Genomic DNA, 56,966 nt, shown 5'->3' on the forward strand with positions numbered 1-56,966 from the left:
GGGCGAGCGCTGCTACAACGGCACCATCTTCAAGGGGCGCGAACACAGCGAACGCCTGATCCGCTCGGGCGCGCTTCTCGACATGCCGCTGCCCTATACGGCGGACGAGATCGACGCGGCCAAGGCGCTTGTGCTCGAGGCGAACGGCATGCGCGACGCCTATGTGCGCGTCGTCGCCTGGCGCGGTGCCGGCGAGGACATGGGGGTCGCGAGCGCACGCAACCCGCTGCGCATGGCGGTCGCGGCCTGGGAATGGGGCGCCTATTACGGCGATGCCAAGACCAGCGGCGCGAAACTCGACATCGCGAAATGGCGCCGCCCGAGTCCCGACACCATCCCCTGCAAGGCCAAGGCCGCCGGGCTTTACATGATCTGCACCATGTCCAAGCACGCGGCCGCGGCCAAGGGCTGTTCGGATGCGATGATGCTCGACTACCGCGGCTATGTGGCCGAGGCGACGGGCGCCAACATCTTCTTCGTCAAGGATGGCGAGGTCCACACCCCCCTGCCCGACTGTTTCCTTGACGGCATCACCCGCCAGACCGTGATCGGGCTGCTGCATGAAAAGGGCATCAGGGTGCACGAGCGCCACATCAAGCCCGAGGAGCTCGAGGGGTTCGAACAGTGCTGGCTCACCGGCACCGCCGCCGAGGTCACGCCGGTGGGGCAGATCGGCGAGGATTTCCGCTTCGAGGTCGGCGCCCTGACCCGCGACATCGCCGAAACCTACGAAAAGCTGGTTCGCAGCTGACCGCCGGCCCCGCCGGCCGGTCATTGCCGCGAGGTCAGGCAGATCAGACCGGGCCGGTCAGACAACGGCCCGGCGCGACGATATCTGCCGCACCATCAACCCGGACAGTTCCCGGACAGCCCCGGAGCGCGGCAGGCGGTCGGATATGCCGCGCCAGCAACGGGGGGGCGATGATCGCGGCCGCCACGCCGCTGCGGGTTGTGGTGGCCGTATTCATGGATCACTGAATGGGAAAGCCCGGCTGGCCACATGTCCGGGTTGCCTGAGATGCCCTGCCTGGACGCCGGAAACGGAACTCCCGGCCGCTTTCCGCGTTCCCTGCGCCGGGCCTCAGCCGAGCGGCACCGGGCCGGCACCGATCTGGCCGCGGTGCAGCAGGTAATGGTCGAGCAGGACGCAGGCCATCATCGCCTCCGCCACCGGCACCGCGCGGATGCCGACGCAGGGGTCGTGCCGCCCCCGGGTGACGATCTCGGCCGGCTCGCCTGCCTTCGTCACGGTGCTGCGCGGGCGCATGATGGACGAGGTCGGCTTGACCGCGAAACGCAGCACCACGTCCTGCCCGGTGCTGATTCCGCCGAGGATCCCGCCCGCGTGATTGCTGGAATAGACGGGCTGTCCGTTCTCGCCGGGAAAAATCTCGTCGGCATTGGCCTCGCCGGTGAGTTCGGCCGCGGCCATGCCCTCGCCGATCTCCACCCCCTTGACCGCGTTGATGCTCATCATCGCCGCCGCCAGATCGGTATCGAGTTTTCCGTAGACCGGCGCGCCGAGCCCGGCGGGCAGGCCCGAGGCCCGGACCTCGACCACCGCGCCGACCGAGTTGCGGTCCTTGCGCACCTCGTCCAGATAGCCGGCCCAGAGTTCCGCAGCCCCGGCATCCGGGCACCAGAAGGGGTTGCGCTCGATCTCGGCCGCATCGAACCGCGCGCGGTCGATCCGGTGCCTGCCGATCTGCACCATGTAACCGGTGATCCGCAGGTCGGGCAGCAGACCGGCAAGCGCCGCCCGGGCCAGCCCGCCGGCCGCGACCCGCGCCGCCGTTTCCCGCGCCGAAGAGCGCCCGCCGCCGCGATAGTCGCGGATCCCGTATTTCTGCCAATAGGTCATGTCCGCATGGCCGGGGCGGAACTTTTCGGCGATGTCGCCGTAATCCTTCGAGCGCTGGTCCATGTTCTCGATCATCAACTGCACCGGCGTGCCGGTGGTCTGCCCCTCGAACACGCCCGAAAGGATGCGCACCCGGTCGGGTTCGCGCCGCTGGGTGGTGTGGCGGCTCTGCCCCGGCTTGCGGCGGTCCAGCCAGTGCTGGATCATGGACTCGTCAATGCCGACGCGCGGCGGGCAGCCGTCGACCGTCGCCCCGAGCGCGGGCCCGTGGCTTTCGCCCCAGGTGGTGACGCGGAACAGGCGGCCGAAGCTGTTGAACGACATGGGGCTTTCCTTGCGGGTGCGGATCCTGCCCCGTCCTTAGCGGCGCCCCCCCGCCGTCTCAAGCGCTTTCATCTTGCCGCCGCGCTGGCGGCACCCTAGACTGGTCCCGCCTCGGGGAGCCCGTCACGGGCTGAGACGCGCACCCTGCGCGGACCCGTTGAACCTGAACCAGGTCGTGCTGGCGGAGGGAAGGTCCGGGTTCATCCACCGCTTTGCCTTCTGCCGCGACGGAGGATGACGATGAAACGCCTTGCGATCGCTGCGGGTATCTTCTGGGCCGGTGCGCTGTCCGCGCAGCCGGAACTCACCGTCTATACCTACGAAAGCTTCTTCACCGAATGGGGACCGGGGCCGAGGATCAAGGCCGCTTTCGAGGACCAGTGCGACTGCCGGCTCAATCTGCTGGGCATCGGCGACGGGGCGACGTTTCTTGCGCGGCTCAGGCTCGAGGGGACGCGCAACCGCGCCGATGTCGTGCTCGGGCTCGACACCAACCAGATCGCCGCGGCGCGCGAGACCGGACTTTTCGCGCCGAGCGGGGTCGAGGCCGATTACGACCTGCCGGTGACATGGGATGATCCGGTATTCGTGCCCTATGACTGGTCGCTTTTCGCCTTCGTGCACCGCAAGGAGACGCCCGCACCCGGCAGCTTTCGGGAACTTGCGGACAGCGACCTCAAGATCATCATCCAGGATCCGCGCTCCTCGACGCCGGGGCTCGGGCTTCTGCTCTGGGTGCGCGACGCCTATGGCGACGAGGCACCCGGGATCTGGAAGGGGCTTGCCGACAATATCGTGACGGTCACTCCGGGCTGGAGCGAATCCTACGGGCTGTTTCTCGACGGTGAATCCGACATGGTGCTGTCCTGGACCACCTCGCCCGCCTATCACCGCATTGCCGAGGATGACGACAGCATCGAGGCGGCCCTGTTCAGCGAAGGGAACTATGCGCAGATCGAAGTCGCCGCGCGGCTGAAGAACAGCCGCGAGCCGGAGCTTGCGCAGGAATTCCTGCAGTTCCTTCTTTCGGACAAGGCGCAGGCGGCCTTCATGACCGGAAACTGGATGTATCCCGCCGTGCTCCCGCCGGGTGGGCTTGCCGAGGGGTTCGACCCGCCGCCCCCGCCGGAAAAGGTGCTGCTGCTCGACCCCGGGCGGGCGGCGGCGCTGCGTGACGAGGCGCTGGCCGAATGGCTCGACGCGCTGTCCCGCTAGGCGCCGCAGTGCCGGGCAGCGCCCTGCTGGCCCGCGTGCCCGGCTGGATCGCCGGCGGGCTGGTCGCGGCGCTCACGCTCGGCGCGCTGATCGCGGTCATCGGCCAGGCCAGCCCCGGTGCACGGATCGGCAGTGCCGCCGACTGGGCCGCGATCCGCTTCACGCTGGTGCAGGCGCTGCTTTCGGCCGGCTTCAGCACCGCGCTCGCGGTGCCGCTGGCGCGGGCGCTGGCCCGGCGGCGCTTTCGCGGACGCCGGCTGCTGATCGCGCTGTTCGGCGCACCCTTCATCCTGCCTGTGATCGTCGCGGTGCTGGGGCTGATCACCGTGTTCGGGCGCGCCGGCTGGGTCAGCGCGGGGCTTGGCCTCGTCGGGCTGCCGCCGCTTCAGATTTACGGGCTGCACGGGGTGGTGCTTGCGCATGTGTTCTTCAACCTGCCGCTGGCGACCCGGCTGGTGCTGCAGGGCTGGCAGGAGATCCCGGCCGAGCAGTTCCGCCTTGCCGCGCAACTGGACGCTACCCCCCGCGACATCGGCCGCCTGCTCGAACGCCCGATGCTGCGGCGCACCCTGCCCGGGGCGGCGGCGGTGATCTTTGCCATCTGCCTCAGCAGCTTTGCCGTTGCGCTGACGCTGGGCGGCGGGCCGCGTGCCACCACGATCGAACTCGCGATCTATCAGGCTTTCCGCATCGAATTCGACCTTGGCCGCGCGGCCTGGCTTGCCTGCATGCAGATCGCCCTGACCTTCGGCGCCGCGCTGCTGGCGTTACGGCTCGGGCGCGGCGAAAGCCTTGGCACCGGGCTCGGGCGCGTGCTCGATCGCTGGGACGGGGCGACCCTGCGGTATCGGCTGCTCGATGCCCTGCTGATCGCACTGGCGGCGCTGCTTCTGCTGCTGCCGCTTGCGGCGGTGGTCACGGCCGGGGTGCCGGGTCTTTGGGCCCTGCCGCCCGTGGTGCGCGGGGCGGCACTCAATTCGGTGCTGGTCGCGCTCGCCAGCACGCTCGTCATGCTGCTGATCTCCCTGCCCATGAGCGCGGCAGCCGTGGCCGGACGGGGACGCGGGGTGGTCGAACTTGCCGCGCTGCTCGGGCTTGCGGTCTCGCCTTTGGTGATCGGCACCGGGCTGTTCATCATCATCAACCCGCTGGCCGACCCGCTGCTGATGGCGCTGCCGCTTACGGGGGCCGTGAATGCGGTGATGGCGCTGCCCTTCGCCATGCGCATCCTGCTGCCGCGGGCCCGGCAGGTGGCGGCGCAGGACGGGCGGCTTGCGCAGTCGCTCGGCCTTGGCCGCTGGTGGTTCACGCGCCGCATCCTGCTGCCGCGGATGCGGGCCCAGATCGGCTTTGCCGCGGGTCTGTCCGCCGCGCTCTCCATGGGCGACCTCGGGGTGATCGCGCTGTTTGCCTCGCCCGGTCAGAAGACGCTGCCGCTTGTGGTCTATGAACTCATGGGCAGCTATCGCATGGAGGCCTCGGCGGCGGCGGCCCTGCTGCTGCTCGCGCTGTCCATGTCGCTGTTCTGGCTGTTCGACCGCGGGGGAAAGTTCCATGCTGAAGCTTGAACGCGCCGTGATCCTGAGCGGCCCTTTCACCGTCGAGGCCGACTTTTCGGTCGCGGAAGGGGCGCGGGTCGCGGTGATGGGGCCATCGGGGGCGGGCAAGAGCACCCTGCTCGAGGGGATCGCGGGTTTCCGCCCGCTGCGGCAGGGGCGCATCGCCTGGCGCGGCGCCGATATCACCGCGCTGGTGCCCGGCAAGCGCCCGGTCGCGATGCTGTTCCAGGACGGCAACCTGTTTGCGCATCTCACCATCGCCAACAACGTGGGCCTCGGCATCCGCCCCGACCTGCGGCTTGACCGCGCCGCCCGGGCGCGTGTCGATGCGGCGCTCGAACGGGTCGGGCTTGCCGGGCTGGGCGCGCGCCGCCCGGCCGAGCTTTCCGGCGGCCAGCAGAGCCGCGCCGCGCTCGCCCGCGTATTGGTGCAGGACCGCCCCGTCCTGCTGCTCGACGAGCCCTTCGCCGCGCTCGGGCCGGCGCTCAAGCGCGCCATGCTCGACCTCGTGGCCGACCTCTGCGCCGAAAAGGGCACGACTTTGCTCATGGTCAGCCACGACCCGGCCGATGCGCGCCGCCTCACCCCGCAAACCATTGTGGTGGATGCGGGAATCGCCGCGCCGCCGCAGCCGACGGCAGAACTTCTCGCCAATCCGCCGGCCATGCTGCAGGATTATCTCGGCCGCGAAATCTGACCGGATCGAGGATGCGATACTCGCTGCAGATCTGCGACATTGCTCAAGAATGCCTTTGTGCCGCATCTATGAACGCTGGACGAGCGCGTTTTGCGCCGCTAGACACGCGCTCGTGACTGTCGCGCAATGCGGCGCAGACTCATGCCCGGTCCCGGGCTCAGGAATATGGAGCAGAACCTCGTGTCCCACGCAGAACACCACGAAGGCACCCGGAGGGATTTCCTCTATTATGCCACTGCCGGCGCAGGGGCCGTGACCGCAGGTGCCGCGATCTGGCCGTTGGTGAATCAGATGAATCCCTCGGCCGATGTGCAGGCGCTGTCGTCGATCCAGATCGACATCAGCGGCGTCAGCGAAGGCACCCAGCTTACCGTCAATTACCTCGGCAAACCCGTGTTCATCCGCCACCGTACCCAGGCAGAGATCGACGAGGCGCGCGAGGAGGACATCTCGAGACTGCCGGACCAGCTTGCCCGCAACGCGAACCTGCCCGACGATGCGCCCGCAACCGACGAAAACCGCGCCATGCCCGATGCCGAGCAATGGCTCGTGCAATGGGGCGTCTGCACGCATCTCGGCTGCGTCCCGCTTGGCGACGGGGCCGGCGACTTCGACGGCTGGTTCTGCCCCTGCCACGGTTCGCATTACGATTCGGCCGGGCGGATCCGCAAGGGCCCGGCGCCCGAGAACCTGCCGATCCCGGTGGTCCAATTCGTTGACGATACAACGATTCAACTGGGTTGAGGGAGCGCGACATGTCTGGAATTCCGCACGATCGTTACGAAGCCAAATCCCGCGGCGCGAAATGGGTCGAAAGCCGCATCCCCGCCATCACGCTGATCTATGACACGCTGATGATCCCGACCCCCCGCAACCTGAACTGGATGTGGATCTGGGGAATCGTCCTGGCCTTCTGCCTTGCACTGCAGATCGTCACCGGCATCGTGCTGGCCATGCATTACACGCCGCATGTGGACCTGGCCTTTGCCTCGGTCGAACATATCATGCGCGACGTGAACGCAGGCCACATGCTGCGCTACCTGCATGCGAACGGCGCCTCGCTGTTCTTCATCGCCGTCTATGCGCATATCTTCCGCGGCCTCTACTACGGCTCCTACAAGGCCCCGCGCGAGATCACCTGGATCATCGGCATGCTGATCTTCCTGCTGATGATGGCGACCGGTTTCATGGGGTATGTGCTGCCCTGGGGGCAGATGTCCTTCTGGGGCGCAACCGTGATCACCGGCCTGTTCGGCGCGATCCCCTTCATCGGCGATGCGCTGCAGACCTGGCTGCTGGGCGGGCCCTCGGTGGACAATGCGACGCTGAACCGTTTCTTCAGCCTGCATTACCTGCTGCCCTTCGTCATCGCCGGGCTGGTGATCGTCCATATCTGGGCCTTCCACAGCACCGGCAACTCGAACCCCACCGGGGTCGAGGTGCGCCGCGGCTCGCGGGCCGAGGCCGATCGCGACACCCTGCCCTTCTGGCCCTATTTCGTGATCAAGGATTTCTTCGCCCTGGCGCTGATCCTGACCGTGTTCTGGGCCATCGTCGGCTTCATGCCGAATTACCTCGGGCATCCCGACAACTATATCGAGGCCAACCCGCTGGTGACGCCCACGCATATCGTGCCGGAGTGGTATTTCCTGCCCTTCTACGCGATCCTGCGCGCCTTTACCGGCGAGGTCTGGGTGGTGCAGCTTGCATCCTTCCTGACCGGCGGCATCATCGACGCCAAGTTCTTCGGCGTGATCGCCATGTTCGGCGCGATCGTGGCCATCGCGCTGGCGCCCTGGCTCGACACGTCGCGGGTGCGCTCGGGGCGGTTTCGGCCGATGTTCAAGTGGTGGTTCGCGCTGCTCGTGATCGACTTCTTCGTGCTGATGTGGCTTGGCGCCATGCCCGCCGAGGAACCCTATGCCAGCTTTGCGCTGATCGCTTCGGCCTACTGGTTCTTCTACTTCCTGGTGGTCCTGCCGGTCCTCGGCCTGATCGAGACCCCGGCAGCCCCGCCGGCCACGATCGAAGAGGACTTCCGCAGGCACTATCCGGGTGACGAGGCTGGCCGCACCAGCCCCGAATCCACCCCGGCCGAATGAAACAAGGAGCGCACGCAATGTTGAGGAAAACCGCAATCGCTGCCGTTCTGGCCGCTGCGCTCGTCCCGGCCGCGCCGCTGCTGGCGGCGGACGAGAACCACGTCACGGATTTCTCCTTTTCCTTCGAGGGTCCGTTCGGCAAATACGACCAGCACCAGCTGCAGCGCGGCCTGCAGATCTATACCGAGGTCTGCGCGGCCTGCCACGGGCTGCGCTACGTGCCGCTGCGCACGCTCGCCGATCCGGGCGGCCCGGCCATCAGCGAGGACGCGATGCGTGCCTATGCGGCCGAAATCGACGTCTATGATCCCGAGGAAGACGACTACCGTCCCGGCACTCCGCCGGATCACTTCCCCACCAGCAACGACGAGAACGCGCCCGATCTCAGCATGATGGCCAAGGCGCGCGCCGGGTTCAGCGGCCCCTACGGGCTGGGGCTGAACCAGCTGTTCAAGGGGATCGGCGGCGCGGAATACATCGCCTCGATCCTCACCGGCTATACCGGCGAGGACAAGGAAGAGGCCGGCGCCATCCTTTACGAGAACACCGCCTTCCCCGGCGGCTGGATCGGCATGGCACCGCCGCTGTTCGACGAACAGGTGGATTTCGCCGACGAGCATCCCAACGACCTGACCTCCATGGCGCAGGATGTCTCGGCCTTCCTGATGTGGACCGCCGAGCCGAAGATGATGGCGCGCAAGCAGGCCGGATTTACCGGCGTCCTGTTCCTCGCCATCCTGACGGTGTTGCTGTTCCTGACCAACAAGCGCCTCTGGACGCCGGTCAAGCACCGCAAGGACATCTGAGCATCGCTCTTGAAACCCGGCCCCCGCAGCGCAAGACTGCGGGGGCTTTTTCTTTTCTTCCCGCCCGTCAGGAGACACCCGCCATGGCCGCTCCGAACGCTGCGACATTTCCCCGATGACCCCGGCCCGCCCCCCGGGATCCCCCCGGCCGCAGGGCCGGATCCGCACCGGCTGGTCCATCGTGATGCGCGTCCAGCGCAGCTTTGCCGAGGACCAGATCACGCTGATCGCGGCCGGCATCGCCTTTTACGCCCTGCTTGCCCTGTTTCCGGCCATCACCGCGCTGGTGGCGCTGGCGGGGCTGGTGCTCGACCCGGTGGCGGTGGTCGGGCAGATGGAGACGCTGAGCGATTTCCTGCCCGAGGAAGTCACCGAGATCGTGATCGGCCAGGCGACGGATGTGGCGGGGCACCAGGGCAAGGGGCTTGGCATCGCGGCGATCATCGGGCTGGGGATCGCGCTCTATTCGGCCTCGAAAGGGGTCGGCAGCCTGATCCAGGGGCTGAACGTCGCCTATGAGGTCACCGAGACGCGCGGTTTCATCTGGCGCAAGACGCTTTCGATCCTGCTGACGCTGGTGCTGATTCTCGGCTTCATCATCGGCATCGGCATGTCGCTCGCGCTGCCGGCGGCGCTTGCGGTGCTGCCCTTCGACCTGCGCGCGAAATATGTCGCCGCCGGAAGCGGAGCGCTGGTGATGCTGGTCTTTGCCCTGCTGTCGCTGGCGCTGATCTATCGGTTCGGCCCCTCCCGCCGGACCCCGCGCGAAAGCGTGATCTCGGTCGGTGCGCTGATTGCCTGCCTGATCTGGTTCGTCGCCTCCGCGGGCTTTGGAATCTATGTGTCGAATTTCGCATCCTATAACGAAAGCTTCGGCTCGCTCGGCGGGATCGTCATCCTTCTGCTCTGGCTCTGGCTTTCGGCCACGGCGGTGCTTCTGGGGGCCGAGGTGAACGCGGCGCTGGCCGGTCATCGCCGCGAGCGCGACGAGGACACATCGCCCCCGGCAAAGCGGGCGCCCGGAACATGAGCGGCCGCCGCCGGTTCAGTCCGCCCCGCGATGCTCGCGGTAAAAGACGTAGAGTCCCGCGCCAAGGATGATCGCCACCCCGAGCCAGGTCAGCGCATCGGGGAAATCGCCGAACACCACATAGCCGAAGAAGGTCGCGCCGATGATCTCGAGATACTGGAACGGCGCGAGGATGCCGGCCTCGACCCGGCGGAACGCCTCGGCGATCATGACGAAACAGATGGCGGCGGTCGCCCCGGCCCCGGCAATCGCGCCCCATGTCCAGAGCGGAACCGCGGCAGAGACCGCGATGATCGAGGACGGCCCCTGCCAGACCATGAGGCCGATAATGGTGCCGACCGCCGCATAGGCCGTCGCCCCGCACTGGATGGTCAGCCCCGAGCGCCGCTTGCTCGCGTGGCGCAGCACGATCATGTTGAGCGAGAACGTGACCGCCGCCCCCAGCGGAAAGACCGCCGCGATGCCGAAGGTGGCGAGCCCCGGTCGAATCACGATCACCGCCCCGAGCAGCCCCACGGCCACCGCGATCAGGCGCGGCAGCCCGATGCGTTCGCCGAGGAACGGCACCGCGAGCAGCGTCAGCACCAGCGGTTCGACAAAGAAGATCGCGATCGCGGTGGCGATCGGCATGCGCTCGAACGCTCCGAGGAACGCGGCGAGCGTCAGCATGAGCAAGAGCCCCGAAAGCGCCACGATGGGCGAAAACATGGGCCCGTGAAGGCGCCGGCGCAGCAGGAAGGCGAGCGGGACCATCATCACTCCCTGCGCCAGAAGCCGCCACATGGTCGCGTGAACCGGGGACATCACCGTGGTCAGCGCCTTGGCAAAGGTGTCGCCAAGCGGCAGCAACAGGGCGGCGCCCGCCATGATCGCCATGCCGATCACGGTGTCATGCTGCCCCGCCCCACCCGGACCCGCCATCTGCCCCGCCCCCCTTCGCGTTCCCGTCGTCCGAAAGCGCCGGTCGGGCGGGGACGCGTCCCCTCCCGCTCCGGTCGCTTTCGGCAGAAATGGAAGCGGCGCTCCCGCCGCATCGGCCCACACTCAACGCAGAGCGGCCGGCACCTGTCAACCGCGGGCGGGGCGCTACTCCGCGGCGACGCGCGCGGCCTCGAGCATCGGTTTCAGGTAATGCCCGGTGTGGCTGCGGGGTTCGGCGGCGATCCGTTCGGGCGTACCCACGGCGATGATCTCGCCCCCGCCGGCGCCGCCTTCGGGGCCGATGTCGATGATCCAGTCGGCGGTCTTGATCACGTCGAGATTGTGTTCGATCACCACCACGGTGTTGCCCTGTTCGACCAGTTCATGCAGCACCTCGAGCAGCTTCTTCACGTCCTCGAAATGCAGCCCCGTGGTCGGCTCGTCCAGGATATAAAGCGTGCGCCCCGTGGCCCGGCGCGACAGTTCCTTCGCCAACTTGACCCGCTGCGCCTCGCCGCCCGACAATGTGGTCGCCTGCTGCCCGACCTTGATATAGCCAAGCCCGACATGGGCCAGCGCATCCATCCGGTCGCGGATCACCGGCACCGCCTTGAAGAACTCCTGCGCCTCTTCCACCGTCATGTCGAGAACATCGGCGATGTTCTTGCCCTTGAAGCGGATTTCCAGCGTCTCGCGGTTGTAACGCGCGCCCTTGCAGGTCTCGCAGGTGACATAGACATCGGGCAGGAAGTGCATCTCGATCTTGATCACTCCGTCGCCCTGACAGGCCTCGCAGCGCCCGCCCTTGACGTTGAAGCTGAACCGGCCCGGCTTGTAGCCGCGCGCCTGCGCCTCGGGGAGGCCGGCGAACCATTCGCGGATCGGGGTGAAGGCCCCGGTATAGGTCGCGGGGTTCGAACGCGGCGTGCGTCCGATCGGGCGCTGGTCGATGTCGATCACCTTGTCGAGATGTTCGAGCCCCCGGATCGTCTCGCAGGGGGCCGGGGTCTGGCGCGCGTCGTTCAGGCGCTGGCTCGCGGTCTTGAACAGGGTCTCGATCACCAGCGTCGATTTCCCCCCGCCCGAAACGCCGGTCACGCAGATGAACTGCCCGAGCGGAAACTCGGCCGTGACGGTCCTGAGGTTGTTGCCGCTTGCGCCCACCACGGTGACCGCCTTGCCCTTCCCCTTGCCCTTGCGGCGCACCGTGGGCACGGGGATTTCCCGCGTGCCGGCCAGATACTGGCCGGTGATGCTGTCCGGGTTCGCGGCGATCTCCGCCGGGGTGCCGTGGGCCACCACATGGCCGCCATGCACCCCCGCGCCGGGTCCGATGTCAAAGACGTAATCGGCCGAGCGGATCGCTTCTTCGTCATGTTCGACCACGATCACCGTATTGCCCTGGTCGCGCAGGTTCATGAGCGTGGTCAGCAGCCGGTCGTTGTCGCGCTGGTGCAGCCCGATGCTCGGCTCGTCGAGCACGTAAAGCACCCCGGTCAGCCCCGATCCGATCTGGCTGGCCAGGCGGATCCGCTGGCTTTCACCGCCCGAGAGCGTGCCGCTCGACCGCGAGAGGGTCAGATAATCCAGCCCGACATTGTTGAGAAACCCAAGACGCTCGCGGATTTCCTTGAGGATCGGGCGGGCGATCTCGTTCTTCTGGGCGCCGAGCTGTCCGGGCACACCGTCGCACCAGTCGAAGGCGTCCTGGATCGACATCTCGACCACCTGCCCGACATGCAGCCCGCCGATCCTGACCGCGAGCGCCTCGGGGCGCAGGCGGTATCCGTCGCAGGTGCCGCAGGGGCGGCTGTTCTGGAACTGCTCGAACTCCTCGCGCACCCAGGCGCTGTCGGTCTCGCGCCAGCGCCGCTCCATGTTGGGGATCACCCCCTCGAAGCTGCGCGAGATCTGATAGACGCGCCCGCCCTCGTCGAAGCGGAACAGGATTTCCTCGTCGCCCGAACCATGCAGGAACACCTGCTGCACATGGGCGGGAAGATCCTTCCACGGCGTGCGCGGGTCGAATTCGTAATGACGGGCGATGGATTCGATGGTCTGGCGGAAATAGGGCGACTTGCCCTTGCGCCATGGCGCGATGGCCCCGTCCAGCAGGCGCAGGGCGCTGTCGGGCACGATCAGGCGTTCGTCGAAGAACCGCTCGACCCCGAGCCCGTCGCAATCAGGGCAGGCCCCGAGCGGCGCGTTGAAGGAAAACAGCCGCGGCTCGATCTCGGGGATGGTGAACCCGCTCACGGGGCAGGCGAAGTTTTCCGAGAACGTGATGCGCTCGGCTTCGCCCTCGTCCTCGTCCTCGCGCGGGGCGGTCTCCAGCACCGCGATCCCGCCCGCAAGGTCGAGCGCGGTGCGGAAACTGTCGGCAAGGCGTGTCTCCATCCCCTCGCGCACGACGATGCGGTCCACCACCACGTCGATGTCATGGCGGTATTTCTTGTCGAGCGCGGGCGGCTCGTCCAGTTCGTGGAACTCTCCGTCCACCTTGACGCGCTGGAACCCCTGCTTGCGCAGTTCCAGCATCTCCTTGCGGTATTCGCCCTTGCGGTCGCGCACGATCGGCGCGAGCAGATAGGCGCGGGTGCCCTCGGGCAGCGCGACCACCCGGTCCACCATGTCCTGCACCTGCTGCGCCTCGATCGGCAGCCCGGTCGCCGGCGAATAGGGCGTGCCGGCGCGGGCGAACAGCAGCCGCAGATAATCGTAGATCTCGGTCACCGTGCCGACGGTCGAGCGCGGGTTCTTGCTGGTCGTCTTCTGCTCGATCGAAATCGCCGGTGACAGCCCGCTGATGTGATCCACATCCGGCTTTTCCATCATGTCGAGGAATTGCCGCGCATAGGCCGAAAGGCTTTCGACATAGCGCCGCTGCCCTTCGGCATAGATGGTGTCGAAGGCAAGGCTCGACTTCCCCGATCCCGACAGGCCGGTGATCACCACCAGCCGGTTGCGCGGAATATCGACGTCGATGTCCTTGAGGTTGTGTTCGCGCGCGCCGCGCACCTCGATGTTCTTCAACTCGGACATGACACCCCCAAGGATACAGGGTTGAGGAATATCCCCTGTCTGGTGAGTCGCCAAGCCGCAGCGAACGCAACCGGAACATCGGCTTTGCCGGGGCGCGCGGACGGACTAGATTTCATCCAGAACAGGAGGACGTGGAGATGGATATAAGAACAAGGCGCGCCTATGACGACCCCGGACGCGACGATGGCTATCGTATTCTGATCGACCGGCTCTGGCCGCGGGGCGTGGCCAAGGCGGATCTGGCGCTGGACGAATGGGACAAGGAACTGGCCCCGAGCGATGATTTGCGCAAGTGGTTCGGCCACGACCCCGAGAAATGGGACGAATTCCGCAAACGCTATCGCAAGGAACTGGACGACCGGCAGGAGGCGGTCGCTGCGCTGGTCAAGCGCGCCGCAAAGGGGCGCGTCACGCTGGTGTTCGGCGCAAGGGACGAAAAGCACAGCAATGCCGAAGTCCTGCGCGACTACCTGACGGAAAAGGCCGGCTGAACCCGCGCAGGCCGCCCGCGCACCGGGGTTCCTTCGGTGCGGTCACATGTGGATCACGCGCCCATAGGCATCGAGCACCGCTTCGTGCATCATTTCAGACAGGGTGGGATGCGGGAACACGGTCTGGATCAGTTCCGCCTCGGTGGTTTCGAGCGTGCGGCCGATGACATAGCCCTGAATGAGTTCGGTCACCTCGGCGCCGACCATATGCGCGCCAAGCAGTTCGCCCGTCCCGGCATCGAACACGGTCTTTATCAGCCCCTCGGCCTCGCCGAGCGCAATCGCCTTGCCGTTGCCGATGAAGGGAAAGCGCCCGACCTTGATATCATGGCCGGCATCCTTCGCCTCGGCCTCGGTCATGCCGACCGATGCCACCTGCGGCTGGCAATAGGTGCAGCCGGCAATGCTTTCGGGGCGCACCGGATGGGGGTCGCCGCCGGCGATCAGTTCCGCCACCATGACGCCCTCGTGGCTGGCCTTGTGCGCCAGCCAGGGCGCGCCCGCGACATCACCGATGGCATAAAGCCCCTCGACCCCGGTGCGGCAGTATTCGTCCACCACCACATGGCTGCGGTCGACCGTCACGCCCAGCGCCTCGAGCCCCAGGTTCTCGACATTGCCGGTGATGCCGACCGCCGAAATCACCGTGTCGAATTCATGCGCCTCGGTCTTGCCGCCCGACTCGATATGCGCGGTGACGCCCTTCGCCTTGCGGTCGAGCTTTTTCACCGTCGCCTTTTCCATGATGGTCATGCCCTGCTTCACGAACTGCTTTTTCGCGAAACCGCTGATTTCGGCATCCTCGGCGGGAAGGATCCGCTCCATCACCTCGACCACCGTGGTTTCAGCGCCAAGAGTGTTGTAGAAGCTTGCGAATTCGATGCCGATCGCGCCCGAGCCAATGACCAGCAGCCGTTCCGGCGTATGCGGAGGCTGCAGCGCATGGCGATAGGACCAGACCCGCTTGCCATCGGCCTCCAGCCCCGGCAGTTCGCGCGCGCGCGCTCCGGTGGCGAGGACGATGTTCTTCGCGCTCAGTTCTTCCTGACCCTTGTCGCTCGTGACCGTGACGCGCCCGCGTGCCGGGATCGCCGCCTCGCCCATAAAGACGGTGATCTTGTTCTTTTTCATCAGGTGCTTGACCCCGGCGGTCAACTGGCCGGCCACCTTGCGCGACCGCTTCACCACCGCCGGCAGGTCGAAGCCGACCCCCTCCGCCTTGAGCCCGAATTCGCCCGCGCGCCGCATCAGGTGCAGCACCTCGGCGCTGCGCAACAGTGCCTTGGTCGGGATGCAGCCCCAGTTCAGGCAGATGCCGCCCAGGTTCTCGCGCTCGACGATGGCGACGCCCAGGCCAAGCTGCGCCGCGCGGATCGCGGCGACATAGCCCCCCGGCCCCGCTCCGATCACGACGACATCAAACGCCTTGTCCGCCATGGTTCACCTCATACCCGATCCGTCATCGCCCGCCGCCGGTTGCGGCGCCCCTGCCTCCTGCCGTCCGTCCGTCGCGGCGGCCACCGGCGGCGGTCATGCCGCCACGCCCATTTCCCGCAGCGTATGGGCATAGCCGCCCGCACCCAGATAATCGGCTTCGCTCCGCGCCATGCGCCGCCCGAGCGCGGCATTGCGATAGGGAAAGCGGCCGAAATCCCGGATCACCTTGCGATGGGCGCGGGCGTGATGCAGCGTGATCGCGCCGGTTTCCGGCATCCGCATCAGGACGAGACGCACGCACCGTTCCTGATCGGCCAGGTTTTCCGAATGCATCAGCGGCAGATAGTAGAACTGGCGCGCAGGCTCCGGGATGCGGAGATCCCAGCCCCGGAAAATGCCGAGCTTGGCCGAGGCATGGGCAAACTTGTCGGTTGCAAAAGCGTCGCCCGATCCGCGGAACATGTTGCGGGGAAACTGGTCGGTGAGGATGAGATAGGCCAGCTTGCTGCGGGGGCAGACGCTCCAGTCCTTCAGCCCTCCCGCGCGGGCCTGCTCCCAGACGGGAAGGAAGCGGTCCCGGATGTCCTGGTCGAATGCCGGATCCTGGTCATACCAACGGCGCTCTCCGGCCTCTTCCAGCCAGAAAGTCAGGACATCTTCGGGACCAACCATTGTTCAGCTCCTGGGGCCGGCGCCCACGGGGATCATCACCCATCTGATCAGCGCCCCTGCGTGACCGCAACTGTGGAATGGAACGCCCACCGGATACAGACACGAATTGTAACACCGCCGAAACAAAGCGCAATCCCGTCTAGGCGGCCTGTGGCGGATCGGCATCGCCGCCCTCGGGATCCTCCTCGTCCTGGTCGGCCTCGATCGCGACTTCCTGCGCAAGCTCGAGCGCGACATGCGTCGAACCGGGCGTCATCTGCGTCATGTAACCGGTCTCGGACACCGGCACCGCCGGGCGCCGCGTCGCGCGCCAGATCGCGTAGCCCATGAGCGCGAACAGCAGGAAGGCCGTGAAAAGGAAGAAGCCGGAGGGGCCGAACACGCCCTCGCTCATCAGCCAGCCGGTGATCAGCGGGCCGCTCATGGCGCCAAGCCCGTTCAGGAAGATCAGCCCGCCCGAGGCCGCCGGCATGTCGCTGCTGTCCAGATAGTCGTTCGTATAGGCGATCAGCAGGGAATAAAGCGGGTTGCTCAGCCCACCGATCAGGAAGGCCGCGACCAGCAGCAGGTAATAATTGGCGCCGAGGAACATCCCGATCAGGGCCCCAAGGCCCCCGATCCCCGCCACCACCATGATGAGCCGGCGCCGGTCCATGCGGTCCGAAAGCCAGCCCAGAGGAAACTGGAACACCACCGCGCCGATATAGAAGGCGGCAACAAAGGCCGAGATCTGGACCAGCGTCAGCCCTACCGTCGCCGCATAGACCGCGCTCATCCCGTATTGCGCCGAAAAGACGCCGCCAAGCAGGAAGATGCCGACGCAGCCGAGCGGCGAGGTGTGATACAGCTTGCGCAGGGTCATGGGCTTCGTGGTGGTGAAGGCCGGCGTGGGGCTGACGGTCAGCAGGATCGGCGCGAACGAGACCGAGATCAGCACCGAGGCGATGACAAAGCTCACATAGCCGGCCGGATCACCGACCAGCAGCAGCGCCTGCGCGAAGATCACGCCGCTCATCTGCACCATCATGTAAAGCGACAGCGCCTTGCCCCGGTTGGTGTTGTCCGCCGCCTTGTTGAGCCAGCTTTCGGCGGTGACGTAGACGCCGGAAAAGCAGAACCCGATCCCCAGCCGACCGATGATCCAGGCAACCGGGTGGTTGATGACCGGGTAAAGGATCATGATCGCCGAGATGAAGGAGGCGAGCGCGGCAAAGACCCGCACGTGACCGACGCGGCGGATCATCTCGGGCGCAAAGCGCGACCCGCCCAGAAAGCCGACGAAATAGGCCGACATGACAAAGGACATGGCGAGGGTGGAAAACCCCTCGATCTCGCCGCGCACGCCGAGCAGCGTTCCCTGCAGCCCGTTGCCGACCATCAGGAAACCGACACCCAGCAGTAATGCCCAGGCATTCGACAGAACCTGAAACATTTCCGCGTTCCCTTCCGGTGCTCTCTTGCGTGGTTTCTGAGCCGACCGATAACAGAACGGGCCCGTGTTTCAAATGCGGTTGCGACATCGCCGCACCCGGGCGCGACCTCAGCCGCCGCGATCCTCCGGCGGGATCAGCAGCGAGGCATCGCCATAGGAAAAGAACCGGTAGCGTTGCGCGATGGCATGGGCATAGATCGCGCGGATCCGCCCGCGCCCCATCAGGGCCGAGACCAGCATCATCAGGGTCGAGCGCGGCAGGTGGAAATTGGTCATGAGCGCATCGCTCGCCCGGAATCGGAAACCCGGGTAGATGAAAATGTCGGTCCTGCCCTCGAAAGGGGCAATTTCTCCGCCCTGCGCCGCGGTTTCGATCAGGCGCAGCGCCGTGGTGCCGACCGGGATCACCCGGCCGCCCGCCGCGCGGGTCGCGGCGATCTCGCCCGCCGCCGCCTCGCTGACGCGGCCCCATTCGGCGTGCATTTGATGGTCCTCGATGTCGTCGCTCTTGACCGGCAGGAAGGTGCCCGCCCCCACATGCAGCGTGACATGGGTGAAATCGACCCCGAGCGCGCGGATCTGCGCCAGAAGGTCATCATCGAAATGGAGCGAGGCCGTCGGCGCCGCAACCGCACCCCGGTGGCGGGCAAAGACGCTCTGGTAATCCTCGCGGTCGCGCGCATCGGGGGCACGCCGGGCCGCGATATAGGGCGGCAGCGGCATGGCGCCGACCTCGGCCAGCGCGGCATCAAAAGCATCGCCCGCAAGGTTGAAGGCCAGCAGCGCCTGCCCCTCGCCCACCCCTTCGAGCCGGGCGGAAAGCCCGCCCGGAAACTCGATCGTCTCGCCCGTCCGCAGCCGGCGCAGCGGCTTGACCAGCGCGGCCCACAACCCGCCGGGGCGCGGCTCGAGCAGCGTCACCGCGATCTGCGCGGCCACCCGCCCCGCCTCTCCGTCGCGCCAGCGTCGCCCGGCAAGCCGCGCCGGAATGACCCGTGTGTCGTTCAGCACCAGCCGGTCCCCCGGGCGCAGCCAGTCCGGCAGGTCGCGCACATGCGCATCCCGGATCGCATCGTCCGCGGCCACCAGAAGCCGCGCGCTCGGGCGGGGCGTGACCGGGCGCGTGGCGATCAGTTCCTCGGGCAGGTCGAAGTCGAAGTCGCTGAGTTTCATGTCGCGCGCTATAAGGCCGCGGGATCGCTTTCGGCAAGCCCTGCCGGCCGGGCGTGTCAGCCGGAGCCTGTCAGTCGGGAACCGGCGGATCCGGGCGGATCAGGTCGCGCAGCACTCCGGGCATCAGCACGGACAGGGGGTTCACCCGCACCCGCGGCGCCGAGGACGGCCCCTCGAGCGCATAGTTGAACCCGAACACGCCCTCGCCCTTGCGGGTCATGAAGCTTCCGACCTGGTTCAGCATGTAGATCGGCGAAACCGCACCGCGCATGTCGAACCACCTGGCGGCAAGATCATAGGTGCCGTCCATCGACAGGCCGAGCGAGGGGCCGACCGCGCTTGCGGAATACAGCGTCAGGAGGGCCGGGGTCAGGCGGAACTCGGCCTCGACCTCGCTGAAGCGGATGCCCCGGCCGGACAGTTCGTCGAACAGCCCGACCACGCTCAGCGCGCCGAGCAGCGCCGCGAGGGCCGGGGCACGGGTGACGCTGATGTCGCTGATCCGAAGGCTGCCGTCGAACTGCCCCGCCTCGCCCGCGGGCAGCAGGGTCATGTCGAAAACTCCGCCGCGCCCCTGGGTCAGCAGCCCGGCCGAGCGGAGCACCCCGCCCGCGTCCTGCGACTGCAATCGCACCGCGCTGCGCCCGTCGCGGGGCACGATGCGCCCGGCAATGCCGGTGCCGTCGTTCACCCGCGCGGCGAAGGTGCCGGCAAGCCCGCCCTCGAGGCCGAATTTGCCCTGCAGGCCGGTCAGCGCGATCTGGTCGTTCACCTGCACCCGGTCGAGCGTCGCCTCGAGCGTGCCGCCGCCCGCAGATGCCTCCGCCGCCCCGCCGCCGATACTGGCGCCCCCGCCGGAGCCGAGCTTTGCCCGGCGCAGGTCGAGCGTGCCGCCGAGGATGCGGGCATCCATCGGCTTGCCCGGGCCGTTGCCGGTCAGTTCGGCGCTTACATCGAGCCACTCACCGATGCGCAGCGCGCTGAACAGGGCGCGCTCCAGCCCGCCCTCCTTCGCGGGGACCAGAGCGCCGCTGGCCGTGAGCCCCGCCGCCGCGAGGTCGAGCCGGTCCACCCGGGGCTCGGGCCCGAGCCGGGCGGAAAGCGTCAGGTTCCCCGCGGTCGCCTCGGGCTTTGTCCAGCCAAGCTGCGGCAGCGCAAGGCGGATACCGGCAAGATCGGACCTGAGCCCGAGCCGGGGCGGCTCCGCGCGCGCGAAATCGAGCGTGAATTCACCCGAGCCGCGCCCGGAAAAGAACCCGCGCGGCAGGGAAATCGCGAAACTGTCAAGCAGGCGCTGCGAAAGCTCGACCCGGCCGCTTGCGCGGCTGCCCTTCGCTGCCGCCTTGCCGAGCGCCTGGTCCCAGCGGACATCAATCGGCACCTCGTTGATCGTGCCGCTGCCATTGATGGCGATGGCGCTTTGATCGCCGCTCACCCGCAGCAGCGGAAAGGCGAGTCGCTGGTCGGGCACGAGCCGGCTGCTTTCCGCGTCGCGGATCGTCCCGTCGAGGTCGAAGGTCACTTCCTCCGGCTGAACGCCCTTCTTCAGCGGCAGATGCAGCGCGGCGGCGATCTCGGCGTGGCCCTCGGCGAAGTCCTCGGGCAGGTCGGTGGCCCGCAGCGCCCTGACCGGCGGGCGGTCAAGCAGCGACAGCATCGCCGGAACGCTGCCTGCAAGGTTCAGCCGCACCTCGGCCGGGGCCTCCTTGCGGATCGTCGTGTCGGGGATGATGAACGAGGTTCCGGCCGCATCCACCTCGCGCCCCTCTCCCGCGTCGACGCGGCCCCGGTCGGCGGTGATCGCGAGACGGTCATCCGAAAGCACCCCCTGCCCGGAAGCCCCGACAAGCGGCGGCATGGTGCGCATGAACTGCACCACCGCGTCCTCGAATGCGAAATCCGCATAAAGGTCGGGCTTGCGGCCCGGCACCGCCCGCAGCGCGAGGTCAATGTTGCGCAGCGTTCCCGCGCCCAGGTTCTCGGCCAGCCAGGCGCGCGGCTTTCCGGCCAGCGCCGCCGGCCAGAGTTCGATCATGCGCGCGGGGCTCAGTTCGTCGGCATGGGCATCGAGCGCCAGCCGCCAGCCGCGGTCGCCGGTTGCCAGCCGGCCGCTCAGATGGATGCGGCTCGTGTCCTCGGCCACGGTCATCTGCCCGAGCGTGATCCGGAACGGGTGCAATTCCAGGCGGAAATCGGCGCTCCCCCCGTCAAGGCGCACCGGCTGTTCGTAAAGATGACCCGGGCTCAGGCTGAGCTCCCCGAAGGCGAACTGCCCGGTCAGCCCGTCAAGGCGCCAGTCGGCGATACCCTCGAGATGCGCCCGCCCGCTGAGCTCGCCGCTGCCCCAGTCGCTCGCCAGCGAAAGCCGGTCGAAAAACAGGGTCTGTTCGTCGGGCAGATAGGTGAATTCGCTGCGGGCGCTGGAAAAGGCCACCGGCGGCGTCTGTTCGTCGGGCTGCAGCACGCCGGCGCCGATCTCGAGCACCGCCTCGAGCGGCCCGAGCCCGCCCTGTTCATCGACCGAGCCGCGCAAGCCCCCCGAGATCGGCGCCCGCAGCACTTCGAGCCAGCCGAGCGCGACGCTCTGCACGGCGATGTCACGCGCCTGCACATCGTGCACCGCCAGCGAGAACCGCGCCGCCTGGCTGCCGATCCGCATGGTGTAATCGGCATCGAACGTGCTGGCGTAATCGCCCCCGCTCAGCACCGCGAAACCGGCGCCGGTGCGCAATTCGTCGCCCTCGCGCCGCAGCAGGATGCGGCCGCCGTCGAGGGTCCAGCCACGCCCCTGCCTTGCGTCCTCGTAGCGCAGGGTCAGGGCCTCGACATCGAAGGACGTGAGCGCGCGGAACTGCGGCAGGGCGAAGGTCTCGCTCCAGTACGCCAGAAGTTGCGGCAGGCTCGCGGCGCTGCGCACGGGGAAATTCTCGGCGTCGAGCAGAAGCGAAAACCCCCCTTCGCTGTCGCGGCGCAGGGTCGCCGCAAGGCCCGAAAGCCGGATCGCCTTCGGCTCGACCCGGCCGAGCAGCAGCGGCCGCATGGCAAGGCTCGCCTCGGCATCCGAAAGCCGCGCGATCCGCTGCCCGTCCGGGGCCGAAAGGACCACGTCGCTCAGATGCAGCCGCGGCCGCCAGCCCTTGTTCACGACCAGGGACATGTCGCCGAAGCTGACCTCCAGCCCGCCGAGATCGCGCTCGATACGGGCCTCGATCCGCCCGCGCAGCCAGTCCGGCGCGTGCATGGTGCGGCCGATGATCAGAACCGCCCCCGCGGCGGCGACGGCGCTGGCAAGAACGGTCGCGACCAGCATGACGAGCCCGACGCGCCGGGCACGGCGGATCGCCCGGCGCAGCCCCGCTGCCGCCGGTTCGCCGCCCGGCGTGCCCCCCCGCCCGGGCGGAGGGACATCCCCTTGCTGACGCCGCTCTGACGTGATTTGAAATCCTCCTGTGAATCTGCCGTCCAGGGAGGCCTTGATGCCCGACGTTTCCGATCCCGCTCCCGATTTTACCCTGCCCGGAACGGGGGATGCCACCCTGCGCCTCTCCGACCTGCGCGGCAGCGCGGTCGTTCTGTTCTTTTATCCGCGCGATGATACGCCGGGCTGCACGGCGGAATCCATCGCCTTTTCCGAGACGGCGCAGGAGTTTGCCGGGCTCAACGTGCAGGTGTTCGGCATCTCGCGCGATAGCATGGACTCGCACGAAAAATTCGCCGGAAAACATGGGCTTTCCGTCACTCTCCTGTCGGATGCCGAGGGCCGGACCTGCGAGGATTACGGCGTCTGGGTGGAAAAGAAGATGTACGGGCGCAGCTTCATGGGAATCGAGCGCTCGACCTTCCTGATCGACGCGCAGGGACGCATCGCGAGGATCTGGCGCCGGGTCCGCGTTCCCGGCCATGTGGCCGAGGTGCTGGCGGCCGCGCGGGCCCTGCAGGACGGGCCAGCGGCGAAAACGTGACCTGTTCGCCACGGTCACCTGCAAATAATGCCACAGTGCGGCATCGGCAGGAACCCGCCATTTTCCGCCGCCCCGGGCCGGCGGCGGACAAGCGTCTTGCCCCGACGGGAGCGGCTGTTTAAGCACGCCAGCGCAGGCTGCGGTGACCGCCGTCGCCCATGCCTCCGAAGCATATCAGGGGAAATAGAGACTTGCGGACACGTCTGGCAAACCGAATCCACAGCCTGCTCGAGCGAAAATTCCCCGAGCGTCGCCTGTTCCTGAAATCCGCCACCGACACGCGTTTCATCCGGCTGAAACCGGTGACGCAATGCATGATCCTGCTGACCGGATCGGCCGTCATGGGCTGGGCCATCGTCGCCACGGCGATCCTGCTCATGGACAGCATCGCCGCCGGCAACCTGCGCGACCAGGTGCGGCGCGACCAGATCACCTATCAGCAGCGGCTGAACGACCTGTCCCGCGAGCGCGACGCCCGCGCCGAAGAGGCGCTCGCCGCGCAGGCGCGGTTCAGCAGCGCGCTGGCGCAGGTGTCGGTGATGCAGTCCGAGCTTCTGGGGTCGGAAACCCGCCGGCGCGAACTGGAAACCGGGATCGAGGTGATCCAGTCCAATCTGCGCACCGTCATGAAGGAACGCGAACGCGCGCGCCTTGCGCTGGCAGAACTGCGCGAGATGTCGAACGGTTCGGAAACGGTGATGGCCGCGGCCGAGGGCGGCGCGGTGCCCATGTCCTTCATGGCCGAAGCGCTGGCACGCACCGCCAAGGAACGCGACCGGATCGAAACCGACGCGCGCAACGCCTTTGACACGGCGCGGAATCTCGAACGCGAGATCAAGCTCATGCAGGAGCGCAACGATTACATCTTTACCCAGCTCGAAGAGGCCGTGACGGTCTCGGTCGAGCCGCTCGACAAGATGTTCAGCAAGGCCGGCCTGTCCACCGATGCGCTGCTCAAGGAAGTGCGCCGCGGCTACAGCGGCCAGGGCGGGCCGCTCACGCCGATTTCGATCTCGACCCGGGGCGACGGCAGCGCCGATGCGGATGAATTGCGCGCCAACGCGATCCTGAACCAGATGGATCGGTTGAACATGTATCGCATCGCCACCGAAAAGGCCCCGTTTGCCGCGCCGCTGCGTTCGGCCTATCGCCTTTCGAGTCCCTTCGGCGGGCGCCGCGATCCCTTTACCGGCGGCCATCGCGGCCATACCGGCACCGACATGGCCGCGCCCACCGGCACCCCGATCTATGCGACCGCCGACGGCGTGGTGGTGCGCGCCGAACGGGTGAGCGGCTATGGCAAGCTCGTGCAGATCCGGCATGCCTTCGGGCTTGAAACGCTTTACGCCCATGCCTCGAGCATCCATGTGAAGAAGGGGCAAAAGATCTCGCGCGGGGATCACATTGCTGATATAGGATCGACAGGTCGATCCACCGGCCCCCACCTGCATTACGAGGTGCGCGTCAACGGATCGCCAGTCAATCCGATGTCGTTTGTCAAGGCAGGAAAAGATGTTTTCTAAGAGCAAGCGCCAGCCCGCTCCCAAACCGTCCCGGCACGAGCCGCCAAGACAGGAATCGCCGGGTCAGGAGCAGGCCGCCGCCCCGACGCCCTCGCCGCCTGACACCCGAACAGAGGAACACATTCCCAGCATGTCGAAATCCAAACCCCCCGCATCGACGCTGTCGGCCGACCTCACCATCACCGGGAACATCGTGACCAGCGGCGATATCCAGGTCGAAGGCACGGTCGAGGGCGACATCCGCGCGCATCTGCTGACCATCGGTGAAAGCGCGACCATCAAAGGCGAGGTGACGGCGGACGACGTGGTGATCAACGGCCGCATCATCGGCCGGGTGCGCGGGCTGAAGGTGCGGCTGACATCGACCGCCAGGGTCGAGGGCGACATCATCCACAAGACCATCGCCATCGAAAGCGGCGCGCATTTCGAGGGTTCGGTGCAGCGGCAGGACGACCCGCTGAGCACCGGCCGCAGCGCCCCGCGCCAGCCACAGCCGGAGGCCGCGCGCAAGGACGGCGGCGACAAGACACCGTCCGCAGCGGCACCGGGCCAGGGCCGGCAGGAACAGGCGCCGCAAGGCTCGTCCTGACCCTGAAGCGGCCGCGGGCGGATCGGCAACCGTCTGCTGTCTGAATTGTTTGCAATCAGGCACTGATCCCGACATTCTGGAACTTGGGGAGGCAAAGCCGCCGCCGCGGCGCCTCCCGCAGGCTGGAATGAGTTGTTAACGGGTAAGGCTATTGTCATGACGGATTACACGCTCGACGCCGACGGGTTCGGATCGTTTTACCTCAATGTTGGCGGCAACGGGTCGGACGATCACGTGACCGTCAATATCGGCGAGATGTTCTCGGGCACGATCACCGTCGATTCCCTGCCGGGCGACGGAGAGACCGACATCGTTTCCCTCAACCTGCCGGAGGGCTGGCGCCTCGAGCTCCAGAACGTGATCGAGCAGGATACCGAGACCCCGACCTTTCACGACTGGTCCTACCAGGTTTTCAACGCGGCCGGCGAAAGTGTCGGCACGCTCAGCCTGCGTAGCAACAATGATCCGGGTTCAGGCGTGCCCTGTTTCGCCAGCGGCACGCTGATCGCGACCCCGGGCGGCGAGGTCGCGATCGAGCATCTTCGGGCCGGCGATATCGTGCTCACAAGAGACAGCGGCCCGCGCCCGATCCGCTGGATCGGCTCGCGCCTGCTCGACCAAAGCACCCTTGCCGCGTCCCCCCATCTGCGCCCGGTCCGCATCCGTGCCGGCGCGCTCGGCCCCGGGCAGCCGCGGGCGGATCTCGTCGTGTCGCCGCAGCACCGGATCCTCGTGCGGTCGATCATCGCGGAGCGGATGTTCGGTGCGGCCGAAGTTCTGGTCGCGGCGCGGCAACTGGTCGGGCTCGACGGTATCGACATCGCCGCCGACCTGACCGGGATCCGATATCATCACATGCTGTTCGACCGGCACGAAGTTGTCATCTCGAACGGGGCCGAAACGGAATCGCTCCACACGGGGCGGCAGGCGCTCTTGTCGGTCGGCCCGGCGGCGCGGGCGGAAATCCTCGCGATCTTTCCCGAACTGCGCCAGCCGGACCACCAGCCGCGGGGCGCGCGCCTGCTCGTGCCCGGAAGCCGCGGGCGCCGGCTGGCCGCGCGACATGCAAAAAGCCGCCACGCCCTGGTCGCCTCCTGACGCCGGTCGCGTCAAAATCCCGCCGCCCGGCAACTCCCCTTCGCCCCCTGCCCTTCGACCCGCGCGGGCCGCGTTGCGGTAATTTTGCCATTCCAACCGGCCCCGCCAGGCGCTAACACACACGGGCTAGGAACACGACACGAGTCGCCCCGATCCGGGGCAGAGGGCAAATCATGGCAATCGACGAAAAACTTGAGCCGGTAATGGCAGAAATCATCCGGCGCAACGCCGGCGAGAGCGAGTTTCACCAGGCGGCCCGGGAAGTTCTCGAATGCCTCGGGGTGGTGATCTCGCGGCACCCCCATTACGCCGAAGATGCGTTGCTCGAACGTATCAGCGAACCCGAGCGCCAGATCATCTTCCGGGTGCCATGGGTCGACGACAGCGGCCAGGTGCAGATGAACCGCGGCTTCCGGGTGCAGTTCAACTCGGCGCTCGGCCCCTTCAAGGGCGGCCTGCGCTTCCACCCGAGCGTGAACCTCGGCATCGTCAAGTTCCTCGGCTTCGAGCAGATCTTCAAGAACGCGCTTTCCGGCATGCCCATCGGCGGCGGCAAGGGCGGGTCGGATTTCAACCCGCGGGGCCGTTCCGAAGGCGAGATCATGCGCTTCTGCCAGTCCTTCATGACCGAACTGTATCGCCACCTCGGCGAGTATACCGACGTTCCGGCCGGGGACATCGGCGTCGGCCAGCGCGAGATCGGCTATATGTTCGGCCAGTACAAGCGCATCACCAACCGCTACGAATCCGGCGTTCTGACCGGCAAGGGGCTGCGCTGGGGCGGCAGCCGGGTGCGGCGCGAGGCCACCGGCTACGGCACCGTCTATTTCCTTCAGCGCATGCTTGCGACCCGCAATCAGGACATCGAGGGCAAGAAGGTCGTCGTTTCCGGATCCGGCAACGTGGCGATCTATGCCATGGAAAAGATCCGCAACCTTGGCGGCACGGTCGTCGCCTGCTCCGATTCCAACGGTTATGTCTATGACAAGGCCGGCATCGACCTGGACCTGGTCAAGGAAATCAAGGAACGCCGCCGCGGCCGCATCTCGAGCTATCCCGAACTGCGCGGAAAAGGCGCCCATCATGTCGAGGGCGGCACCGTCTGGGAGGTTCCCTGCGACATCGCCCTGCCCTGTGCGACCCAGAACGAGCTTTCGGGCAAGGACGCGCGCACCCTGCTCAAGAACGGCGTGATCGCCGTCGCCGAGGGGGCCAACATGCCCTGTACGCCGGATGCGGTGCACGCCTTCCAGACGGCGGAGATCCTCTTTGCCCCCGGCAAGGCCAGCAACGCCGGCGGCGTGGCCACCAGCGCGCTCGAGATGCAGCAGAACGCCTCGCGCGACAGCTGGACCTTTGAACAGACCGAGGAACGGCTTGCCACCATCATGACCGCCATCCACGACCGGTGCGCTGGCACGGCGGAGGAATACGGCATGCCCGGGAACTATGTTGCCGGCGCGAATATCGCCGGTTTCATCCGCGTGGCCGAAGCCATGAAGGCGCTCGGCGTGGTCTGATCACGGCGCAGATGACCACCGGAGGAGCGCCCGGCCAGCGGTGCTCCTCACCACCACATCGCTGCCGTCCGGTCGTTCGGCGCGCAGAAATTGCCGGTCACGCGGCTAATGGCCACGCAGATCCGGCAATCATGCTTTCGAAGATGGACAGCCCCGGTTACAGCCGCGCCGATTGACGGCACGCCGGGCACATGAGGCCCGCGTTCAGCGCCTGCGCGGGTTTGGGTCGTCGCGCACCGGGACCGGGATCGGGCGCAGATCCTCAACAGGGCGCACCATAGCCAAACCCGTCATGATCAGGAACGCAGCCCCGGCAACCGCAAGCAGCGCCGCCACAATGACACCACCAACGGCCAGCAGCACGGCACCCACAACCACAGCCGCCCAGCCGAGCGCCCGATTACCGATACGATGCCTGTTTCCTGCGGGCATGGTCACCTCCTGTTCAAGCACTCTTGATATTAGCATTCACCGCCGCCTCTTCCAGAGGCCGGGCAAAGAAAATCCGGGTGGCAGCCGGATTCAGCCGATCAGAATGCCTCGGGCCGGGCGGCACGCGCCATGTGGTCGAGCACCGCATTCACGAAACCGGCCTCGCGCCCCTCGGCAAAAAAGGCGCGGGCGATCTCGACATATTCGTTGATGACCACGCGGGGCGGCGTATCCGACTGGGTGAGCTCCGCCCCGGCGACGCGGAACAGTGCCCGGAGCGTCGGGTCGAGCCGCGCGATCGGCCATTTCGCCACCAGCCCGCGGTCGGTCATCTGGTCGATCCGTGCCTGCCAGTTCACCGCGTCGTTGACGAGCCTGCGGAACAGCGACACGTCGCCGTCCAGCATCTCGATGCCCTCGTAATCCGCGCCGAACCGGTGATTGAGGAATTCGCTCACCACCTGGTCGGCGGTCTGCGCGGTCTGTTCCATCTGGAACAGCGCCTGCACCGCATAGAACCGCGCGGCGCTGCGCATGCGGCGTTGCTGGTTTCCCGAAATCGGGGCAGTCGGGGCACTCATGCGGTTCCGGGCTCCTTGCCGGTGCCGGCGAGCCGGATTTCCTCTCCCACACCGGGGCGGAAACCCACGCCCTTGCGCGCCGTGCCCCAGCGGCGGGTCAGCGCGATCAGGTGCAACGCCGCCGCCGCCGCGCCGCCGCCCTTGTTCTGGCCGTCTGCATCGGCCCGCACCACCGCCTGTTCGCGGTTCTCGACCGTGAGGATGCCGTTGCCGATACAGGCGCCCTGCAGTCCCATCAGCTGCAGCGCCCGGCTGCTGTCGTTGCAGACGGTCTCGTAATGGGTCGTCTCGCCCCGGATCACGCAGCCAAGCGCGACATAGCCGTCGAAATTCGACAGCCGCTCGGCAATGGCGATCGCGGTCGGCACCTCGAGCGCGCCGGGAACCTCGACCAGATCCCAGGCGCCGCCCGCCGCCTCGATCTCGGCCCGGGCGCCGGCGACAAGCTTGTCGGCGATGTCCTTGTAATAGGGGGCAACCACGATCAGCAGCTTGACCGGCGCATCGAAAACCGGACGCGCCAGCACGTGGTGGGTTTCGCTCACAGCCATGGGATCAGCCTTTCAGGATCGGGCGCGTCGCCGTGATCGTCAGGTCGAAGGCATCGAGCCCGAGATAACGCGTCTGCGGCGAATCGGTCAGCAGGATCAGGTCGTGCAGCCCGAGCGACGACAGGATCTGCGCGCCGAGTCCGGTCTGCTTGATGGTGCGCGGGCCCTCGTCCTCGGTCGCGTAAAGCGAATTGCGCGGCTGCCGGAACAGACAGACCACGCCGCGCCCCTCCTCGGCGATGATCTCCATCGCGCGCGACAGCTCATGCACCGGCTTGGGCCCGAGGCCGAGCACATCCGATGCCTCGTGCAGCGAATGGGTGCGCGTCAGGACCGGCTCCGGGGTAAAGATGTCGCCCTTTATCAGCACCACATGTTCGATGCCGTGGATCTGGTCGGTGAACAGCCGCATCTCCCATTCGCCGCCGAACTCCGACTGCACGGCCTGGCGGGCGGTCTCGACCACCAGATTGTCGTTGCGGCTGCGATAGACGATGAGATCGCTGATGGTGCCGACCTTGAGCCCGTGCTCGGCCGCGAATTCCAGCAGATCCGGAAGCCGCGCCATGGTGCCGTCGGGCTTCAGGATCTCGCAGATCACCCCGGCCGGCTTCAGCCCGGCAAGACGGGCGATATCGACCGCCGCCTCGGTATGGCCGGCCCGCACCAGAACGCCGCCCTTGCGGGCGCGCAGGGGAAAGATATGCCCGGGCGTGGCCAGGCTGGCCATGGTGTTCTGCTCGTTGATGGCGACCGAGACGGTATGGGCCCGGTCCTGTGCCGAAATTCCGGTGGTCACCCCCTCGCGCGCCTCGATCGAGACGGTAAAGGGCGTCTCGTGGCGCGAGGAATTGTTCACCGTCATCAGCGGCAGGCCCAGCCGGTCGATGCGCTCGGCGCTCATGGGCAGGCAGATCAGCCCGCGCCCATGGGTCGCCATGAAGTTTATCGCCTCCGCCGTGGCGAATTCGGCGGCGATCACCAGATCGCCCTCGTTCTCGCGATCCTCGTGATCCACAAGGATGAACATGCGCCCCGCACGCGCCTCGGCGATGATTTCCTCGGTCGAGGCGATCATTGCGTGCAGATCCCGCTCCACCGGTCCGGGGGTCTCAAAACTCATTCCCATGCCTCTCCGCTTCAGGCCCTGCCGCCAGATAACCGAGGCACCCGCGGATTGCCAGCCCGCGCGGCGCCCGCCCGTCTTCTGGCGGGAAATATCCCGGGGTGCGGGGCAGCGCCCCGCCCGGCCGGGTTCAACTTTCCGCCGTCGCCTCGGCCAGCCGTGCCACGTAGCGCGCAAGCGTGTCGATCTCAAGGTTCACCAGGTCGCCGGTCCCCACCCCGCCCCAGGTGGTCACCTCCTTGGTGTGGGGGATGACGTTCACGCCGAACACCTCGCCCTCGACCTCGTTCACCGTGAGCGACGTGCCGTTCAGCGCGACCGAGCCCTTGGGTGCAATGAACCGGGCCAGCTCTTTGGGCGCCCGCATCCTGACCCGCGTGCTGTCGCCCTCGTCGCGCAGCTCGATCACCTCGGCAATCCCGTCCACATGGCCGGAAACGATATGGCCGCCCAGTTCGTCGCCGACCCGCAGCGCGCGTTCCAGGTTGACCCGCTTGCCCGGCGCCCAACCCGAGAGATTCGTTTTCGAGACCGTCTCGGCGCTGATCTGCACATCATACCAGTCCGGCCCGAGCGCGACCACCGTCAGGCAGACCCCGTCGCTGGCGATCGAGGCCCCGATATCAATGCCCGCGGTGTCATAGGCGGTGCCGATCCGTGCCCGCAGGTCGCCCGCCTGCTCGACCTCGCGAATGGTGCCGACGTCGGTGATGATCCCCGTGAACATGACATGACCCCCAGTTTGTCCCGCCAGCCGGCCTAGTGCCCCTGCCGCCTGCCGGCAAGCACCTTCTTCGCCCGGTTCTCCGACCCCGCCCCATCGACAGTCCGCCCCGTCGACAATCCCGCCCGCTCCGGCTTGCGCCGGCCCGGCGCCGCGGTCATATTCGCACCGGGCAGCCAGCCCGGGCAAGCGGTCATGCGATATTTTCAGAACGACGGGCCGGAGTCCCGGCAGGTTCAGGACAAGAGGCCGGCGGCGCGCCCGGCGCAGCCGCGGCATTTCCTGTTCCTGCAGGGCCCGCACGGCCCCTTCTTCGCGCAGCTTGCCGGCCAGTTGCGCGCGGCCGGGGCATTGGTCCGCCGCGTCGGGTTCAACGCAGGCGACCGGGCGTTCTGGCCCGACCGCGCAAGCTATATTCCTTTCCGCGCCGAGGCCGGCGAATGGCCCGACACGATTGCCCGGCTGCTGCATGAACACGCGATCACCGATCTCGTGCTTTACGGCGATGCCCGCCCCTTCCATGCGCAGGCGATCAGGGCGGCGCGGAGCGCCGGGGCAAAGGTGCATGTGTTCGAGGAAGGCTACATGCGCCCCTACTGGGTCAGCTACGAAAGGAACGGCTCCAACGGCAATTCCCGCCTCATGGAGACCTCCATCGCCGACATGCGCCGGGTGCTCGCACGATCCGACATTGATGCGCCGCTGCCGCCGGCCCATTGGGGCGACATGCGCCACCACGTGTTCTACGGCGCGCTCTATCACTGGTTCGTGCTGCTCATGAACCGCGGCTATCCGAATTTCCGCCCGCACCGCGATCTGCCGGTCACGCGCGAATTCCGCCTCTACCTGCAGCGGCTGCTGCTGACGCCCCTGCACATGATCGAGCGCCGCCTCGCGACGCGCCGGGTGCGCCGGGGCGGGTTTCCCTACCATATCGTGCTGCTGCAACTCGGGCATGACAGTTCCCTGCGGGCGCATTCCTCCTTTTCCGGCATGGCCGATTTCCTCGAACCCGTGGTCGAGGGCTTCGCCCGGGGGGCGCCGCCCCATCATCATCTGGTGATCAAGGCGCATCCGCTCGAGGACGGGCGCGAACGGCTGCCGCGCCGCCTGCGCGACCTGGCCCGGCAGGCGGGGGTTTCCGGTCGCGTCCACTACCTGCGCGGGGGCAAGCTCGCGGCGCTGCTCGAGGGCGCGCGCAGCGCGGTCACGGTGAACTCGACCGCCGGGCAACAGGTGCTGTGGCGCGGCATTCCGCTGCGCAGCTTCGGGCGCGCGGTCTATTCCCGGCCCGAACTCGTCTCCGACCAGCCGCTTGCGGATTTCTTCGCCGCCCCGCGCCCGCCCGATCACGGCGCCTATCGCGATTTCCGCCGCTACCTGCTGGAAACGAGCCAGGTGCCCGGCGGGTTCTACTCGGCGCGCGGGCGGCGTCAGCTTCTGCGCCAGGTGGTGGACATGATGCTTCTGGCCGAAGATCCCTATGACGCCTTCGCGGCGGGAACTGCGGCTCCCCGACCACAACTTCAGGTGATTCGATGACAGCTTATCTTCAGGCTGGATTTTCCCCCCGGGCCTGAGTAGCTTCGCCGGCAGTGACATTTCCGTGAAATCAGGTCGAGGAGACCGCAGATTGACCTTTCGACATTTCCGGTGGGCGCGGCCGATCGCCGCGGTCGCAATGATCGGCCTGCTGAGCGCCTGCGGATTGCCCCAGGTCGGCCCGAACAAGAACCAGATTTATGCCGGCTCGGTCCAGAAAAGCGGCAACTCCTTCGTCATCCCGGTGAACGATTCGGTGGCACAGGCCACCGCCGTCGTGCCGCCCATCGGCTTTTCCGCCAGCTTCCGCAGCGCGCCGCGTCTTGATTCCGACGTGATCCGCGCCGGCGATGTGCTGGGCCTCACGGTCTGGGAAAACGTCGATGACGGGCTGCTGAAAAGCGAGACCGGGAACTCCACCGCGCTGGAAGAGGTGCAGGTGGACGGCAGCGGCAACATCTTCGTGCCCTATGCGGGCCGGGTGCGGGCGGCCGGCAACACCCCGGACCAGCTCCGGCGGATCATCACCGAAAAGCTCGAGGAACAGACCCCCGATCCGCAGGTCGAGGTGCGGCGCATGGCCGGCGACGGCTCCACCGTGGCAGTGGTCGGTTCGGTCGGGTCGCAGGGCGTCTATCCGATCGAGCGGCCGACCGGCACGCTCGCCACCATGCTGTCACAGGCCGGCGGCGTCACGATCGAACCGGAAATCACCCAGATCACCGTGACCCGGGGCGGCCAGAAGGGGCGGATCTGGTTCCAGGACCTGTTCGAATATCCCGAGCTCGACATCGCGCTGCGCAACGGTGACCGCATCCTCGTCGAGGGGGACACCCGCGCCTTTACCGCGCTCGGCGCAACCAGCCGCCAGGCGCGCGTTCCCTTCGAATCCAAGGATCTTTCGGCGCTCGAGGCACTGGCGCAGGTCGGCGGGCTGGTGTCCACCACATCCGATCCGACCGGCATCTTCGTTCTGCGCCGCGAACGGCCCGAGATCGCCCGGGCGCTGCTTGGCCGCGACGACATCACCACGGAACAGCGCATGGTCTATGTCCTGAACCTGACCGAGCCGAACGGGATGTTTCTGGCCCGCGACTTCATGATCCGCGATGGCGATTCGATCTACGTGACCGAAGCGCCCTACGCCCGCTGGATCAAGTCGATCTCGCTGCTGACCGGCGCTGTGACCCCGATCGCGAGCCTGGACAGCCTGGCCGAGTGAGCGGCCGATCAAGGGAAACGGCAGCAGCCGGGGGCGAAAACCCCCGGCTGTTTGCTTTCAACGGCGGCTTTCGCGCACCGCGCCTGCGCCGCATCCTGGACCTGTCGGGCTATCGTCCCTGCCTTGGCTGGCCCGATCCGCGGCGCGGCGACATGGTGGCGGTCTGGGGCGACAGTCCGACCGCCTGGCGCGGGCGGCGCATCGCCCGCCGTCTGGGCCTGCCGCTCCTGCGGGTCGAAGATGCCTTTTTGCGCAGCCTGCGCCCCGGCCGCGATGGTGAGCCGCCCATGGGTCTGCTGCTCGACCGGCAAGGGGTGCATTTCGATGCCTCTACTGCCTCGGATCTCGAACGGCTTCTGGCGGCCCATCCGCTCGACGCGCCGGGGCTGCTGGCGCGGGCCGCAGACGCGATCACCCGGATCCGCGAGGGGCATCTCAGCAAATACAATGCCTTCGACCCGGAAACGCCGGTGCCGTCCGCGGGCTATGTGCTGGTGATCGACCAGACCCGGGGTGATGCCTCGGTTCGGGCAAGCGGCGGTGATCGCGCGCGGTTTCTGGCCATGCTCGCCCGCGCGCAGGCAGACCATCCGGGTTCACCCGTGATCATCAAGACCCACCCCGAAACCGTGGCCGGCCACCGCGCCGGGCATTTCACCGGCGCCGACCGCGGCCCCGGCATTACCCTTTTTGACCGGCCCGCAAGCCCCTTTGCCCTGCTTGCCGGGGCGCGGGCGGTCTATACGCTGTCTTCGCAGATGGGGTTCGAGGCGATCCTGGCCGGCCACCGCCCGCATGTCTTCGGCACGCCGTTCTATGCCGGCTGGGGGCTCAGCCACGACGAGGAGTCCCTGCCCCGCCGGCAGCGCAGGCTCACGCCCGCTCAGCTTTTCGCCGCGGCGATGATCCTTTATCCGCGATGGTACGACCCGTTCCGCGATATGCTTTGCGAACTTGAAACCGTGCTCGACAATCTCGAGGCGCAGAGCCGTGCCTGGCGGCAGGACCGCCCGGGCTGGAGCGCCGGGCACATGCGGCTTTGGAAGCGCGGGCACCTGCAGGCGATGTTCGGGCGCGAAACTCCGGTCGTCTTTCGCGACCGGCCCGGCGACACTGGACGACGGCATATGGTCTGGGCGGGCCATGCGAACCCGGATGACGGGCGGATCTGGCGGCTTGAGGACGGCTTCCTGCGCTCGGCGGGGCTCGGCGCGGCGCTGGTGCCGCCGCTTTCGCTCGTGCTCGACGACCTTGGCATCTATTATGATCCCGCCCGCGAAAGCCGGCTCGAACGCCTGATCAGTGCCCGCGAAACCCTGACGCAGCGCCAGATGCAGCGCGCCGAGGCACTGATCGCGCGACTGGTCCGCGCGGGGCTCAGCAAATACAACCTTGCCGGAGCGGCGCCGGCCCTGCCTGCGGGGCGGCGCATTCTTGTTCCGGGGCAGGTCGCCGACGATGCCTCGGTGCGGCTCGGCGCCGGGGACATCGCGGGCAACGAGGCACTTCTACGTGCGGCACGGGCGGCCAATCCGGGCGCGGTGATCATCTACAAGCCCCACCCCGACGTGGAAGCCGGACTGCGCGAGGGCGCGATCCGGGCCGGGGATCTGGCCGATGTCGTCGCGACCGATGCCGACCCCATGGCGCTGCTCGCGCAGGTGGACGAGGTCTGGACCATGACCTCGCTGATGGGGTTCGAGGCGCTCGTGCGCGGCGTGCCCGTGACCACGTTCGGCGCACCCTTCTATGCCGGCTGGGGCCTCACGACCGACCTCGGCCCGGTTCCCGGGCGCCGCCGGGCAAGGCCGGGGCTCGCGGGGCTCGTCCATGCGGCGCTGATCGACTACCCGCGCTACCGCGATCCGGTGACGGGCGCGATCTGCCCGGTCGAGGTGGTGGCCGAACGGCTTGCATCCGGCGCCCTGCCCCGCCCCGGCGCGGGCAACCGTCTGCTGTCGAAGCTTCAGGGCCTGTTTGCCAGCCGTGCCGCGCTCTGGCGCTAGCCCTCGCGGCGCAGCCAGCGGTGCATGACGTCGCCGCCGACCGCCCGCGTCTCGGAAAGGTCGAAGCGCGCCGCCTGCGCAAGCTGCGTGATCCCCATGGCGCCGATCATCGCCCGCCCGTCGCCGCCGATGGTGAGCCCGGCGGTAAAACCGACGAGTTCATCCACCAGATCCGCGGCCAGCAGCGAGGCCGCAAGCGCCCCGCCCCCTTCGCACAGCACCCGGGTCAGCCCCGCGTCGCCCAGCCGGCGCAGCATGTCCGCCGTGTCGATCTGCCCGCCGGTCACCGTGCAGGAGATCAGCCGCGCCCCCAGCCCCTCCCATGCCCGGGTCCGCTCCGGATCGACGCCGCTGCCATGGCAGAGCCAGAGCGGCACCTCGGCGGCCGAGCGCGCAAGGTCTCCGATCAGCGGCAGGTCGAGGTGACGCGAGGCGACCACCCGCACCGGCTGGCGGCTGATGCCAAGGTCGCGCACCGTGAGCGAGGGATCGTCGGCCCGTGCCGTTCCCGCCCCGACCAGCACCGCGTCATGGTTTGCGCGCAGGCCATGCACAAGCCGGCGGGCCTCGGGGCCGGTGATCCAGCGGCTCTCGCCGCTGCGGGTGGCAATGCGCCCGTCGAAGCTGCTGGCGAGCTTCAGCGTGACCATGGGGCGCCCCTGTTCAATGCGCATCAGGAACCCCGTATGATCGCGCAGCGCCGCGCGGCACCCCACGCCGGTCACGACCTCGATCCCCGCCCCCCGCAGCATGGCAAAGCCCTGACCGGAGACGCGGGGATTGCTGTCCTCGATCGGGGCGACCACCCGGGAAATCCCGGCGCGGACCAGCGCTTCGGCACAGGGGGGCGTGCGACCGTGATGCGAACAGGGCTCGAGCGTCACATAGGCCGTCGCGCCATCAGCCAGCGCCCCCGCTTGTTCGAGCGCGACAGTCTCGGCATGGGGGCGCCCGCCGGGAGCGGTCGAGCCGCGCCCGATGATGCGCCCGTTGCGCACGATCACGCAGCCGACCGCCGGATTGGGCCAGGCCACCCCCTGCCCGCGCCGCCCGAGCGCAAGCGCAAGCGCCATGAAACGCTCGTCCGTTGCCGTCTGCGTCACTTGCCCGTGCCCGAGGGCCGGGAATCGGCCTGCGGCTCGGACGGGCGCAATTCGCTCACGAATTTGTCGAAATCGTCCGCAGCCTGGAAGTTCTTGTAAACGCTGGCAAATCGAACATAAGCCACGGTGTCGATCCGGGCGAGCGACTCCATCACGATTTCGCCGATGGTCTTTGACGGGATGTCGGTCTCGCCCATGCTTTCAAGCCGGCGCACGATGCCCGAAATCATCTGGTCAATGCGCTCGGGTTCGATCGGGCGTTTCTGCATCGAGATGCGGATCGAGCGTTCGAGCTTGTCGCGGTCGAAATCCTCGCGCTTTCCGGTGGATTTTATCACCACGAGATCGCGCAGCTGCACGCGCTCATAGGTGGTGAAACGGCCGGCACAGGCCGGGCAGAAGCGCCGCCGCCGGATCGCAACATGATCCTCGGCCGGGCGGGAATCCTTCACCTGCGTGTCGATATTGCCGCAAAACGGACAGCGCATGTCTTGTTCCTTGAACGATGTATTTCCACAGGGACTATAGGGATAACGGCAGAAGTTGGGTAGTGGCTTCGCCCGCCCACAAGATCACCCCCGGCTTCGATGTGGCCGGAAAGCCGCGCCGTGCCATATGATGCATGGATCACAGCCCCAAAACCCGGAGTAAAAAATGACCAGAACCCTGCTCATCACCGGCGCGTCGAGCGGCATCGGCGCCGCCACTGCCGAGGCCGCCGCAAGGGCCGGCTGGCAGGTCGCGCTGATGGCGCGCTCGGCCGACCGGCTCGAGGCGCTCGCCGCGCGGATCGGCCCCTCGGCGCTCGCGCTGCCGGGCGACGTCACGCAGGAGGCCGAAATCCGCCGTGCCGTTGCCGCCACGGTCGAGCGTTTCGGCGCGCTCGACGCGGCCTTTGCCAACGCCGGGCGCGGCGCGAACGCCCCCGGTGTCGAGACCGGCGATCCCGGAGACTGGCGCGGCATGATCGACCTCAACATCCTCGGGCTGCTGCTGACCGCCCATGCCACCCTGCCCGAGCTGCGCAAGACCAGGGGCACGCTGGTCCTGACCGGCTCTTCCGCGGGGCGCAACCATATGAAGGGATCGGTCTACGGCGCGACGAAATGGTTCGTGCACGGGCTTGCCGGGAACCTCGCCGAGGAAATGCGCGACTGGGGCGGGCGCTGTGGCGTGGTGGCGCCGGGCATGGTGGACACGCCCTTTTTCGACAAGGGCGCGCCGGGCAAGCTCGACCCCGCCGACGTGGCGGCGGCGGTGATGCAGATGATCGAGGCGCCCGAACGCGCGTCGATCCGCGAAGTCTATCTCATGCCCCAGAACCGGAGCGAATGACGCCCCTCCGCTCAGCCGAGCAGATGGGCAATGATGCGGCGCCGGTGCGGGGCGTCGCGGTGCTCGACCAGATAGATGCCCTGCCAGGTGCCCAGCGCCATCCGCCCGCCGCTCACCGGAATCGAGAGGCTGACCGGCAGCAGGGCCGCCTTGACATGGGCCGGCATGTCGTCGGGCCCTTCGCTGCGGTGGCGAATCCAGTCCATGCCCGGGCGATCGGCATGAGGCACGAGCCGGCGCAGGAATTCCAGCAGGTCGCGCTGCACATCCGGGTCGGCGTTCTCCTGAATGAGCAGCGAGGCCGAACTGTGGCGCAGGAACAGGGTGAGCAGCCCCTCACTCACGCCGGTGCCGCCAAGCCAGCGCGCCACCTCTGCGGTGACGTCATGAAACCCGGGGCCCTGGGTGTCGAACGTGAACTCGGCCTGCTGCATCGTCATGGAGCGGGAACCGCTGGTCAGGGAAAGAAACGGCCGTCGAAACGGTCGCGGTCATGGCAGAACTGCCGCGCCGCGGCCGTGCGCTGGCTGTCCCCGACCGCATCGAGCGACAGCGCATAGCCGTGGTCGGTCTCGGCCCCCGCCGGCGGCTGGAACGCGAACTGCACCGCCTTGTAATCGGGGCGGGTCATGCTTGGTCCTATGCCGCGATGGATATAGATGCGCTGCGCCGCCGGCGCGTCCAGTACCCGGCGCGCATAATCGGCCGCGGCGCACCAGAACTCTCTCGGCCCGGCGCCCGGGCGGCTCAGCACTTCGAACACGCCGTTGCCGAGCGGAAACACCTCCTGCCGGTTCACCGCCCGCCAGGACAGCGCAACCTGCGGCGCGGCAAGGCAGAGGGCAAGGGTCATGACGACGAGCGCGCGCATCTAGAACCACCCTTCGGGGACAGAGCAATCCTGTATCGAGCGCTGCACCGTCTGGCTGCGCCCGACCCGCAGCGAAAGGCTGACGAGTGGCGCCTCTTCGGGCACGATCCCCGCCGCTTCGGGGTCGAGCGTGAACTGCACCGTCGTGCGCTTGTTCACGCTCTCGCCGGGGCCGCGGCCGCGCACCACGTGGATCCGCGCGCCCCAGGGCGCGCCCAGCACGCGATGGGCATAATCCGCCGCCCCGCACCAGTAGCGCTCGGAGGACGTGGGACTGCGGCCGTAGACCTCGAACACGGCATCGTTCACCACGCTGACCCGCATGTCGCGCCGGGCCACGAAATCGGCCGATGCGGCGACCGGAAGGCAAAGCGCAAGCGCGGCGCCAAGAACGGCAGGAGAGAGACGCTTCACGGGGCTGTTTCCGACTCTGTTGTGGCTCCGGTCTTTCAGGATAGAGCGAAAAGCCGCCCGGAACAGGGCAAATGCTGCCCGCGCCCCGTGAATTGGTCAGGCGGCCGCTATTCCGGCGCGCGAATCCGCTGGAAACCCGGGCGCGCATACCAGAACCCGTTGGAAAACGGCGCCGCGATCCCGAGCGCATCAATCCGCGCCGCCCCCTCCGCAGCGCTCTGCGTGCCATCCAGAACATCGCGAAAGGCGCGCGCCACCGCCACCATGTCCGTCACCTGCGGCACGAGGCGGTAATGGGTCACGCCATGGGCCGCGAGATCCTCCAGATCCTCGATCAGGTTGACGTAGCTTTCGGACATGGTCTGGATGCCGTTCACCCGCAGGAAGGGCTGATCCACAAGCGTGCGGAGCGGCATGCCGTCGGGGTCTTCCTCGCAGACGAACTGGCAGTTGTCCTTGGTGCGGCCATGGGCGCGGGCATGGTAGCAACGCGCCGACACGGCGAGCGATGCGCGCCCGAACACCTGCACCTCGATCCCCGCACCGCGCTGCGCCGCGACCTCGGCCAACTGCGCGACCGAGCTGCGCGGCAGTTCCACCGGCAAGGCGAAATGCGTCGCGCCGCGCTCGGCCAGATAGACCAGAGTTTCCGCGTTATAGACATTCAGCAGCGGCCCGATGCGATGCGCCCGCCCGTTCATGTGGAACAGGCCGGAGTTGTTGTTGATCTCGATCTCGTGTTCGTCGATCTCGCAGAACCCGGCCATCATCTGGCGTTCGCGCCTGGTCATCACCTCGGCAAGCGAGGAAAACACCACGTGCTTGCCGCCGCGTTCAAGGCGGTCGGCAACCTCGGCATAGTGGCGCTCGAAAAAGGGGGCCCGTTTCGAACAGATCACCTCGCCCAGATAGACCGTGTCCACCGGTGCCTCATCGGCGATACTGGCATAGAAATCGAGCTTGTCCTCGGCCGGCCAATGAAAGGGGATCGGCCCCAATGTCAGGGATCTGGTCATCGTCATCGCCATTTCTTGGTCTTGAACGCGCCTTCGGTCTGTTTCTGCCCCTCGGTCAGGGCTACGAGATCGGCAAGCGCGGGTTCCTGCCCCGCGAGCACCTGATCCACCGCCGCGCGGAAGGCGCCGACCACCTTGCGCACATAAGCGCGCGACCGCTGGCGCCCTTCGATCTTGAAGGCATGCACCCCCGCGCCGATGAGCCCCGGAAGCATCCGGCCGAGGTTGAGGCTGATCGGTTCCTCGAAGGCGTAATAGCCATCCTCGCGGTGCGGCGCGTGATAGCGCCCCTTGCAGATGGTCGGATAACCCGCCGTCTCGTCGCAGCCGAAACGGTCGATCGTGACATCGCCCAGCCGGGTCGTCATGGTGCCGTCCGCGCCCCGGTCGTAATGCACATCCGCCGCGGGTGAACAGACGCCGTCCATGTTGGTCGAAAGGCCGGTCACGTAATTGGTCAGGCTGCAGCGCCCCTCGACCATGAGCCCGTGATTGCCGAAGATGAAGGTCTCGATCTCGCAGGGGATCTCGGCCGCTATGTCGCGGATTTCGGGCACGGTGAGGATGCGCGGCAGCACCACGCGCTTCACGCCGAATTCCCGGCAGTAATAGCGGATCGCCTCGGGGCTCGATGCCGCTGCCTGCACCGACAGATGCAGCCGCGTGTCCGGGTGGCTGCGGGCGATATGATCCGCCACGCCGATATCGGCGACGATGAAGGCATCGACCCCGAGCCGCGCACCCAGATCCGCCGCCTCGCGCCAGAGGTCGAACTTGCCCGCCGGCGGGAAGGTGTTGAGCGCGAGCAGCACCTTCGCCCTGCGCTCATGGGCATAGGCAAGCGATTTCTCAAGCTCGGCCGGAGTGAAGTTCAGCCCCGGAAAATTGCGTGCGTTGGTCGCGTTCTGGAACCCGCAATAGACCGCATCGGCGCCGGCATCGACCGCCGTGCGCAGGCCGGCCGGGGTGCCGGCCGGGCAGACCAGTTCAGGGCGCAGCATCGGAATCCTCCCTGTCTGCTTCCGGTTGTCCGGGGTCCGAGACGCGCCGCAGCGTGGCAAGGATGGCGCGCCCCGGCGGGCCGAACATCTCGGCGACTTCGGCCGCGATCGAATCCTCCACGTCGTCGAGCGCGTTGCGCAGCGTCACGACCGCCTCGGTGTCGCCGGTGATGACGAGAGCCCGGGAAAAGAACAGCGCATCCCCGTCCTCATCCGCATCGACCAGCCGCAGAAGGTCGAGAAAGCGCCCGGCGATCATCGCATCATGGGGTGGTGGCGTCCGGCGCGGACAGGCCCGCAACAGAAGGTCCCCGGGGTCGGGGCGCAGCAGCAGCGTGAAGGGGAGCCCCTTCGGGTCGATCAGGAAGCGCGCGCGCTGCACCGGGCCCAGCCGGTCCATCATCTCGGGATGACGGGCGGCAATACGGCGCACGATGCGGCGCAGCAGCGGCTGCAGCAGAAAGAGCGGCAGCGGCGGCCGCCAGGGCGCGCGGGCGCCGGGTTCGGGCGCGCCGGCGGTTTTCGGAAAGGCTTGCGTCATGAGGCCGGGCTAGCACCCGGCCCGAGATGCGGACTTGACTTGCATCAAGTCCGCGGCGGCAGGCGGCCTTCAGGCGGAAATGTCGCAGGCGCCCCGTTCAGCGGTCAAGGAACGACCGCAACCGGCGCGAGCGCGAGGGGTGTTTCAGCTTGCGCAGCGCCTTGGCCTCGATCTGGCGGATGCGCTCGCGGGTCACGCTGAACTGCTGGCCGACCTCTTCCAGCGTGTGATCGGTGTTCATGCCGATGCCGAAACGCATGCGCAGCACACGTTCCTCGCGCGGGGTCAGGGATGCCAGAACCCGCGTCGTGGTTTCCTTCAGGTTTTCCTGAATCGCGGAATCCAGCGGCAGCACGGCGTTCTTGTCCTCGATGAAATCGCCAAGCTGGCTGTCTTCCTCGTCCCCGATGGGAGTTTCCAGGCTGATCGGCTCCTTGGCAATCTTCATCACCTTGCGGACCTTTTCCAGCGGCATCTGCAGCTTTTCGGCCAGTTCCTCTGGCGTGGGTTCGCGGCCGATCTCGTGCAGCATCTGGCGGCTCGTGCGCACCAGCTTGTTGATCGTCTCGATCATGTGCACCGGGATGCGGATCGTGCGCGCCTGGTCGGCGATCGACCGCGTTATGGCCTGCCGGATCCACCAGGTCGCGTAAGTGCTGAACTTGTAGCCGCGGCGGTATTCGAACTTGTCCACCGCCTTCATCAGACCGATGTTGCCTTCCTGAATGAGATCAAGGAACTGCAGGCCGCGGTTCGTGTATTTCTTGGCGATCGAGATCACCAGCCGCAGGTTCGCCTCGACCATTTCCTTCTTGGCCTGGCGGGCTTCCTTCTCGCCCTTCTGGACCTGCGCGACGATGCGGCGGAACTCGGAAATGTCGAGCCCCACATACTGGCCGATCTGGGCCATGTCGCCGCGCAACTCGTCGATCTTGTCGCTGCTGCGCTCGACCAGCATCTGCCAGCCGCGCCCGGGCTTTCCGGCCATGTCGGCCAGCCAGTTCGGGTCAAGTTCGCGGCCGCGGTATTCGTCGATGAATTCGCGGCGGTTGATACGCGCCTGGTCCGCCAGCCGGACCATGGCACTGTCAAGCGCCATCACCCGCTTGTTGATGCCGTAAAGCTGGTCCACCAGCGCCTCGACGCGGTTGTTGTGCAGATGCAGCCCGTTCACCATGAGCACGATCTCGGAACGCAGCGTCTGATAGCTCTGTTCCTGCCGGTCGCTGAACGATCCGTCCTCGTTCAGCGTCGCCGAGATGCGGCTGTCCTGCATCGCCGAGAGCCGCTGATAATCCATCGCGATCCGCTCGAGCATCGCCAGAACCTGCGGGCGCAGCGCGGCTTCCATCGCCGCAAGGCTCATGTTGGCCTGATCGTCCTCGTCCTCGTCCTCGTCGTCGTCACGGGCGATCGGGTTGCCGTCGGCATCGAGTTCGGGGGTCGCCTCGGCCGTGGGACGGCTGTTGCCGGCACTGGTCGCGTCCACCACCGATTCCGTCTCTTCGCGCTCGTCCTCGAGCTGGCTGTCGAAGGTCGTCTCGAGGTCGATCACGTCCCGCAGGAGAATGTCCTCGGAGAGCAGTTCGTTGTGCCAGATGGTGATGGCCTGAAAGGTCAGCGGGCTTTCGCACAGACCGGCGATCATGGTGTTGCGCCCGGCCTCGATCCGCTTGGCGATGGCGATCTCGCCCTCGCGCGACAGCAGTTCGACACTTCCCATCTCGCGCAGATACATGCGCACCGGGTCGTCGGTCCGGTCGAGCTTTTCCGAGCTCGACCCGGCCACGGCGATATTGCGGGCGCCGTCGGTCGTGGCGACCTCGGTCGAGCCCGAAAGCTCGTCCTCGGGATCGTCGTCGTCGGCGGCAGCGTCTTCCGCCTCGTCGGAGTCGTCGGCCGCTTCCTCGTCCTCGATGACGTTGATCCCCATCTCCGAGAGCATGGACATCACATCCTCGATCTGCTCCGATCCGACCTGCTCGGGCGGAAGAACGCGGTTCAGCTGATCATAGGTGATGTATCCCCGCTCGCGGGCCTCGCGGATCATCTTCTTGACGGCAGCCTGGCTCATGTCGAGCGAAAGCTCCGCCTCCTGATCGTCATTGGTGCGTTCTTCGGTGTCTTTCGCGGCCATTCCATGCTCCTGCCCGGTTCCTGGGGGTATGCCTCCCGCGAATCATTCACGGGAACAGGTGATTCGTCACCCTCGCCAACTCAATTTAGCGACCATTTCTTAACCAAAGCCCTATCTCGGCGGCTTTGAAAAGCTGATCTCCTTCAGCAGAGCCTCGAGCGCGCCCCGTTCCTCGCGGCTGATCAGCGCGCCATTCTCGCCGGTGTCGTATTCGATTCGATCCTCATGCGGGCTGTGCAGCGCCCGGTTGCGGGCCTCGGCCGCCTCGCGCAGGCGCCATGTCAGCGCCTCGTCGGCGAGTCCGCCCATCTCCTCCTCCGCCTCCGCAATCTCGGCATCGAGCCCCCGCCGCGCGAGAATCTTTCCCAGTTCCTCGCGCAGGATCATGCGTGCCAGTTCGGGATCGCCCGGGGCGCGCAGACAGGGACTGATGGCGACATGGCGCAGCGACATGAGGTTTTCAAGGGCCGATGCGCCAAGGCGTTCGGTAATTTTCTTCCGCAGGGCGTCGCCATCGTCGCCGTCATGGTGGTCGAGGATGATCTCGCGCAGCGCCGCGTGATACGGGTCGCGGCAGGCCATGGCCTCGAAACCCGATTCGAATTCGGGCACCACCTGCGGCGTGACGATGGCGCTGGCCAGAATCACCGCCTCGCGCATCTGTTCATGGTCCTGCTCGCCGGCACGCACGAGCGGCGACGCCTTCAGCCCCGGCGTCGCGCTCGCCGCCGTGGGGATGCGTGGCCAGCGGCCGCGAGACCGGGTGCTGCGCGGGGGTGCGAACAGTTCATGCCGCAGGTTGCGGATCTCGGCCCCGTAATGGGCGCGGATCGAGGCGTCGCGAATCGTCGCGATGCGCGCGCGCAGCGCCTTGTCGAGCGCCGCCCGCCGTTCGGGGCTGTCAAAGACCCGCCCCTCGGTCTCGCGCTGCCAGAGCAGCCGCACCATCGGCACGGCCCCCTCCAGCGCCGCCTGCATCGCGCCCGGCCCCTGCGTGCGCAGCAGATCGTCGGGGTCAAGCCCTTCGGGCAGGAGCGCAAAGCGCAGCGATTGCCCGGCCTCCAGAAGCGGCAGGGCCAGATCCACAAGGCGCATCGCCGCCCGCAGCCCGGCCGTGTCGCCGTCGAGCGCGATCACCGGCTCCGGCGCCATGCGCCACAGAAGCTGCAACTGGCTTTCGGTGATCGCGGTCCCGAGCGGGGCGACCACGGCGGGAAAGCCGGCCTCGGACAGGGCGATCACATCCATATAGCCCTCGGCCACGATCAGCGGCGCGCCCTGCCCCGCGGCGGCGCGGGCCGGGCCGTGGTTGTAAAGGCTGCGCCCCTTGTCGAAAAGCGGCGTCTCGGGCGAATTCAGGTATTTCGCCTTGTCCTGCGGATCCATGGCACGGCCGCCAAAGGCGATCGCGCGGCCGCCGGCATCGCGGATCGGAAACAGGATACGGTTGCGGAACGTGTCATAGGACCGCGAGTCCTGCCGCCCGGGACGGGTCAGCCCGGCCTCGAGCAGCATCTCCTCGGGGATGCCGCTGCCGGCCAGGTGATCGCGCAGCGCCTGCCAGCCGGCGGGGGCAAAGCCGATCTCCCACCGCTCGATCGCCGCCCCGTCGAGCCCGCGCCGCGCCAGATAGGCCCGCGCCTCCGCGGCGGCTGCGGTCGAAAGCTGCATCCGGTAAAAGCGCAGCGCCTGTTCCATGACCTCGGCCAGTTTCGCGCGCCGGTCGCTCTGCTGCTTCTGTCCGGGGTCACGGGCGGGCATTTCCATGCCGGCATCGCGGGCGACGATCTCGACCGCCTCCATGAAACCGACATTCTCGCTTTCCCGGACGAAGGAAAAGATGTCGCCCTTGGCGTGGCAACCGAAGCAGTAATAAAAGCCCTTGCGGTCATCGACGTGGAAACTGGCGGTCTTTTCCTGATGGAACGGACAGGGCGCCCAGAGATCGCCTTTGCCGTGGTTGGATTTGCGCGTGTCCCAGCTCACCTTGCGGCCGGCTATGCGCCCAAGGCTCGAGCGATTGCGCAACTCGTCAAGAAATCCGGAAGGAAGGCTCATATCTGTCATATAATGCCCGATCCGGCATTGGTCCATCCGGCGGGAAAGCCCCCGCATGGCCCGGCCCGCATGGCCGATGTCGCGGCCTTCAGCCGGCGCGGCAGGCGTCCAGCCACAGCTTTGAGAGATCCTCCCGTTTCAGGGCCTTGAGCGGCTGTTCATAGACCCACGGGGCGACCAGCGGAATTGCGGCATCGTAGTTCTCCGGCCAGGCGCGCCCCGCCCCGAGCACGGCCTGCGGCGCGTCGGGTTCGCTCGTCCCGGCAAGGCGGGCCTGCTGGAGCGCCGCGACCACCCGCGCCTGATAGGTGCAGTCGTCGGGAACGTCCCGCGCAGCCAGCGGCGTGGCGAAAAGGACGGCAGCAAGGGCGGCAGCGATGCGAATCAAGATCGGATCTCCCGGGTGGTCGGCGGACAGGACGCCGATCCTTGCACGAATCCGCCGCGAAAAGAACCGTATCGACGACCGTCACCTGCGAAATCACAGATGGCCGCCCCGCATCCGGTAGCTGCTGGCGATCCGGCCGATGGCGCGCATGTAACCGGCCGTGCGCAGGTCGGGAACGTCCTCGCGCCCGTGCCAGAGTTCGCGCATCGCCTGGTAGGCGCCGCGCATGGTGTCGTCGAGCCCCGAACGCACCAGCGCAAGCTCATCGGCGCCGTTCAGGTAGCTGCGGATGAAATCGGGCGAGAAGCTCCAGTCGAGGCCGCTTTTCTCGGCAAGGCGCAGGAGTTCGTCCACCAGCAACTGATGCCGGTTGGCCTCGTGCAGGCGCTCCATCCGGCCGAAGCGGATGCGCGACAGGTTCTTCACCCATTCGAAATAGGACACCGTCACCCCGCCGGCATTCGCATACATGTCGGGAATGATGACCACGCCCTTGCCGCGCAGGATCTCGTCCGCCGCCGCCGTGACCGGCCCGTTCGCGGCCTCGATGATCAGCGGCGCACGGATGCGGGCCGCATTGCCCTTGTGAATGACCCCCTCGACCGCCGCCGGAATCAGGATGTCGCAGTCTTCCTCGAGCATCCCCGCCCCGTCGGGGTGAAACTCCGCCCCCGGAAAGCCCGACAGCCCGCCGTGCTGCTGCATCCACTCCTGCACCGCGTCGATGTCGAGCCCCTCCGCATGGGAAAGCGCGCCGTCGCGCTCGATCAGGGCGACCACCCGGGCCCCGTCTTCCTGCGACAGGAACTTTCCGGCGTGATAGCCGACCTTGCCGAGCCCCTGGAGGATGATCCGCTTGCCGTCGAGCCCGCCCGAGAGCCCGGCCCGGGCCACGTCGGATTCGTGGCGGAAGAATTCGCGCAGCGCATATTGCACGCCCCGCCCGGTCGCCTCGACCCGCCCGGCAATGCCCCCGCCGTTCAGCGGCTTGCCGGTGACGCAGGCATGGGCATTGATCTCGGTCGGGTTCATGCGGGCATACTGGTCGGCGATCCAGGCCATTTCCCGCGCGCTGGTGCCCATGTCGGGCGCGCCGACGTTCTGGGCCGGATGGATCAGGTCGCGCTTGGCCAGTTCGCGCGCAAAGCGCCGGGTGATCTGCTCGAGCTCGTCCTCGTTGTACAGCGTGGGGTCGATGCGCAATCCGCCCTTGGAGCCGCCGAAGGGCACCCCGGCCAGCGCGCATTTGTAGGACATCAGCGCCGAAAGCGCCTCGACCTCTTCCTGATGCACGTTCGAGGCAAAGCGGATCCCGCCCTTCACCGGCTCGATATGTTCGGAATGGACCGAGCGATAGCCGGTGAAGGTGCGAATCTCGCCCCGGAGCGGGACGCCGAAACGCACGATATAGGTCGCGTTGCAGACCCGGATCTTTTCTTCGAACCCGGGGGAAAGATCCATCAGCGCGGCGGCCCGGGTGAACATCAGGTTCACGTTGTCGCGAAAACTCGGGCGGGTGGATTCTGTCATGGCGGCTCCCTTTTTCTCGTCCCCGTACGGCATTGCAGGGTGTTCCCCGGCTCATGCCCCGGAGCGCGGCATAATGCGGCATAATATGGAACCAGTTTTGCCGGATTCCTGCCGCGTTCCCGGGCAATGAAGACAACAGCGGAGAAAACCGCGCTTCAACAGACGATTCTGATGCCGCCCTGTCGAGAAAGACCAGCAATGCTCCCCAATGGCAACAGAAGACCCCCTCGCACCGCTGCCGGCGGCGGGCCGATCCTGGGCCGGTTTTGCCGGGGGGAAGACGGGGCACTGTTCATCTTCGCGCTTTATACCTTCGTGCTGATCCTCATGATGGCCGGAATCGGCATCGACCTGATGCGGTTCGAACGCGACCGCAGTCTCCTGCAATCGACGCTCGACCGCGCCGTGCTCGCGGCGACCGACCTCAATCAGATCCGCCCGCCGCGCGCGGTCGTCATCGACTATTTCGACAAGGCGGGGCTGCTCGACTATCTCGACGAGGAGTCGATCGAGGTGACGCAGGGCATCAATTTCCGCGAAGTCAGCGCCAGAGCGGATGCTCTGATCGCGACCATGTTCATGCGGCTGAGCGGTGTCGATACCCTTTCCGCGACAGCCGCCGCGACCGCACTCGAACGCATCCCGAACGTGGAGATTTCGCTCGTGCTCGACATATCGAGCTCCATGAACCAGAACGGCCGGATCGGGGCGCTGCGGCCGGCGGCGGCCGCCTTCATCGACACGGTGTTGCGCGGGGAGGCGAAGGAAAAGACCTCGATCAACCTTATCGTCTATGGCGGCCAGACCAACCCGGGCCCGTGGATGTTCGCGCATCTGAACGGTCAACGGTATCCAGACATCCCGCTTTCGCGACGAAACGGCGGCGATGCGAACGGGCGTTTCCCCAACGTGTCATCCTGCCTGGAGCTGACGGCAGCCGATTTCACGCACCCCGACCTGCCGAAGGCCCAAAGCTATCAGCAGACACCGCATTTCGTATACTGGAATCTGGACTCGAGAACCACCGACTGGGGCTGGTGCCCCTCGGACGAGAAGGCCATCATCTATGCCTCGAACGAGGCGGCAAAGCTGAACCATCTCGTCAATACGATGCGGCTGCATGGCGGAACCGGCACGCAGCACGCGATAAAATGGGCCGTTTCCCTGCTGAGCCCCTCGACACAGGGCACCTTCGCCGCGATGGCGGGCGACGGGATGATCCCTTCCGAATTCGCGGCCCGCCCCGCCGCGTGGGACGACACCGAAACCGCGAAATACATCGTGCTGATGACCGATGGCCAGATCAATCCCCAGTATCGGCCAAAGGATCCGATGGATCCGAAAAACCCGACAGTGGCCCTGCTGTCCCGGCAGAACGATGCCCGGCAGACCGTCAGCAGCAGCGTTGCGTTCTCGCAGTTCCTGACCCAGTGCAATCTCGCCAAGGCATCGCCGCGCAACATCACCGTCTATACCATCGCGTTCGATTCCCCGCTCTCGGTCCAGAACGAGATGATCCAGTGCGCCTCGAGCCCGTCACATTTCTTCAACGCGCGCACCGATGACATCACCTCTGTCTTTGCAAGCATCGCGCGCCAGATCAACCAGTTGAAACTGGTGAACTGATGCGCGGGGAGGCCGTTCCTCCAGCCATCCTCCCGGGCCAGTCGCCCGCGCGGCGGGGGCGCGGTTTCCTCGCCGCGTTCCTGCGCGACGACAGCGGCAATCCGACGCTGGAATTCACCATCGTCTTTCCCGTCATCATGGCGATGCTGCTCGCCGGGGCGGAACTCGGCATGATCGGCCTGCGCCATTCGACGCTCGAGCGGGCGCTCGATCTCACGGTGCGCGACATCCGCCTCGGCACCGGACAGGTCATGCAGCATGACGAGGTCAAGACCGCGATCTGCCGGCGCGCGCCGTTTATCGACAACTGCGACCACAGCCTGCGGCTCGAGATGGTGCAGCTCGACCCCCGCAACTGGAGCGGCATCACCGCCCGGCCCGACTGCATCGACCAGTCCCGCCCCGTCAGCCCGGTGCGCAACTTTCGAAATCGCACGCAGCCGAACGACATGATGATCCTGCGGGCCTGCGCCCGGATCACGCCGGTCTTTCCCTCGACCGGGCTGGGCCGCGGCGTCACCAAGGACGGGGCCGGGAAATTTTCGCTCGTCGCCATATCCGCTTTCGTGCAGGAGCCGGAATGATGCGCCGCCGCCACCGCTCCGCTCTGCCCGCGCCCCTGCGCCGTTTCCTGCGCGGCGAAGATGCGGCGGTCTCGGTCGAATTCATCCTGGCCATGCCCATGCTGTTCTGGGCCTTCGCCGCCTGTTTCGTGTTTTTCGACGGCTTCCGCCAGAGCACGATCAACCTGCGCGCCGCCTATACCATCAGCGACATGATCTCGCGCGAGACGGCGGGTATCGACAGCACCTATATCGATTCCATGCAGCGGCTGCTGGCGCTGATGGCGCGTTCGGGCTCGGACACGGCGTTGCGCGTCACGATCCTGCGGTGGGAGGACGACGCCGGGCGCCACTATGTGGACTGGTCGGCTTCCCGCGGGTTTCCGGGGGCGATCACGAACACGACCGCCGCGACCATGGCCGGGCGCCTGCCGCTGATGTCGGATGGCGAGCGCATCATCCTGGTCGAGACCAGCAACACCTACACCCCCGTCTTCAAGGTCGGTATCGGCCCCCGAGAGCTGCAGAACTTCGTCTTTACCCGCCCCCGCTTCGCGCCCCAGATCGCCTGGGTCGGCCCCCGCCCCGGCGGCTGAGCCGCTGCGGATGGAAACGGCGCGCGCGGCCCGGGCGCGGGGGGATCTGCCTGGGCGGCTCGGTGCGCGGGCCCGTCCCGCTGTGATCGGCTGGAACGGCAAGCCAGCACCCGGCGGGCCGGAGCGCCGCGGGCAAAACCGGCCGGGCAACCGGCATTGTGCATGGCGCAGGGGCGACCCGCCACAGCGATCATACCCGCCTTGTCCGCGCCCGCCGGCGCCACGCCCTGCGCCGCAGGTGAAACAGCCGGCGGCGGCAAAACAACACCGTCAGCCGCCGTCGCCTGCATCGTCAAGCAGCGCCCGGGCGGCGGCGCGGGCCTCGGGGGTGATGCTGTCGCCGGCCAGCATCCGGGCGATCTCGTCGGTGCGGGCGTCCCGGTCCAGCGGCGCGACCATCGTCCGGGTGCTCTCGGCGCGGGTTTCCTTCTGCACGCGCCAGTGATGCGCACCGCGCGCCGCGACCTGCGGCGAATGGGTCACGACCAGCACCTGCCCGCCCTGCGCCAGCGCCTCGAGGCGCCGCCCGACGGCATCCGCGGTGGCGCCGCCGACGCCCCGGTCGATTTCGTCAAAGATCATGGTCACGCCCCCGCCCGGGGCGCTCAGGCAGACCTTCAGCGCGAGCAGGAACCGGCTGAGTTCCCCGCCCGAGGCGATCCGGCTCAGCGGGCCGGGAGGCACGCCCGGGTTGGTCGTGACGGTGAAGGTCACCGCGTCCTGCCCCTCGGGGCCGGGTTCGGCGCGGGTGATCGCGGTGCGAAACTCGGCCCGCTCCATCCTGAGCGGCGCAAGTTCGGCCATCACCGCCGCATCAAGGCGCGCCGCCGCCGCACCGCGCTGCGCGGACAGCTCGGCCGCGGCCGCCTGATAGTCCGCCTCGCCCCGGGCGACCGCCGCGGCAAGATCGGCAAGATCGGCCTCGCCCGCGTCCAGCGCCGCGAGCCGCCCGCGCAGTGTCGCGGCAAGCTCGCCAAGCTCATCTGGCGCGACGGTGTGCTTGCGCGCAAGCCCGCGGATCGCAAACAGGCGTTCCTCGATCTGCTCGAGCCGCGGCCCATCGAAGCGCAACGATTCAAGCGCATCCTGAACCCCTCGCTGCGCCGCCGCCGTCTCGTCCAGCGCGCGCGAAAGCGCCGCGAGCGGCTCGTCGAGCATCCCCTCCGCCCGCGCCGCCGCCCCCTCGAGCCAGCGCAGCGCATCGCCGAGCGTCTGCTCTGCCCCACCGGCCCCGCCCGCACCATCGCCGCCAAGCAGGCCATGGGCACGGGCGATATCGTCGCAAATCTGTTCCGCCGCCTGCATGCGTCGGCGCTCGGCATCGAGCGCGGGCTCTTCGCCGGGCTGCGGGTCGAGCGCGTCGAGTTCGGCCACCTCGTGACGCAGGCGGTCCTCTTCGGCGCGCAGCAGATCGAGCGCCTCGCGCGCCCCGGCCTCGGCCCGCCGCGCCGTGCGAAGCGCCTCCCAGCTATCGCGCAGCCGGTCGCGCATCGGGCCGAGCCCGGCGAAATCGTCCAGCATCCGGCGATGTCCGCGCGCGTCGAGCAATCCGCGATCGTCATGCTGCCCGTGCAGTTCGACCAATGTATCGGCAAGCGCCCTCAGCACCTCGCCCGAACAGCGCCGGTCATTGACCCATGCGGTCTTGCGCCCGCCGGCCATGTTGACGCGCCGCAGGATCAGCTCGTCGTCTTCATCGGGCAGGCCCGCCTCGTGCAGGATCACCCGCGCAGGATGATCCGGGGCAAGGTCGAACACCGCCGTGACCTCGCCGCGCTCGGCCCCCGGGCGCACGAGTTCCGCGCGTCCGCGCCAGCCCAGCACGAAACCGAGCGAATCCAGCAGGATCGACTTGCCGGCGCCGGTTTCCCCGGTCAGCACGTTCAGGCCCGGCCGGAACAGCAGTTCCAGCCGGTCGATGATCAGCATGTCGCGGATTTCAAGCGTTCGCAGCATCTATTGCCCGGGGTGCGCCGAAGCGCCTGCCCCGCCTGTCAGAGCCACTGACCCTTGATCGACTGACGGTAGATCTGGGCCAGCCAGTTGTTGCCGACGCTGTGCGCCCTGAGCCCCTTGCCGGTCAGAAGCGCATGGCTCGCCTCATACCATTCCGATCCCTGGTAGTTATGGCCGAGAATCGCCCCCGCGGTCTGCGCCTCGGCATCGAGCCCGAGCGACAGATAGGCCTCAACGAGGCGATGCAGCGCCTCGGCGGTGTGCGAGGTGGTCTGGAAATCCTCGACCACGGTGCGGAACCGGTTGACCGCCGCCGAGTAATGCTTGCGCTTCAGGTAATAGCGCCCGATTTCCATTTCCTTGCTGGCCAGATGGTCGAAGGCCAGGTCGAACTTGAGAATCGCCGAATTGGCATATTCGCTGTCGGGATAGTTTTCGATCACCTCGCGCAGCGCCTGCAGCGCCTGAAAGGTCAGCCCCTGGTCGCGCCCCACATCCTCGATCTGGTCGTAATAGGACAGTGCCAGCAGATATTGCGCATAGGCGGCATCGTCATCGCCGCGATAGAAATCGAGATACCGCTGCGCGGCCGAGCGGCTGTTGGGATAATCGCGCCCCTTGTGATAGGCGAAGGCCTGCATCACCAGCGCCCGCCGGGCGAGTTCCTCGTAGGGGTACAGGCGTTCGACCTCGGAAAAGTAATAGGCCGCATCGTCGTTGCGATTGCGCGACAGTTCGAATTCGCCCCGCTCGAAAATCTGCTCGGCGGAATACTGGTCAAGATTTTCGTCCCGATCCGTGCGCCCGCTGCCGCTGCATGATGCAAGCATCGCCACCAGCAGAACTGCGCCAACGGTTCTGGCTGTCGTCGCCCTGAAGCCAATCATGCCTGCCAATCCTCACCGTCTTGCTCCGGGCATCCGCCCCCTGTGCGAGACGGTCTAGCACATTCGTTTCCGGGGCAAAACGCCTTAAAGCACCGGCGGGCCACCTTCCTGTCCGCGGCCCTGATCAGGGCTCCCGGTCCCGGCCCCCGCGGCCGGAGCCGGTGGTGCCATGCTTTCAGGCGACTTCGGGAATTTCCTCCGCGACCAGCCCCACCCCGGGCAGGGTGGCGGCGGTCCGCGGGTCGCAGGTCACGCGCCGCCAGGCGTCCTTGCGCGAGAACAGCTCGTGCAGCAGCAGGTTGGTCAGCGCATGGCCGGCCTTCTCGCCGACATAGCGGCCCAGGATCGGCGCCCCGGCAAGCGCGAGATCGCCGAGCGCGTCGAGCATCTTGTGCCGCACCGCCTCGTCGGGGTGGCGAAAGCCGCCCGGGCTCAGCACCTTGGCGCCATCGACGACCACCGCGTTTTCCAGCGTGCCGCCAAGGGCCAGCCCCTGCGCCTGCATGGCATCGACATCGGCCTGCCGGCAGAAGGTCCGGCTGTCGCACAGCTTGCGGACAAAGGCACCGTTGCGCAGGTCGAGCCCCCGGCGCTGCCGGCCGATCGCCGCATCCTCGAAGTCGATCTCGAAGTCGATGCGCACCCCGGGATAGGGCAGCAGGCTGGCACGGGCGTCGCCATGGCTCACGCTCACCGGGCGCAGCACCTCGATCACCTCGACCCGGGCCGGAAGCGGACGCAGGCCGTGCCGCATGATGCCGCGCACGAAGGGGGCGGCAGAGCCGTCGAGAATCGGAACCTCGGGGCCGTCGATCTCGATCCGGGCGTTGTGAATGCCGCAACCGGCCAGCGCCGCCATCAGGTGCTCGACCGTGGAGACGGATACGCCCGCCGCATTGACCAGCCGCGTACATAGCGGAACCCGCTCCACCTGGTCCCAGCGCGCGATCACCACGGCGTTGCCCACCTTGATGTCGGTGCGGTGGAAACGGATGCCATAGCCGGCGGGGGCCGGATGCAGGACGATACGGGCCGGCGCGCCACCATGCAGCCCGACCCCTTCGAACGCCACCGATGCCTTCAACGTGTTCTGCACAGCTTGCCTCATCAATTCGGTTCCCGGCCGCTTCCGGGCCGCTTGCGATCATGACGTAGTGCCTGTGCGGCGGGGGCTCAATTCAATCTTTGCAACCACTTGAAACATCCCCTCCGGGCTGCGCGGTTTCGTGCCCACCGTCCTGCAGATGCCATGGGCGGCGGTGATTTCCGGCCACGTTCATCTGCCGGACGCGGGGGATGCCATGGTCGGGCCGGGGCTCTGCCCCGGACCCCGGGATATTTCCGGCCAGAAGAAGGCCTGGCCGCGGCGCCAGACGGTGCCGGCGCCGCCACGAGAAAGGCCGCCACGAGGGCGGCCTTGCAACGATGACTGCAATGAGGTCTTCGGCGCGCGTCAGTTTGCCTGGCGACGCAGAAAGGCCGGGATCTCGATGCGTTCCTGATCGGGATCGGGCTCTCGCTGGGCCTGGGGCTCGGCGGCCGCCGCGGCGCTGCGATGGCGGGGCGGCTGCGGCTGCTGGCGGGGCGCCGGTGCGGCCCCCTGTCCGCCCGGCTGTTCGCCGGCGTGGCCCGTCATGCGGTTGATCAGCGAATTGATGCCGAAACGCAGGCGTTCACCCTGCCCCGTGGCCTGGCCTTGACCCTGGGGACGTGCGGGTTCGGCGGCGGCGCGCCCGCGCTGCGGGGTCGGGGCCGCCTTGCTGACCGCGGCCTGAAGGCGGCGCATGGTCTCGGGCGAGGGTTCGCCGGGGGTCGCGCTGTAGGAAACGGGCGCCGGCGCAGCGTCCTCGGCCTGCGGGGCGGCGGCATAGTCGTCGTCCGAATAGCCCTCTTCGGCATAGGGCGCCTCGGCATAGGTCTCGGTGCGGGGCTCGAACTCGGGCACCTGCGGGCGATAGGCCGGGGCCGGCAGACCGTCGTCCTGGAGCGCGGGTTCGTCCGCGTCCTCGCGCAGCGCCGGCGCATGCGGCCGGTAGCCGCCCTGGAAACCGCCGGCGGCCTGTGCGGATCCGGATGCGGCGGCTTCGCGTGCCGGTGCCGGACGGGGCTGCTGGTCGTTGCGCGGTGCAGCTTCGGCCCGCGCAGCCACGGCGGGCTGTTCCTCGGCGGCCGGCTTCGGCGCCTCGCTTGCGATGTTCTGCTTGAGCGGCTGCGACATCGGGCGGCGCGGCACCGGGATTTCGGCCTGGCCCTCTTCGGCGTCGATGCCGGTGGCGACGACGCTGACCCGCATCACGCCTTCCATGCCGGTGTCGAGCGTGCTGCCGACGATGATGTTGGCATCCGGGTCCACTTCCTCGCGGATGCGGTTCGCGGCCTCGTCCAGCTCGAACAGGGTGAGGTCATGGCTGCCGGTGATGTTGATCAGCACGCCCTTGGCGCCGCGCAGGCTGATTTCGTCCAGCAGCGGATTGGCGATCGCCTTTTCGGCGGCCTGGATGGCACGGTCTTCGCCCTCGGCCTCGCCGGTGCCCATCATGGCCTTGCCCATCTCGTCCATGACCGCGCGCACGTCGGCGAAATCGAGGTTGATCAGCCCGGGCCGCACCATCAGGTCGGTCACACCCTTGACGCCCTGGTAAAGCACATCGTCGGCCATGGAGAAGGCTTCGGTGAAGGTGGTCTTTTCGTTGGCGAGGCGGAACAGGTTCTGGTTCGGGATGATGATCAGCGTATCGACGACCTTCTGCAGGGTCTCGACACCCTCCTCGGCCTGGCGCATCCGCTTGCTGCCCTCGAACTGGAAGGGCTTGGTCACGACGCCGACGGTCAGCACGCCAAGCTCGCGCGCCGCTTGGGCGATGATCGGCGCGGCGCCGGTGCCGGTGCCTCCGCCCATGCCGGCGGTGATGAAGCACATATGCGCGCCGGCCAGATGATCGACGATCTGTTCGATGCTTTCCTCGGCGGCGGCGGCGCCCACGCTTGCCCGCGCCCCGGCGCCAAGCCCCTCGGTCACCTTGACGCCCAGTTGGATCTTGTTCTCGGCATAGGCCTGCTGAAGCGCCTGGGCATCGGTGTTGGCAACCACGAATTCGCAGCCGTCAAGCTGCTTTTCGATCATGTTGTTGACGGCATTGCCGCCGGCGCCACCGACCCCGAACACGGTAATCCGGGGCTTCAGTTCTTCCTGTCCGGGCATCGAAAGGTTCAAAGTCATGGATCTATCCGCCTGTGTCTGACCCGTTTGCACGGGCATTTTTTGCCTGTCCATCGTCATTCTTATCAATTGATCCCCGATAGTCA

Annotated in this window: 50 protein-coding genes and 1 riboswitch (1 of these 51 running past the window's edge); of the genes, 21 read left to right on the top strand and 29 right to left on the bottom strand. The window is 67.4% G+C overall.

The window, feature by feature from the left end; genetic code table 11:
- Positions 1 to 751: the 3' portion of a branched-chain amino acid aminotransferase gene (locus tag B0B01_RS03040; RefSeq protein WP_076647213.1), read on the top strand. 119 nt of this gene lie to the left of the window's left edge; 751 of the gene's 870 nt are visible here — the last part of the coding sequence; its start codon lies beyond the left edge, outside the window; the stop codon is at positions 749 to 751.
- A gap of 330 nt (positions 752 to 1,081) precedes the next feature.
- Here B0B01_RS03040 and aroC read toward each other — a convergent pair whose 3' ends face one another.
- Positions 1,082 to 2,185: a chorismate synthase gene (gene aroC, locus B0B01_RS03045; protein ID WP_076647217.1), complete on the bottom strand. Its 1,104-nt coding sequence runs from the start codon at positions 2,183 to 2,185 to the stop codon at positions 1,082 to 1,084.
- 102 nt (positions 2,186 to 2,287) lie between these two features.
- A riboswitch (TPP riboswitch) is annotated at positions 2,288 to 2,392 on the top strand.
- Between the two features lie 33 nt (positions 2,393 to 2,425).
- On the opposite strand from aroC, the gene thiB reads away from it, so the two are divergent.
- The 7 genes from thiB to B0B01_RS03080 all read left to right on the top strand — a co-directional run bounded on the left by thiB (position 2,426) and on the right by B0B01_RS03080 (position 9,594).
- Positions 2,426 to 3,400 (top strand): thiamine ABC transporter substrate binding subunit, encoded by a 975-nt coding sequence (gene thiB, locus B0B01_RS03050; protein ID WP_076647222.1) that lies wholly within the window; start codon positions 2,426 to 2,428, stop codon positions 3,398 to 3,400.
- Positions 3,376 to 4,968: an ABC transporter permease family protein gene (locus tag B0B01_RS03055; RefSeq protein WP_083946006.1), complete on the top strand. Its 1,593-nt coding sequence runs from the start codon at positions 3,376 to 3,378 to the stop codon at positions 4,966 to 4,968. Before thiB ends, B0B01_RS03055 begins: the two co-directional genes overlap by 25 nt.
- Positions 4,955 to 5,656, top strand: a complete 702-nt coding sequence (locus tag B0B01_RS03060; protein ID WP_076647225.1) for a thiamine ABC transporter ATP-binding protein — start codon at positions 4,955 to 4,957, stop codon at positions 5,654 to 5,656. The genes B0B01_RS03055 and B0B01_RS03060 overlap by 14 nt, the downstream gene beginning before the upstream one ends.
- A gap of 180 nt (positions 5,657 to 5,836) precedes the next feature.
- Positions 5,837 to 6,400, top strand: coding sequence for a ubiquinol-cytochrome c reductase iron-sulfur subunit (petA, locus tag B0B01_RS03065; RefSeq protein WP_076650021.1), 564 nt, complete (start codon positions 5,837 to 5,839; stop codon positions 6,398 to 6,400).
- 11 nt (positions 6,401 to 6,411) lie between these two features.
- Positions 6,412 to 7,758, top strand: a complete 1,347-nt coding sequence (locus tag B0B01_RS03070; protein WP_076647228.1) for a cytochrome b — start codon at positions 6,412 to 6,414, stop codon at positions 7,756 to 7,758.
- A gap of 17 nt (positions 7,759 to 7,775) precedes the next feature.
- Positions 7,776 to 8,564 carry a cytochrome c1 gene (locus tag B0B01_RS03075; RefSeq protein ID WP_076647231.1) on the top strand — a complete coding sequence of 263 codons (789 nt, stop codon included), beginning with the start codon at positions 7,776 to 7,778 and terminating at the stop codon, positions 8,562 to 8,564.
- 184 nt (positions 8,565 to 8,748) lie between these two features.
- On the top strand, positions 8,749 to 9,594 hold the full coding sequence (locus tag B0B01_RS03080) for a YihY/virulence factor BrkB family protein (protein WP_234967769.1): 846 nt from the start codon (positions 8,749 to 8,751) through the stop codon (positions 9,592 to 9,594).
- A 15-nt stretch (positions 9,595 to 9,609) separates the two neighbouring features.
- Here the strand turns inward: B0B01_RS03080 and B0B01_RS03085 are convergent, their stop codons facing one another.
- On the bottom strand, positions 9,610 to 10,515 hold the full coding sequence (locus B0B01_RS03085; RefSeq protein ID WP_076647237.1) for a DMT family transporter: 906 nt from the start codon (positions 10,513 to 10,515) through the stop codon (positions 9,610 to 9,612).
- A gap of 165 nt (positions 10,516 to 10,680) precedes the next feature.
- Entirely contained in the window at positions 10,681 to 13,557 is a 2,877-nt protein-coding gene (gene uvrA, locus B0B01_RS03090) for an excinuclease ABC subunit UvrA (protein ID WP_076647240.1), read from the bottom strand.
- A gap of 137 nt (positions 13,558 to 13,694) precedes the next feature.
- Here uvrA and B0B01_RS03095 point away from each other — a divergent pair, with 137 nt between their 5' ends.
- Positions 13,695 to 14,048: a DUF488 domain-containing protein gene (locus tag B0B01_RS03095; RefSeq protein ID WP_076647243.1), complete on the top strand. Its 354-nt coding sequence runs from the start codon at positions 13,695 to 13,697 to the stop codon at positions 14,046 to 14,048.
- 42 nt (positions 14,049 to 14,090) lie between these two features.
- On the opposite strand, the gene lpdA is transcribed toward B0B01_RS03095, so the two are convergent.
- From lpdA to B0B01_RS03120, 5 genes are all read right to left on the bottom strand, one after another.
- Positions 14,091 to 15,485: a dihydrolipoyl dehydrogenase gene (gene lpdA / locus B0B01_RS03100; protein WP_076647246.1), complete on the bottom strand. Its 1,395-nt coding sequence runs from the start codon at positions 15,483 to 15,485 to the stop codon at positions 14,091 to 14,093.
- A 93-nt stretch (positions 15,486 to 15,578) separates the two neighbouring features.
- Positions 15,579 to 16,157: a DUF924 family protein gene (locus B0B01_RS03105; RefSeq protein ID WP_076647249.1), complete on the bottom strand. Its 579-nt coding sequence runs from the start codon at positions 16,155 to 16,157 to the stop codon at positions 15,579 to 15,581.
- Positions 16,158 to 16,296: 139 nt separating this feature from the next.
- Entirely contained in the window at positions 16,297 to 17,589 is a 1,293-nt protein-coding gene (locus B0B01_RS03110; protein ID WP_076647253.1) for an MFS transporter, read from the bottom strand.
- A gap of 108 nt (positions 17,590 to 17,697) precedes the next feature.
- Positions 17,698 to 18,762, bottom strand: a complete 1,065-nt coding sequence (queA, locus tag B0B01_RS03115) for a tRNA preQ1(34) S-adenosylmethionine ribosyltransferase-isomerase QueA (protein ID WP_076647256.1) — start codon at positions 18,760 to 18,762, stop codon at positions 17,698 to 17,700.
- Positions 18,763 to 18,832: 70 nt separating this feature from the next.
- Positions 18,833 to 22,072, bottom strand: coding sequence for a YhdP family protein (locus B0B01_RS03120; RefSeq protein WP_076647259.1), 3,240 nt, complete (start codon positions 22,070 to 22,072; stop codon positions 18,833 to 18,835).
- Positions 22,073 to 22,238: 166 nt separating this feature from the next.
- Here B0B01_RS03120 and B0B01_RS03125 point away from each other — a divergent pair, with 166 nt between their 5' ends.
- From B0B01_RS03125 to gdhA, 5 genes are all read left to right on the top strand, one after another.
- Positions 22,239 to 22,724: a peroxiredoxin gene (locus B0B01_RS03125; RefSeq protein ID WP_076647262.1), complete on the top strand. Its 486-nt coding sequence runs from the start codon at positions 22,239 to 22,241 to the stop codon at positions 22,722 to 22,724.
- Positions 22,725 to 22,915: 191 nt separating this feature from the next.
- A complete protein-coding gene (locus B0B01_RS03130; protein WP_076647265.1) occupies positions 22,916 to 24,247 on the top strand; it encodes a M23 family metallopeptidase in 1,332 nt (443 codons plus the stop codon).
- Positions 24,237 to 24,836 carry a bactofilin family protein gene (locus B0B01_RS03135; protein ID WP_083946008.1) on the top strand — a complete coding sequence of 200 codons (600 nt, stop codon included), beginning with the start codon at positions 24,237 to 24,239 and terminating at the stop codon, positions 24,834 to 24,836. Before B0B01_RS03130 ends, B0B01_RS03135 begins: the two co-directional genes overlap by 11 nt.
- A 156-nt stretch (positions 24,837 to 24,992) precedes the next feature.
- Positions 24,993 to 25,934 carry a Hint domain-containing protein gene (locus B0B01_RS03140; RefSeq protein WP_076647268.1) on the top strand — a complete coding sequence of 314 codons (942 nt, stop codon included), beginning with the start codon at positions 24,993 to 24,995 and terminating at the stop codon, positions 25,932 to 25,934.
- Positions 25,935 to 26,104: 170 nt separating this feature from the next.
- Positions 26,105 to 27,454 carry an NADP-specific glutamate dehydrogenase gene (gene gdhA / locus B0B01_RS03145; RefSeq protein WP_200805430.1) on the top strand — a complete coding sequence of 450 codons (1,350 nt, stop codon included), beginning with the start codon at positions 26,105 to 26,107 and terminating at the stop codon, positions 27,452 to 27,454.
- 204 nt (positions 27,455 to 27,658) lie between these two features.
- Here gdhA and B0B01_RS03150 read toward each other — a convergent pair whose 3' ends face one another.
- From B0B01_RS03150 to B0B01_RS03170, 5 genes are all read right to left on the bottom strand, one after another.
- Positions 27,659 to 27,886, bottom strand: coding sequence for a hypothetical protein (locus B0B01_RS03150; RefSeq protein WP_143733006.1), 228 nt, complete (start codon positions 27,884 to 27,886; stop codon positions 27,659 to 27,661).
- Positions 27,887 to 27,984: 98 nt separating this feature from the next.
- The gene (gene nusB / locus B0B01_RS03155; protein WP_076647278.1) at positions 27,985 to 28,467 is read right to left on the bottom strand and encodes a transcription antitermination factor NusB; all 483 of its coding nucleotides are present in this window, start codon (positions 28,465 to 28,467) and stop codon (positions 27,985 to 27,987) included.
- The gene (locus B0B01_RS03160) at positions 28,464 to 29,018 is read right to left on the bottom strand and encodes a 6,7-dimethyl-8-ribityllumazine synthase (protein WP_076647281.1); all 555 of its coding nucleotides are present in this window, start codon (positions 29,016 to 29,018) and stop codon (positions 28,464 to 28,466) included. The genes nusB and B0B01_RS03160 overlap by 4 nt, the downstream gene beginning before the upstream one ends.
- A gap of 4 nt (positions 29,019 to 29,022) precedes the next feature.
- Positions 29,023 to 30,141 (bottom strand): 3,4-dihydroxy-2-butanone-4-phosphate synthase, encoded by a 1,119-nt coding sequence (ribB, locus tag B0B01_RS03165; protein ID WP_076647284.1) that lies wholly within the window; start codon positions 30,139 to 30,141, stop codon positions 29,023 to 29,025.
- A gap of 133 nt (positions 30,142 to 30,274) precedes the next feature.
- Positions 30,275 to 30,871, bottom strand: a complete 597-nt coding sequence (locus tag B0B01_RS03170; RefSeq protein ID WP_076647287.1) for a riboflavin synthase — start codon at positions 30,869 to 30,871, stop codon at positions 30,275 to 30,277.
- A 192-nt stretch (positions 30,872 to 31,063) separates the two neighbouring features.
- Between B0B01_RS03170 and B0B01_RS03175 the strand changes: the two genes are divergently transcribed.
- From B0B01_RS03175 to B0B01_RS03185, 3 genes are all read left to right on the top strand, one after another.
- A complete protein-coding gene (locus B0B01_RS03175) occupies positions 31,064 to 32,410 on the top strand; it encodes a capsule biosynthesis protein (RefSeq protein ID WP_083946010.1) in 1,347 nt (448 codons plus the stop codon).
- 139 nt (positions 32,411 to 32,549) lie between these two features.
- Positions 32,550 to 33,632 (top strand): polysaccharide biosynthesis/export family protein, encoded by a 1,083-nt coding sequence (locus B0B01_RS03180; RefSeq protein ID WP_076650023.1) that lies wholly within the window; start codon positions 32,550 to 32,552, stop codon positions 33,630 to 33,632.
- Positions 33,629 to 35,638: a capsular polysaccharide biosynthesis protein gene (locus B0B01_RS03185; protein WP_076647290.1), complete on the top strand. Its 2,010-nt coding sequence runs from the start codon at positions 33,629 to 33,631 to the stop codon at positions 35,636 to 35,638. Before B0B01_RS03180 ends, B0B01_RS03185 begins: the two co-directional genes overlap by 4 nt.
- On the opposite strand, the gene ribD is transcribed toward B0B01_RS03185, so the two are convergent.
- Positions 35,635 to 36,741, bottom strand: a complete 1,107-nt coding sequence (gene ribD / locus B0B01_RS03190) for a bifunctional diaminohydroxyphosphoribosylaminopyrimidine deaminase/5-amino-6-(5-phosphoribosylamino)uracil reductase RibD (RefSeq protein WP_268802038.1) — start codon at positions 36,739 to 36,741, stop codon at positions 35,635 to 35,637. The two genes, B0B01_RS03185 and ribD, sit on opposite strands and share 4 nt — an antisense overlap.
- Positions 36,738 to 37,229, bottom strand: a complete 492-nt coding sequence (nrdR, locus tag B0B01_RS03195; RefSeq protein ID WP_076647297.1) for a transcriptional regulator NrdR — start codon at positions 37,227 to 37,229, stop codon at positions 36,738 to 36,740. Before nrdR ends, ribD begins: the two co-directional genes overlap by 4 nt.
- Before the next feature lie 166 nt (positions 37,230 to 37,395).
- Here nrdR and B0B01_RS03200 point away from each other — a divergent pair, with 166 nt between their 5' ends.
- A complete protein-coding gene (locus B0B01_RS03200) occupies positions 37,396 to 38,076 on the top strand; it encodes an SDR family oxidoreductase (RefSeq protein WP_076647300.1) in 681 nt (226 codons plus the stop codon).
- An 11-nt stretch (positions 38,077 to 38,087) separates the two neighbouring features.
- Here the strand turns inward: B0B01_RS03200 and B0B01_RS03205 are convergent, their stop codons facing one another.
- From B0B01_RS03205 to B0B01_RS03250, 10 genes are all read right to left on the bottom strand, one after another.
- Positions 38,088 to 38,510: a secondary thiamine-phosphate synthase enzyme YjbQ gene (locus B0B01_RS03205; RefSeq protein WP_076650024.1), complete on the bottom strand. Its 423-nt coding sequence runs from the start codon at positions 38,508 to 38,510 to the stop codon at positions 38,088 to 38,090.
- A 23-nt stretch (positions 38,511 to 38,533) separates the two neighbouring features.
- Entirely contained in the window at positions 38,534 to 38,947 is a 414-nt protein-coding gene (locus tag B0B01_RS03210) for a hypothetical protein (RefSeq protein ID WP_076647303.1), read from the bottom strand.
- A complete protein-coding gene (locus B0B01_RS03215; protein ID WP_076647307.1) occupies positions 38,948 to 39,361 on the bottom strand; it encodes a hypothetical protein in 414 nt (137 codons plus the stop codon).
- Positions 39,362 to 39,468: 107 nt separating this feature from the next.
- The gene (gene ubiV, locus B0B01_RS03220) at positions 39,469 to 40,377 is read right to left on the bottom strand and encodes a ubiquinone anaerobic biosynthesis protein UbiV (protein WP_234967693.1); all 909 of its coding nucleotides are present in this window, start codon (positions 40,375 to 40,377) and stop codon (positions 39,469 to 39,471) included.
- 2 nt (positions 40,378 to 40,379) lie between these two features.
- Positions 40,380 to 41,378 carry a ubiquinone anaerobic biosynthesis protein UbiU gene (ubiU, locus tag B0B01_RS03225; protein ID WP_076647315.1) on the bottom strand — a complete coding sequence of 333 codons (999 nt, stop codon included), beginning with the start codon at positions 41,376 to 41,378 and terminating at the stop codon, positions 40,380 to 40,382.
- Positions 41,365 to 41,919, bottom strand: coding sequence for a ubiquinone anaerobic biosynthesis accessory factor UbiT (gene ubiT, locus B0B01_RS03230; RefSeq protein ID WP_083946012.1), 555 nt, complete (start codon positions 41,917 to 41,919; stop codon positions 41,365 to 41,367). The genes ubiU and ubiT overlap by 14 nt, the downstream gene beginning before the upstream one ends.
- Before the next feature lie 97 nt (positions 41,920 to 42,016).
- Positions 42,017 to 44,056, bottom strand: coding sequence for an RNA polymerase sigma factor RpoD (rpoD, locus tag B0B01_RS03235; protein ID WP_076647318.1), 2,040 nt, complete (start codon positions 44,054 to 44,056; stop codon positions 42,017 to 42,019).
- Between the two features lie 111 nt (positions 44,057 to 44,167).
- Positions 44,168 to 46,114 (bottom strand): DNA primase, encoded by a 1,947-nt coding sequence (dnaG, locus tag B0B01_RS03240; protein ID WP_076650026.1) that lies wholly within the window; start codon positions 46,112 to 46,114, stop codon positions 44,168 to 44,170.
- A gap of 88 nt (positions 46,115 to 46,202) precedes the next feature.
- Entirely contained in the window at positions 46,203 to 46,502 is a 300-nt protein-coding gene (locus tag B0B01_RS03245) for a hypothetical protein (protein ID WP_076647321.1), read from the bottom strand.
- Between the two features lie 93 nt (positions 46,503 to 46,595).
- Positions 46,596 to 48,032, bottom strand: coding sequence for a Glu/Leu/Phe/Val family dehydrogenase (locus B0B01_RS03250; protein WP_076650027.1), 1,437 nt, complete (start codon positions 48,030 to 48,032; stop codon positions 46,596 to 46,598).
- A 198-nt stretch (positions 48,033 to 48,230) separates the two neighbouring features.
- Here B0B01_RS03250 and B0B01_RS03255 point away from each other — a divergent pair, with 198 nt between their 5' ends.
- The 3 genes from B0B01_RS03255 to B0B01_RS03265 are packed head-to-tail and all read left to right on the top strand — an operon-like array spanning position 48,231 to position 50,817.
- A complete protein-coding gene (locus B0B01_RS03255) occupies positions 48,231 to 49,658 on the top strand; it encodes a TadE/TadG family type IV pilus assembly protein (RefSeq protein ID WP_076647324.1) in 1,428 nt (475 codons plus the stop codon).
- Positions 49,658 to 50,242, top strand: a complete 585-nt coding sequence (locus tag B0B01_RS03260; protein WP_083946016.1) for a TadE/TadG family type IV pilus assembly protein — start codon at positions 49,658 to 49,660, stop codon at positions 50,240 to 50,242. Before B0B01_RS03255 ends, B0B01_RS03260 begins: the two co-directional genes overlap by 1 nt.
- A complete protein-coding gene (locus B0B01_RS03265; RefSeq protein ID WP_076647327.1) occupies positions 50,239 to 50,817 on the top strand; it encodes a TadE/TadG family type IV pilus assembly protein in 579 nt (192 codons plus the stop codon). Before B0B01_RS03260 ends, B0B01_RS03265 begins: the two co-directional genes overlap by 4 nt.
- A gap of 270 nt (positions 50,818 to 51,087) precedes the next feature.
- On the opposite strand, the gene recN is transcribed toward B0B01_RS03265, so the two are convergent.
- The 4 genes from recN to ftsZ form a co-directional block, all read right to left on the bottom strand.
- On the bottom strand, positions 51,088 to 52,773 hold the full coding sequence (gene recN, locus B0B01_RS03270; RefSeq protein ID WP_076647330.1) for a DNA repair protein RecN: 1,686 nt from the start codon (positions 52,771 to 52,773) through the stop codon (positions 51,088 to 51,090).
- A 38-nt stretch (positions 52,774 to 52,811) separates the two neighbouring features.
- Entirely contained in the window at positions 52,812 to 53,660 is an 849-nt protein-coding gene (locus B0B01_RS03275) for an outer membrane protein assembly factor BamD (RefSeq protein ID WP_076647334.1), read from the bottom strand.
- Positions 53,661 to 53,835: 175 nt separating this feature from the next.
- On the bottom strand, positions 53,836 to 54,768 hold the full coding sequence (gene lpxC, locus B0B01_RS03280; RefSeq protein ID WP_076647337.1) for a UDP-3-O-acyl-N-acetylglucosamine deacetylase: 933 nt from the start codon (positions 54,766 to 54,768) through the stop codon (positions 53,836 to 53,838).
- Positions 54,769 to 55,113: 345 nt separating this feature from the next.
- Complete coding sequence (gene ftsZ, locus B0B01_RS03285; protein WP_076647339.1) at positions 55,114 to 56,880, bottom strand: cell division protein FtsZ; 1,767 nt, start codon at positions 56,878 to 56,880, stop codon at positions 55,114 to 55,116.
- Positions 56,881 to 56,966: the final 86 nt, after the last annotated feature.

Origin of the sequence: Pontibaca methylaminivorans, assembly GCF_900156525.1 — a bacterium.
GTDB lineage: Bacteria > Pseudomonadota > Alphaproteobacteria > Rhodobacterales > Rhodobacteraceae > Pontibaca > Pontibaca methylaminivorans.

Excerpts from the sequence above, each read along its gene's own strand:
- thiB (WP_076647222.1), top strand. The coding sequence starts at position 2,426 with ATGAAACGCCTTGCGATCGCTGCGGGTATCTTCTGGGCCGGTGCGCTG.
- queA (WP_076647256.1), bottom strand. The coding sequence starts at position 18,762 with ATGAAACTCAGCGACTTCGACTTCGACCTGCCCGAGGAACTGATCGCC.
- ubiV (WP_234967693.1), bottom strand. The coding sequence starts at position 40,377 with ATGACCAGATCCCTGACATTGGGGCCGATCCCCTTTCATTGGCCGGCC.
- B0B01_RS03060 (WP_076647225.1), top strand. The coding sequence starts at position 4,955 with ATGCTGAAGCTTGAACGCGCCGTGATCCTGAGCGGCCCTTTCACCGTC.
- ubiT (WP_083946012.1), bottom strand. The coding sequence starts at position 41,919 with ATGACGCAAGCCTTTCCGAAAACCGCCGGCGCGCCCGAACCCGGCGCC.
- ftsZ (WP_076647339.1), bottom strand. The coding sequence starts at position 56,880 with ATGACTTTGAACCTTTCGATGCCCGGACAGGAAGAACTGAAGCCCCGG.
- B0B01_RS03075 (WP_076647231.1), top strand. The coding sequence starts at position 7,776 with ATGTTGAGGAAAACCGCAATCGCTGCCGTTCTGGCCGCTGCGCTCGTC.
- B0B01_RS03180 (WP_076650023.1), top strand. The coding sequence starts at position 32,550 with ATGATCGGCCTGCTGAGCGCCTGCGGATTGCCCCAGGTCGGCCCGAAC.
- B0B01_RS03125 (WP_076647262.1), top strand. The coding sequence starts at position 22,239 with ATGCCCGACGTTTCCGATCCCGCTCCCGATTTTACCCTGCCCGGAACG.
- B0B01_RS03200 (WP_076647300.1), top strand. The coding sequence starts at position 37,396 with ATGACCAGAACCCTGCTCATCACCGGCGCGTCGAGCGGCATCGGCGCC.
- B0B01_RS03105 (WP_076647249.1), bottom strand. The coding sequence starts at position 16,157 with ATGGTTGGTCCCGAAGATGTCCTGACTTTCTGGCTGGAAGAGGCCGGA.
- B0B01_RS03095 (WP_076647243.1), top strand. The coding sequence starts at position 13,695 with ATGGATATAAGAACAAGGCGCGCCTATGACGACCCCGGACGCGACGAT.
- B0B01_RS03260 (WP_083946016.1), top strand. The coding sequence starts at position 49,658 with ATGCGCGGGGAGGCCGTTCCTCCAGCCATCCTCCCGGGCCAGTCGCCC.
- lpxC (WP_076647337.1), bottom strand. The coding sequence starts at position 54,768 with ATGAGGCAAGCTGTGCAGAACACGTTGAAGGCATCGGTGGCGTTCGAA.
- B0B01_RS03175 (WP_083946010.1), top strand. The coding sequence starts at position 31,064 with ATGCGATATTTTCAGAACGACGGGCCGGAGTCCCGGCAGGTTCAGGAC.
- B0B01_RS03160 (WP_076647281.1), bottom strand. The coding sequence starts at position 29,018 with ATGGCTGTGAGCGAAACCCACCACGTGCTGGCGCGTCCGGTTTTCGAT.
- B0B01_RS03120 (WP_076647259.1), bottom strand. The coding sequence starts at position 22,072 with ATGCTGGTCGCGACCGTTCTTGCCAGCGCCGTCGCCGCCGCGGGGGCG.
- aroC (WP_076647217.1), bottom strand. The coding sequence starts at position 2,185 with ATGTCGTTCAACAGCTTCGGCCGCCTGTTCCGCGTCACCACCTGGGGC.
- B0B01_RS03275 (WP_076647334.1), bottom strand. The coding sequence starts at position 53,660 with ATGATTGGCTTCAGGGCGACGACAGCCAGAACCGTTGGCGCAGTTCTG.
- ubiU (WP_076647315.1), bottom strand. The coding sequence starts at position 41,378 with ATGCTGCGCCCTGAACTGGTCTGCCCGGCCGGCACCCCGGCCGGCCTG.
- lpdA (WP_076647246.1), bottom strand. The coding sequence starts at position 15,485 with ATGGCGGACAAGGCGTTTGATGTCGTCGTGATCGGAGCGGGGCCGGGG.
- B0B01_RS03170 (WP_076647287.1), bottom strand. The coding sequence starts at position 30,871 with ATGTTCACGGGGATCATCACCGACGTCGGCACCATTCGCGAGGTCGAG.
- B0B01_RS03210 (WP_076647303.1), bottom strand. The coding sequence starts at position 38,947 with ATGCGCGCGCTCGTCGTCATGACCCTTGCCCTCTGCCTTGCCGCGCCG.
- rpoD (WP_076647318.1), bottom strand. The coding sequence starts at position 44,056 with ATGGCCGCGAAAGACACCGAAGAACGCACCAATGACGATCAGGAGGCG.
- ribB (WP_076647284.1), bottom strand. The coding sequence starts at position 30,141 with ATGAGTTTTGAGACCCCCGGACCGGTGGAGCGGGATCTGCACGCAATG.
- B0B01_RS03070 (WP_076647228.1), top strand. The coding sequence starts at position 6,412 with ATGTCTGGAATTCCGCACGATCGTTACGAAGCCAAATCCCGCGGCGCG.
- B0B01_RS03085 (WP_076647237.1), bottom strand. The coding sequence starts at position 10,515 with ATGGCGGGTCCGGGTGGGGCGGGGCAGCATGACACCGTGATCGGCATG.
- B0B01_RS03110 (WP_076647253.1), bottom strand. The coding sequence starts at position 17,589 with ATGTTTCAGGTTCTGTCGAATGCCTGGGCATTACTGCTGGGTGTCGGT.
- B0B01_RS03265 (WP_076647327.1), top strand. The coding sequence starts at position 50,239 with ATGATGCGCCGCCGCCACCGCTCCGCTCTGCCCGCGCCCCTGCGCCGT.
- B0B01_RS03205 (WP_076650024.1), bottom strand. The coding sequence starts at position 38,510 with ATGCAGCAGGCCGAGTTCACGTTCGACACCCAGGGCCCCGGGTTTCAT.
- B0B01_RS03255 (WP_076647324.1), top strand. The coding sequence starts at position 48,231 with ATGCTCCCCAATGGCAACAGAAGACCCCCTCGCACCGCTGCCGGCGGC.
- dnaG (WP_076650026.1), bottom strand. The coding sequence starts at position 46,114 with ATGAGCCTTCCTTCCGGATTTCTTGACGAGTTGCGCAATCGCTCGAGC.
- B0B01_RS03055 (WP_083946006.1), top strand. The coding sequence starts at position 3,376 with ATGGCTCGACGCGCTGTCCCGCTAGGCGCCGCAGTGCCGGGCAGCGCC.
- nusB (WP_076647278.1), bottom strand. The coding sequence starts at position 28,467 with ATGAGTGCCCCGACTGCCCCGATTTCGGGAAACCAGCAACGCCGCATG.
- B0B01_RS03150 (WP_143733006.1), bottom strand. The coding sequence starts at position 27,886 with ATGCCCGCAGGAAACAGGCATCGTATCGGTAATCGGGCGCTCGGCTGG.
- B0B01_RS03140 (WP_076647268.1), top strand. The coding sequence starts at position 24,993 with ATGACGGATTACACGCTCGACGCCGACGGGTTCGGATCGTTTTACCTC.
- B0B01_RS03135 (WP_083946008.1), top strand. The coding sequence starts at position 24,237 with ATGTTTTCTAAGAGCAAGCGCCAGCCCGCTCCCAAACCGTCCCGGCAC.
- recN (WP_076647330.1), bottom strand. The coding sequence starts at position 52,773 with ATGCTGCGAACGCTTGAAATCCGCGACATGCTGATCATCGACCGGCTG.
- uvrA (WP_076647240.1), bottom strand. The coding sequence starts at position 13,557 with ATGTCCGAGTTGAAGAACATCGAGGTGCGCGGCGCGCGCGAACACAAC.
- B0B01_RS03080 (WP_234967769.1), top strand. The coding sequence starts at position 8,749 with ATGCGCGTCCAGCGCAGCTTTGCCGAGGACCAGATCACGCTGATCGCG.
- nrdR (WP_076647297.1), bottom strand. The coding sequence starts at position 37,229 with ATGCGCTGTCCGTTTTGCGGCAATATCGACACGCAGGTGAAGGATTCC.
- B0B01_RS03250 (WP_076650027.1), bottom strand. The coding sequence starts at position 48,032 with ATGACAGAATCCACCCGCCCGAGTTTTCGCGACAACGTGAACCTGATG.